Annotated in this window: 48 protein-coding genes, 3 tRNA genes and 3 rRNA genes (1 of these 54 running past the window's edge); 28 read left to right on the top strand and 26 right to left on the bottom strand. The window is 35.5% G+C overall.

Annotated features, from left to right (window positions below; translation table 11 throughout):
* From LNP22_RS00270 to LNP22_RS00230, 9 genes are all read left to right on the top strand, one after another.
* Positions 1-524, top strand: partial view of an LptF/LptG family permease gene (locus tag LNP22_RS00270; protein ID WP_210666779.1) — the 3' portion only. Its footprint begins 565 nt before the window's first position; only the last 524 of its 1,089 coding nucleotides appear in the window; its start codon lies off the left edge, out of view; the stop codon is at positions 522-524.
* Positions 511-1,398 (top strand): DMT family transporter, encoded by an 888-nt coding sequence (locus LNP22_RS00265; protein ID WP_210666778.1) that lies wholly within the window; start codon positions 511-513, stop codon positions 1,396-1,398. The genes LNP22_RS00270 and LNP22_RS00265 overlap by 14 nt, the downstream gene beginning before the upstream one ends.
* A gap of 112 nt (positions 1,399-1,510) precedes the next feature.
* A complete protein-coding gene (locus LNP22_RS00260) occupies positions 1,511-2,464 on the top strand; it encodes an acetyl-CoA carboxylase carboxyltransferase subunit alpha (protein ID WP_210666777.1) in 954 nt (317 codons plus the stop codon).
* Between the two features lie 140 nt (positions 2,465-2,604).
* The gene (dnaB, locus tag LNP22_RS00255; RefSeq protein ID WP_229974792.1) at positions 2,605-4,149 is read left to right on the top strand and encodes a replicative DNA helicase; all 1,545 of its coding nucleotides are present in this window, start codon (positions 2,605-2,607) and stop codon (positions 4,147-4,149) included.
* A 131-nt stretch (positions 4,150-4,280) separates the two neighbouring features.
* On the top strand, positions 4,281-4,667 hold the full coding sequence (locus LNP22_RS00250; protein WP_210666775.1) for a hypothetical protein: 387 nt from the start codon (positions 4,281-4,283) through the stop codon (positions 4,665-4,667).
* 181 nt (positions 4,668-4,848) lie between these two features.
* Positions 4,849-5,310 carry a hypothetical protein gene (locus LNP22_RS00245; RefSeq protein WP_229974791.1) on the top strand — a complete coding sequence of 154 codons (462 nt, stop codon included), beginning with the start codon at positions 4,849-4,851 and terminating at the stop codon, positions 5,308-5,310.
* A 70-nt stretch (positions 5,311-5,380) separates the two neighbouring features.
* Positions 5,381-6,172, top strand: coding sequence for a sensor histidine kinase (locus LNP22_RS00240; RefSeq protein WP_229974790.1), 792 nt, complete (start codon positions 5,381-5,383; stop codon positions 6,170-6,172).
* An 89-nt stretch (positions 6,173-6,261) separates the two neighbouring features.
* The gene (locus LNP22_RS00235) at positions 6,262-6,927 is read left to right on the top strand and encodes a response regulator transcription factor (protein ID WP_229974789.1); all 666 of its coding nucleotides are present in this window, start codon (positions 6,262-6,264) and stop codon (positions 6,925-6,927) included.
* 346 nt (positions 6,928-7,273) lie between these two features.
* Positions 7,274-8,533, top strand: coding sequence for an asparagine synthetase B (locus tag LNP22_RS00230; protein WP_210666771.1), 1,260 nt, complete (start codon positions 7,274-7,276; stop codon positions 8,531-8,533).
* On the opposite strand, the gene LNP22_RS00225 is transcribed toward LNP22_RS00230, so the two are convergent.
* From LNP22_RS00225 to thrS, 7 genes are all read right to left on the bottom strand, one after another.
* Complete coding sequence (locus LNP22_RS00225; RefSeq protein ID WP_229974788.1) at positions 8,534-9,337, bottom strand: endonuclease/exonuclease/phosphatase family protein; 804 nt, start codon at positions 9,335-9,337, stop codon at positions 8,534-8,536. It lies immediately after the preceding gene.
* Positions 9,338-9,594: 257 nt separating this feature from the next.
* Positions 9,595-10,029 carry a carboxymuconolactone decarboxylase family protein gene (locus LNP22_RS00220; protein WP_229974787.1) on the bottom strand — a complete coding sequence of 145 codons (435 nt, stop codon included), beginning with the start codon at positions 10,027-10,029 and terminating at the stop codon, positions 9,595-9,597.
* 76 nt (positions 10,030-10,105) lie between these two features.
* A complete protein-coding gene (locus LNP22_RS00215; RefSeq protein ID WP_229974786.1) occupies positions 10,106-10,678 on the bottom strand; it encodes a Crp/Fnr family transcriptional regulator in 573 nt (190 codons plus the stop codon).
* A gap of 147 nt (positions 10,679-10,825) precedes the next feature.
* Positions 10,826-11,170, bottom strand: coding sequence for a 50S ribosomal protein L20 (gene rplT, locus LNP22_RS00210; protein WP_007810721.1), 345 nt, complete (start codon positions 11,168-11,170; stop codon positions 10,826-10,828).
* A gap of 173 nt (positions 11,171-11,343) precedes the next feature.
* Positions 11,344-11,541 carry a 50S ribosomal protein L35 gene (gene rpmI / locus LNP22_RS00205; RefSeq protein WP_007810722.1) on the bottom strand — a complete coding sequence of 66 codons (198 nt, stop codon included), beginning with the start codon at positions 11,539-11,541 and terminating at the stop codon, positions 11,344-11,346.
* A gap of 98 nt (positions 11,542-11,639) precedes the next feature.
* Positions 11,640-12,191, bottom strand: a complete 552-nt coding sequence (gene infC / locus LNP22_RS00200) for a translation initiation factor IF-3 (RefSeq protein WP_160376746.1) — start codon at positions 12,189-12,191, stop codon at positions 11,640-11,642.
* Between the two features lie 22 nt (positions 12,192-12,213).
* Complete coding sequence (gene thrS, locus LNP22_RS00195; RefSeq protein ID WP_229974785.1) at positions 12,214-14,160, bottom strand: threonine--tRNA ligase; 1,947 nt, start codon at positions 14,158-14,160, stop codon at positions 12,214-12,216.
* A gap of 1,039 nt (positions 14,161-15,199) precedes the next feature.
* Between thrS and LNP22_RS00190 the strand changes: the two genes are divergently transcribed.
* From LNP22_RS00190 to LNP22_RS00165, 6 genes are all read left to right on the top strand, one after another.
* Positions 15,200-16,713, top strand: a 16S ribosomal RNA gene (locus LNP22_RS00190).
* A gap of 122 nt (positions 16,714-16,835) precedes the next feature.
* Positions 16,836-16,909, top strand: a tRNA-Ile gene (locus LNP22_RS00185).
* Between the two features lie 107 nt (positions 16,910-17,016).
* Positions 17,017-17,090 (top strand) — tRNA-Ala (locus LNP22_RS00180).
* Positions 17,091-17,288: 198 nt separating this feature from the next.
* Positions 17,289-20,171: ribosomal RNA gene (locus tag LNP22_RS00175) — 23S ribosomal RNA — on the top strand.
* Between the two features lie 174 nt (positions 20,172-20,345).
* Positions 20,346-20,455: ribosomal RNA gene (rrf, locus tag LNP22_RS00170) — 5S ribosomal RNA — on the top strand.
* Together the 16S, 23S and 5S rRNA genes with 2 tRNA genes alongside form the textbook arrangement of a ribosomal RNA operon.
* A gap of 89 nt (positions 20,456-20,544) precedes the next feature.
* On the top strand, positions 20,545-20,694 hold the full coding sequence (locus LNP22_RS00165; RefSeq protein WP_229974784.1) for a hypothetical protein: 150 nt from the start codon (positions 20,545-20,547) through the stop codon (positions 20,692-20,694).
* Here LNP22_RS00165 and LNP22_RS00160 read toward each other — a convergent pair.
* Together LNP22_RS00160 and LNP22_RS00155 are read right to left on the bottom strand one after the other, a co-directional pair.
* Positions 20,685-21,005 (bottom strand): transposase, encoded by a 321-nt coding sequence (locus LNP22_RS00160; RefSeq protein WP_229974783.1) that lies wholly within the window; start codon positions 21,003-21,005, stop codon positions 20,685-20,687. The two genes, LNP22_RS00165 and LNP22_RS00160, sit on opposite strands and share 10 nt — an antisense overlap.
* 283 nt (positions 21,006-21,288) lie before the next feature.
* Positions 21,289-21,753: a hypothetical protein gene (locus LNP22_RS00155; RefSeq protein WP_229974782.1), complete on the bottom strand. Its 465-nt coding sequence runs from the start codon at positions 21,751-21,753 to the stop codon at positions 21,289-21,291.
* Positions 21,754-22,212: 459 nt separating this feature from the next.
* Here LNP22_RS00155 and LNP22_RS00150 point away from each other — a divergent pair, with 459 nt between their 5' ends.
* Positions 22,213-22,590: a nuclear transport factor 2 family protein gene (locus LNP22_RS00150; protein ID WP_229974781.1), complete on the top strand. Its 378-nt coding sequence runs from the start codon at positions 22,213-22,215 to the stop codon at positions 22,588-22,590.
* Between the two features lie 77 nt (positions 22,591-22,667).
* Positions 22,668-23,246: a Crp/Fnr family transcriptional regulator gene (locus LNP22_RS00145; protein ID WP_229974780.1), complete on the top strand. Its 579-nt coding sequence runs from the start codon at positions 22,668-22,670 to the stop codon at positions 23,244-23,246.
* 471 nt (positions 23,247-23,717) lie between these two features.
* Here the strand turns inward: LNP22_RS00145 and purL are convergent, their stop codons facing one another.
* From purL to LNP22_RS00125, 4 genes are all read right to left on the bottom strand, one after another.
* Positions 23,718-27,371, bottom strand: a complete 3,654-nt coding sequence (gene purL / locus LNP22_RS00140) for a phosphoribosylformylglycinamidine synthase (RefSeq protein ID WP_229974779.1) — start codon at positions 27,369-27,371, stop codon at positions 23,718-23,720.
* A gap of 104 nt (positions 27,372-27,475) precedes the next feature.
* Positions 27,476-29,605 carry an endonuclease gene (locus LNP22_RS00135; RefSeq protein WP_229974778.1) on the bottom strand — a complete coding sequence of 710 codons (2,130 nt, stop codon included), beginning with the start codon at positions 29,603-29,605 and terminating at the stop codon, positions 27,476-27,478.
* A 221-nt stretch (positions 29,606-29,826) separates the two neighbouring features.
* Entirely contained in the window at positions 29,827-31,674 is a 1,848-nt protein-coding gene (locus LNP22_RS00130) for an endonuclease (protein WP_229974777.1), read from the bottom strand.
* Positions 31,675-31,891: 217 nt separating this feature from the next.
* A complete protein-coding gene (locus LNP22_RS00125) occupies positions 31,892-33,406 on the bottom strand; it encodes a hypothetical protein (RefSeq protein WP_229974776.1) in 1,515 nt (504 codons plus the stop codon).
* Positions 33,407-33,653: 247 nt separating this feature from the next.
* Between LNP22_RS00125 and LNP22_RS00120 the strand changes: the two genes are divergently transcribed.
* The 5 genes from LNP22_RS00120 to pafA all read left to right on the top strand — a co-directional run bounded on the left by LNP22_RS00120 (position 33,654) and on the right by pafA (position 38,096).
* Entirely contained in the window at positions 33,654-34,085 is a 432-nt protein-coding gene (locus LNP22_RS00120) for a PaaI family thioesterase (protein ID WP_229974775.1), read from the top strand.
* Between the two features lie 5 nt (positions 34,086-34,090).
* Positions 34,091-35,164 (top strand): chorismate-binding protein, encoded by a 1,074-nt coding sequence (locus LNP22_RS00115; protein WP_229974774.1) that lies wholly within the window; start codon positions 34,091-34,093, stop codon positions 35,162-35,164.
* Between the two features lie 75 nt (positions 35,165-35,239).
* Complete coding sequence (bshB1, locus tag LNP22_RS00110) at positions 35,240-35,956, top strand: bacillithiol biosynthesis deacetylase BshB1 (protein ID WP_229974773.1); 717 nt, start codon at positions 35,240-35,242, stop codon at positions 35,954-35,956.
* 65 nt (positions 35,957-36,021) lie between these two features.
* Positions 36,022-36,095, top strand: a tRNA-His gene (locus LNP22_RS00105).
* A gap of 384 nt (positions 36,096-36,479) precedes the next feature.
* A complete protein-coding gene (pafA, locus tag LNP22_RS00100; protein ID WP_229974772.1) occupies positions 36,480-38,096 on the top strand; it encodes an alkaline phosphatase PafA in 1,617 nt (538 codons plus the stop codon).
* A gap of 130 nt (positions 38,097-38,226) precedes the next feature.
* Here the strand turns inward: pafA and ald are convergent, their stop codons facing one another.
* Entirely contained in the window at positions 38,227-39,345 is a 1,119-nt protein-coding gene (ald, locus tag LNP22_RS00095) for an alanine dehydrogenase (protein WP_229974771.1), read from the bottom strand.
* A 189-nt stretch (positions 39,346-39,534) separates the two neighbouring features.
* On the opposite strand from ald, the gene LNP22_RS00090 reads away from it, so the two are divergent.
* Positions 39,535-39,993: an Lrp/AsnC family transcriptional regulator gene (locus LNP22_RS00090; RefSeq protein WP_229974770.1), complete on the top strand. Its 459-nt coding sequence runs from the start codon at positions 39,535-39,537 to the stop codon at positions 39,991-39,993.
* 73 nt (positions 39,994-40,066) lie between these two features.
* On the opposite strand, the gene LNP22_RS00085 is transcribed toward LNP22_RS00090, so the two are convergent.
* A complete protein-coding gene (locus LNP22_RS00085) occupies positions 40,067-41,515 on the bottom strand; it encodes a glyceraldehyde-3-phosphate dehydrogenase (RefSeq protein ID WP_229974769.1) in 1,449 nt (482 codons plus the stop codon).
* A 193-nt stretch (positions 41,516-41,708) separates the two neighbouring features.
* Positions 41,709-43,106 carry a trypsin-like peptidase domain-containing protein gene (locus tag LNP22_RS00080; RefSeq protein ID WP_229974768.1) on the bottom strand — a complete coding sequence of 466 codons (1,398 nt, stop codon included), beginning with the start codon at positions 43,104-43,106 and terminating at the stop codon, positions 41,709-41,711.
* 140 nt (positions 43,107-43,246) lie between these two features.
* On the opposite strand from LNP22_RS00080, the gene dapF reads away from it, so the two are divergent.
* The 5 genes from dapF (at position 43,247) to LNP22_RS00055 (ending at position 47,319) form a co-directional block, all read left to right on the top strand.
* The gene (gene dapF, locus LNP22_RS00075) at positions 43,247-44,029 is read left to right on the top strand and encodes a diaminopimelate epimerase (RefSeq protein ID WP_229974767.1); all 783 of its coding nucleotides are present in this window, start codon (positions 43,247-43,249) and stop codon (positions 44,027-44,029) included.
* 55 nt (positions 44,030-44,084) lie between these two features.
* Positions 44,085-44,618 carry a GNAT family N-acetyltransferase gene (locus LNP22_RS00070; protein ID WP_229974766.1) on the top strand — a complete coding sequence of 178 codons (534 nt, stop codon included), beginning with the start codon at positions 44,085-44,087 and terminating at the stop codon, positions 44,616-44,618.
* Between the two features lie 10 nt (positions 44,619-44,628).
* Complete coding sequence (gene mltG, locus LNP22_RS00065; protein ID WP_229974765.1) at positions 44,629-45,669, top strand: endolytic transglycosylase MltG; 1,041 nt, start codon at positions 44,629-44,631, stop codon at positions 45,667-45,669.
* Positions 45,670-45,671: 2 nt separating this feature from the next.
* Positions 45,672-46,583, top strand: a complete 912-nt coding sequence (locus LNP22_RS00060; protein WP_229974764.1) for a DUF2279 domain-containing protein — start codon at positions 45,672-45,674, stop codon at positions 46,581-46,583.
* Between the two features lie 97 nt (positions 46,584-46,680).
* On the top strand, positions 46,681-47,319 hold the full coding sequence (locus tag LNP22_RS00055) for a peptidoglycan-binding protein LysM (protein WP_210666286.1): 639 nt from the start codon (positions 46,681-46,683) through the stop codon (positions 47,317-47,319).
* A gap of 61 nt (positions 47,320-47,380) precedes the next feature.
* Here the strand turns inward: LNP22_RS00055 and scpA are convergent, their stop codons facing one another.
* The 10 genes from scpA to dnaA form a co-directional block, all read right to left on the bottom strand.
* The gene (scpA, locus tag LNP22_RS00050; protein WP_229974763.1) at positions 47,381-49,516 is read right to left on the bottom strand and encodes a methylmalonyl-CoA mutase; all 2,136 of its coding nucleotides are present in this window, start codon (positions 49,514-49,516) and stop codon (positions 47,381-47,383) included.
* Between the two features lie 32 nt (positions 49,517-49,548).
* Positions 49,549-50,913, bottom strand: a complete 1,365-nt coding sequence (locus LNP22_RS00045) for a methylmalonyl-CoA mutase subunit beta (protein WP_229974762.1) — start codon at positions 50,911-50,913, stop codon at positions 49,549-49,551.
* 16 nt (positions 50,914-50,929) lie between these two features.
* Positions 50,930-51,256, bottom strand: a complete 327-nt coding sequence (locus LNP22_RS00040) for an FtsB family cell division protein (RefSeq protein ID WP_210666283.1) — start codon at positions 51,254-51,256, stop codon at positions 50,930-50,932.
* Between the two features lie 217 nt (positions 51,257-51,473).
* Entirely contained in the window at positions 51,474-52,082 is a 609-nt protein-coding gene (gene udk, locus LNP22_RS00035) for a uridine kinase (RefSeq protein ID WP_210666282.1), read from the bottom strand.
* Between the two features lie 308 nt (positions 52,083-52,390).
* A complete protein-coding gene (locus tag LNP22_RS00030; protein ID WP_229974761.1) occupies positions 52,391-53,272 on the bottom strand; it encodes an SDR family oxidoreductase in 882 nt (293 codons plus the stop codon).
* 74 nt (positions 53,273-53,346) lie between these two features.
* Positions 53,347-54,474, bottom strand: coding sequence for a methionine aminotransferase (locus LNP22_RS00025; protein WP_229974760.1), 1,128 nt, complete (start codon positions 54,472-54,474; stop codon positions 53,347-53,349).
* Between the two features lie 36 nt (positions 54,475-54,510).
* Entirely contained in the window at positions 54,511-54,948 is a 438-nt protein-coding gene (locus tag LNP22_RS00020; RefSeq protein ID WP_229974759.1) for an energy transducer TonB, read from the bottom strand.
* A 21-nt stretch (positions 54,949-54,969) separates the two neighbouring features.
* Positions 54,970-55,683, bottom strand: a complete 714-nt coding sequence (locus LNP22_RS00015) for an SAM-dependent methyltransferase (RefSeq protein ID WP_074659200.1) — start codon at positions 55,681-55,683, stop codon at positions 54,970-54,972.
* 83 nt (positions 55,684-55,766) lie between these two features.
* A complete protein-coding gene (locus tag LNP22_RS00010) occupies positions 55,767-56,234 on the bottom strand; it encodes a low molecular weight protein-tyrosine-phosphatase (protein ID WP_229974758.1) in 468 nt (155 codons plus the stop codon).
* 9 nt (positions 56,235-56,243) lie between these two features.
* A complete protein-coding gene (gene dnaA, locus LNP22_RS00005) occupies positions 56,244-57,671 on the bottom strand; it encodes a chromosomal replication initiator protein DnaA (protein WP_210666276.1) in 1,428 nt (475 codons plus the stop codon).

Raw genomic sequence — 57,671 nt, 5'->3', positions numbered from 1 at the left:
AATATAAAATTACTGCGAGCCGCATCAAATTCAACCCAAAAAGTAAAACTTATACACTTTACGATTATACCAAAAGAACTCTAGGTGATCTGAATGATGTGATCGAAAAAGCTCCTGAAAAAAATGTCGCTTTTAAGTTTGAGTTAGAAGATTTAACTCCGGTGGTCTACATTGCTGAAACTCTTACTTTGGGTAAATTAATTGATTTTATCGATAAAGAAAAAAAGAGAGGTTCTGGAAATATTAATACCTATTTGGTGGTTCTTTATAAAAAATTTAGTGTTCCAATTTCGGCTTTTATCCTGACCATTATCGCCGTTGCTGTTTCGGCTATGAAGCGTCGTGGCGGTATGGGAATGAATCTGGCCATAGGAATTGCTATTGCTTTTTCGTTTGTGTTTTTTGATAAAATATTTGGTACTCTTGCCGAAAAATCTACTTTCTCACCTTTATTAGCCGTTTGGTTTCCGAATATTTTCTTCGGAATTATGGCAATTTACCTATTACGTAATGCGAAACGATAATTTAAAAAGTTACCTGAATCTTCACTTTATAGTTTTTATTTGGGGTTTTACCGCCATTCTCGGTGCTTTGATTACCATCGATGCCGAAAATTTGGTATGGTTCAGAATGTTCTTGGCTGGGATCTTTCTGGCTGGTTTTATTGTGTATAAAAAGCAATCGTTTATTATTTCGATGCAATCTTTTGCCAAGCTAATTTTTGTCGGATTATTGATCGCTTTGCATTGGATTTTCTTTTTTAAAGCTATTCATGTTTCCAATGTGTCCATTACGCTGTCGATCTTTTCGCTAGGAGCCTTTTTTGCCTCTTTGTTAGAACCGTTATTTTATGGTCGAAAAATTTTATGGTACGAAGTATTCTTCGGATTGATAATTATTGGAGGTTTAGCACTCATTATGCAAGTAGAAGTAAAATATCTAAATGGTATGTATTATGCCTTAGCTTCGATAATTTTGGGCGTATTATTTACTTTAATGAATGGAAAATTAATCTCTGATCATGAACCTTCAGTGATTACCTTTTATGAGTTTGGTGCAGGAGTTTTTTTTATTTCTATTTATTTTTTAGTGCAAGGAAAATTCAACGCAGACTTTTTTTCAATGTCTTTAAATAACTGGCTTTTGTTACTACTTTTGGCTTCCGTTTGTACGGCTTATGCTTTTACAGCTTCAGTAAAAGTGATGCAAAAACTGACGCCTTATACCGTAATGTTAACCACTAATCTTGAGCCTGTTTACGGAATTATTTTGGCTTATTTTATTTTGGGAGGAAAAGAAAAAATGAGTACTGAGTTTTATATTGGTGCCATTATAATCGTAATTACGGTTATTTTAAATGGCGTTTTTAAACATTATCAAAATAAGACTAAAGTGTAATATTTTACTTATTTTTAAATTGCATTTTTATATTTTAAATACAAATTAATCACACGAATAGTATAATATTTTTATATTTGCGGTTCGATTTACAAACAAAATTCAAAAATCCATGGAATATTTAGATTTTGAGCTTCCAATAAAAGAACTTGAAGAACAATTAGAAAAGTGTGTTGTTATTGGAAAAGAATCTGATGTTGATGTAACGCCTACTTGCAAGGAAATCAACAAAAAATTAGAACAAACTAAAAAAGAAATATATAAAAATCTAACGGCTTGGCAGCGTGTCCAGTTGTCCCGACATCCTAGCAGACCTTATACTTTAGATTATATCAGAGCCATTTGCGGCGATACTTTTTTAGAGCTTCATGGAGACAGAAGTTTTAAAGACGATAAAGCGATGGTGGGTGGTTTAGGTAAAGTAAACGGGCAGTCGTTTATGATTGTTGGTCAGCAAAAAGGATACAATACCAAAACACGTCAGTACAGAAATTTTGGTATGGCCAACCCAGAAGGATATCGTAAAGCTTTGCGTTTGATGAAAATGGCAGAAAAATTCGGAATTCCAGTTTTGACTTTGGTTGACACTCCGGGTGCTTATCCGGGATTAGAAGCCGAAGAACGCGGACAAGGTGAAGCTATTGCCAGAAATATTCTTGAAATGGTTCGTTTGAAAGTGCCAATTATTACTATTATTGTAGGTGAAGGTGCTTCTGGTGGAGCTTTGGGAATAGGTGTTGGAGACCGAGTTTTTATGTTAGAAAACACATGGTATTCTGTTATTTCTCCTGAATCATGTTCTTCTATTTTATGGAAAAGCTGGGAGTACAAAGAGCGTGCAGCCGACGCTCTAAAGCTAACTTCATCAGACATGAAAAGACAAAAATTAGTAGACGATGTTATTCCTGAACCATTAGGAGGAGCACATTATGACAGAGAAACGACTTTCAAAACGGTGATAGAATATATCACTAAAGGATATAACGAATTAAAAGACTTATCAACAGCTGACTTAATTGCCCAAAGAATGGACAAATACAGCAATATGGGTGAATATAAAGAGTAAAATCATCAAAAATGATTTAAAATCCGAAGCCTTGCTGTTTCGGATTTTTTTTTGGTTATAAACAAAAAATACTGATTTATAAACATTTATTACTAACAACTCTACAACGATATTTTTTTAAAATTCGTTACTTTCGCAATATGGAAAATTTCAAAAATATAAGCCCTATAAAAGTTGATAAAACAACTATCATTAATTTAGAAAAAGGGAAATTGCCACCTCAAGTACTTGATTTAGAAGAAGCTGTACTTGGGGCAATGATGATTGATAAAAAAGGGGTTGATGATGTAATTGATATTTTGCAGCCAGACGCTTTTTATAAAGATGCGCATAAATATATTTTTGAAGCAATTGTACAGCTTTTTACCGAAACTCAGCCAATTGACTTGTTGACTGTTTCGACACAACTAAAGAAAAACGGAAAACTGGAATTAGCAGGAGGCGATTTTTACTTAATTCAGCTTACGCAAAAAATTGCGTCATCAGCGCATATTGAGTTTCACTCCAGAATCATACTTCAAAAATATATTCAGAGAAGTTTGATTAGAATTTCTTCTGAAATTATCGAAGAATCCTATGACGAAACTACAGATGTTTTTGATTTGCTGGACAAAGCCGAATCAAAATTATACGAGGTAACTCAAGGAAACATCAAACGAAGTTCAGAAACTGCTCAAAGTTTGGTGCTGCAGGCCAAAAAGCGTATTGAAGAAATTGCTGGAAAAGAAGGCTTGAGTGGAGTAGCGACAGGTTTTGAAAAATTAGATCAGGTTACTTCTGGATGGCAGCCTTCGGATTTAATTATTATTGCGGCACGTCCTGGTATGGGAAAAACAGCTTTTGTACTCTCGATGGCAAGAAATGTTGCTATTGATTTTGGACATCCCGTAGCGGTTTTTTCTCTGGAGATGGCATCGGTACAGTTGATTACCCGTCTTATATCTTCTGAAACTGGTTTGTCTTCAGAAAAATTGAGAACTGGAAAACTTGAAAAACACGAGTGGGAACAGCTAAGTACCAAAGTAAAAGATTTAGAAAAAGCTCCTTTATTTATTGATGATTCACCTTCGCTTTCTATTTTTGATTTACGTGCAAAATGCCGTCGTTTGGCATCGCAACACGGAATCAAATTGATTATCGTCGATTATTTGCAGTTGATGACCGCCGGAGGAAGTGGTAAAGGTGGAGGGAATCGTGAGCAGGAAATCTCGACCATTTCGCGAAACTTAAAAGCCTTGGCAAAAGAACTTAACGTTCCGGTTATTGCACTTTCGCAATTATCGCGTGCGGTAGAGACACGTGGTTCGAGTAAGCGACCTTTGCTGTCAGATCTTCGTGAATCTGGAGCTATCGAGCAGGATGCCGATATCGTTTCGTTTATCTATCGTCCTGAATATTATAAAATTGAAGAATGGGATGATGACGAACAATCGCCAACGGCAGGTCAGGCAGAATTTATTATTGCCAAACACCGTAATGGTGGTTTAGAAAATATTCGATTAAAATTTATAGGAAACTTAGGTAAATTTGATAATCTAGAGGATTTTACAGGTGGTTACGATGATTTGCCGTCCAAAATGAATCATGATGATAATCCTTTTATCACTAAAAATCTACCGTCGGCCAATGACGCATTTGGCAGTAATTTGAATGATGACGATGACGATAGCGATGTTCCTTTTTAATAAAATTTAAAAGCCTTTTACGAGGCTTTTTTTTATGTACAAATGTTAATTTATTAAATAAAATTCGATATTTTAGCAAAGCGATGACTTAAACAATCGCTTATTAGTAACAACCAAAAACAACATGAATTATGGCAGAAAATTACGAATTCGAAGATCAAAACACTCAAATTTCATTGGCAGATGCCCAAGAATGGGTAAAGAAATGGAAAGATACTTCAGGAGAAGCAGATATTAAGAAAAAAGTCAATTCTTATTTGATCCCTAAAGTAAATCTTGAAAAAGTTTTAGCACAAGATATCGATGCCGCTAGGGCTTATATCGGAATTAACAACAAAGGTGAACAAACGATAATGATTGTAGGTACTAAAAGAGATCCTGAAACTGGAATTTATGTAGATCTTATTCCTGGTTACGGAACAGCTCAAAAAATGGCTCAAACAGATTCTGGAATCTATGATTTCTCGCAGCCTAGCCCTCCTGAAGTTGGTGATGTGAATAGTCCTATGAACCAATAATATGAGATTATTTTTTGTAAATTTAGGGTATGCTCTGCTTTTACTGAACTTTATTTTGTATGCGCTACATTATTCTAAGCAAAGTAAGGTATATAAAATTTTCACAGGCTATATATTTGTTATAGTCTGTGTTCAGATTGCTACTTATACATGTTTTAGATTGTATAATAACAACCTTTTTTTGTCGCATTTTTATTTTATTGGGCAATTTATAATGTTGAGTTTGTTTTATTCAAAATTAGTAAAAGGTGATTTTCAGAAGAAAGTAATCCGCATTGGTTTAATTTTAGTCTTATCAACTTTAGTCATTCAGTATACTGTAAAACCAGAGCTGTTTCTCAAATTTAATTTGTATGAAATCTTTATCACTTCGTTTTTAATAATTATTTACGCAACGTTTCATTTTTATAATATGCTGGACGAAAAAAAAGAGTTCTACTTTATCAATATGGGAGTAATAATGTATTTATTTGGAAGTACAATATTATTTCTGGTAGGAAATCTTACTACAAATTTTAGTGCCAAATTTAGCTTCATAACATGGACATTAAATGTCGTTTTGTATGCTATTTATCAGCTTTTTATATTATACGAATGGAAAGTAAGTTTTTCAAAAAGCAAAAAAGAAAAAGTACTAGAATAAAAAAAAAGCCTTTGACACCAATAGTCAAAGGCTTTTATTGTATTTTAATGATCTTTAAAAATAGTAATAGATGAGTTTAAAACCAATTCCAGAAGGCGAAATTGTTGCTACAGTTATTTTTAGTTGTGTTTCTTTTCTATTAATGGGACTAGTGCTAGTGCTGTTTTTTTATTATTCAAGAAAAAAAATTACACAAAAAGAACTTGAAAAAAGAGATTTAGAAATTCAATACCAAAAAGAACAGTTGCATGCAGTAATTATTACACAGGAAGAAGAACGCAAACGAATTGCGCAAGATTTGCATGACGATATAAGTTCTAAACTCAATGTCGTTTCTCTTAATTGCTATCTCTTAAATTCACCCAACCTCACCGAAAAAGAAACTGCAGAGATAACTCACAACATTATTAATCTAACGGCGAAAGCTTTGGATAATTCTAGAAAAATAGCGCATAATTTGTTGCCGCCTGTTTTTGAAAAATTCGGACTTCACGCAGGTGTTGAAGAATTGTGTGAGGAGTTTGAAAGCAGTAAAGCCGTAAAAGTGCAGTATACCAATGAGATGAATTTTGACAAAAAGGATATCGATCGGCATTTGCACGTGTTTCGTATTTTGCAGGAATTAATGAATAATTCTCTCAGACACGGAAAAGCGACTGAAATTCGGATTTATTTTAAAGATATTAACGGAATTGCTACGTGCAATTACGAAGATAACGGAATAGGATTTGACGATACAAAAGTGGCAGACTATAAAGGATTGGGAATGAAAAATATCGATAGCAGGGTTTCTTTTTTGAATGGAACTATTAAAATCAGCTCACAAATCGACCACGGAATTGCAGTTAGTTTTACTTTTTAGATAATTATTAAGAAAAGTAGTTAATTTTAGAATCATATTTTGTAATTTCGAAAAATACTACGAAACCAAAAACCAAAAACAAAAACCAAATGAGTACGGCTATTAAAATTGCTTTGGTCGATGATGAAATTTTATTTCGGAAGGGAATTTCTTTTTTATTGCAAAGAGAACAGAATATCGAAATTGTTTTTGAAGCTTCAAATGGTGAAGAACTGATTTCAAGCTTGAATGAAGTTAAAAATAAACCTGATATTATTGTCATGGATTTGAAAATGCCCGTCCTGAATGGGGTGGAAGCAACCCGAATTATCAGAAATAATTTTCCAGAAATCAAAATTATTGCATTAACCAGTTATGATACAAAATCATTTATCACCAATATGATACATGTTGGTGCGGTTGCTTACTTAATAAAGAATACTACCCCAAAAGACCTAATTCATACCATAAATGAAGTCGCTAAAAAAGGTTTTTATTATAGCGATAACATCTTAAAGACAATGCAAGAGACGATAGTTTCTGTTAAAAATTGTAAAGGAAATTTAGAAACAGGTTTTTTATCGCCTCGCGAAATAGAAATTCTTCAACTGATATGCCTGCAAAAAACAACTTCTGAAATTGCAGAAGAACTTTTCTTAAGCCCCAGAACGGTAGAAGGACATCGCAATAATTTGTTGCTCAAAACCGATTCCAGAAATATTGCCGGTTTGGTAGTCTTTGCTATTCAGAATGAAATTGCAGTTTTGGCTATTTAAAAATAGTTTAGCTTGCAAGATATTGAATAGACAGTGCGTAATATAAAATAATCGTTAATACGAGAAAAAATAAACCTATTTTTTGTATTAGATTTAGACCTTCCGGTTGGTTATTGCTTTCATTGATTTTCATAACTAATAATTTCCGTGATTTATATTTGATTTCTTACTAAAAGTAAAATTACTTATAAAATATTTTTTTTTAGTAGGTATATTTACCTGTTTTTTAAAAATTTGCTTTTATTTTAAATAGTAGAATAATTTTTCAAATACGCGCGTAATTATTAAGAGTATGTTGTGTTATTTTTAGAGCTTACTTTATATCTTTACTTAAAATAGTTTTGTAATGAATAAGTTGCTGCTTTATATCCTTATTTTCTTTATTTCTGCAAATGCAAATGCCTCGTTTATTTTGCTTCCAATGGATGAAACTACTCAGCAAAATCATCTAAAAGCCTATGGTATAACCTATTGGTGTTTAAGCAAAGATTATAAAGCAAGTTGGTTGCTCAATTACCGTGGGGGCTCATTTTTGTTGCCTGATGTTGAGGAAATTCGTAAAGAATGTCAAATTCGTGGTGTGAGTTTCGAAATACTTTCAGATAATGAAGAGGCTTCTATTTTAGATGAAATTTCAAGTCCTTCGCAAAATATGGAGTCGGTTGTACTCGAAAAAGCACCCAAAATAGCTGTTTATACTCCCAAAGGGAAACAACCTTGGGATGATGCCGTGACATTGGTTTTGACTTATGCAGAAATTCCGTTTACACCTATTTATGATGAAGAAGTTTTAAGCGACCAACTACTACTTTATGATTGGCTGCATTTGCATCACGAAGATTTTACTGGGCAATACGGGAAATTTTTTGCTGCTTATAAAAATACGCCTTGGTATATTGATCAAAAAAGAGATTCTGAAGCTTTGGCGACTAAACTAGGATATCCAAAAGTGTCACAAGAAAAAGGTGCTGTAGCCAAAAAAATAAGAGATTTTGTTATCGGTGGAGGCTTTATGTTTGCAATGTGTTCTGCAACGGATAGCTTTGATATTGCACTTTCTGCAGACGGAGTTGATATTTGCGAAGCAATGTTTGATGGCGATGCCAGTGAACCTAATTATCAGTCGAAGTTGAATTTTGGTAATTCATTCGCTTTCAAAAATTTTACATTAGAACGCAGACCTGAGCAATATGAGTTTTCAGATATTGATATGACCACTAAAAGACGTGTACCACCAGATAAAGATTATTTTTCTTTGATGGAATTCTCAGCAAAATGGGATCCTATTCCCAGTATGTTATGCCAAAATCATACACAGTTGGTAAAAGGTTTTATGGGACAAACGACTTCTTTTGATTCGGCTCTAATAAAATCCAATGTTTTGGTCATGGGAACTTGTGAATTAAATGGCGAAGCTCGCTATATTCATGGAGAAAAAGGAAAAGGAATGTTTACTTTTTTTGGAGGTCATGATCCTGAAGATTTTCAGCATCAGGTGGGAGATCCGCCAACAGTGCTGGATTTACACCCAAATTCTCCCGGATATCGTTTGATTTTGAATAATGTTTTATTTCCAGCAGCCAGAAAGAAAAAACTTAAAACATAATTATTTTATAGAAAATTCAAACCAAACAGGAATGTGGTCTGATATTTTTCGAGCCTCTTTTAAGGTGTTGAATTTTGTATAGAACGAAACCACTCCGGAATTTATATAATTAATGCTATTTATGTTATAAAACATATTATCAAATTCAGATGCCAGACAATTATTTGTTTGGCATTTTTGCTTTAAAGATGTTTTTTGATTTTGTAAAACAGACGTATAGCCAGTTTTTTTTAAAGGATTGAATACAGAATGAGATTGAGGACAGTTGAAATCCCCCATAAAAAGTAGATTCAAATTAGGGTATTCCTGCGGCAAAAACTTAAAATATTTTATCTCAGTCTCTGGTTGTTTGCTTTTGGTTATGGCGTGAAAATTGACCAGTGTGATGTTTTTTTTGCCAATTTCAAAAGTTGCAAAATACGGCTCGCGATCAATTTCTAAATGGTATTTTTTTTCCAGCCAAGCGTCTTGTTTTAGTTTTGCTTTACTTGTTTTCCAGATAAAAGCATAACGTTCCGTTTTATAAGCGCTGCTGCTGGTGGGGTTACTAATGCTGTAATTCCATGAAGAACCTTTTGTGTTTAATATACTCGTAAGGTTTGCTACAGCTTGTGCGCCGCCATAACCCGCCACAACTTCCTGCAAGGCTATTATGTCGTAATTTTTTACTGTATTGGCGATAAATAATAACTCGGCAGTAGATCTTGACTTACCGAAATTTTCTAAATTCCAAGATATTATTTTAGTTCCAGAAAATAGGAGGGTATGTGATAGAAGTATAAAAAGTAATAGAAGGTTTCTCATATTGGCTTAAAAAGTTTCAAATATACTCAATTCAAAAAGCGAGTTTTACGGTTTTGTATTATTTCAAAAAATATGTTTTTTTGAGCGTTTGATTTTACACTATTTTAAAACTCTAACACAAAGAGTTTGCCATTTTAAAAGGTAACTAATTTTTAGATTTGTTTTACTTTCGATTCTTTAAATTTTGATTTGTATTTTAAAAAAAAAAAGCAAACCCTCCAAAATAGAGGGTTTACAAAAAAGAGTTTTTTTTGAAATTATGCAACTCTTAATCCTGTGGTAATGGCGAATCTGTTCCATGAATTGATGGTAATGATCATCAAAATGATTTCTGCTAAATATTTATCACTAAATAAACGCGCTGCATTTTCATATACTTCGTTCGAAACATGATTATTAATCATGGTGATTTCTTCAGTCAATGCAAAGATTGCTTTTTCTTCTTCGGTATAAATATCAGCTTCTCTCCATGCATTTGCCAGATAAATTCGCTGCTCTGTTTCGCCTTGTTTTCTAGCATCTGCAGTATGCATATTAATGCAAAATGCACATCCATTTAGTTGAGAAGCTCTAATCTTGATTAACTCTTTATGTGTTGGTGTTAATGAGGTAGTAGCAATGTATTTTTCTAAATTCATTAAGGCTTGATACGCTTCGTGTGCCACTGTTGGGATAACAATTCTTGTATTCATTTTGTTTGTTCTTTAAAGTTTGATACAAAGTTCCTGGAATATTTCTTCAAAAAACTTGAACTACTTCAAGAAACAATTATACCTTTCCAGCTCTGATTTTACTCATAAATTCTGCCGAAAAATCAAGATAGGAGGCAAGCATGTATTGGGGGACACGCTGTACAAAATCGGGATTGACATTTTTAAAATGACGATACCTTTCTTCTGCAGACATAGTAAACAGAAATTTGATGCGCATTTGAGAGGCCCCAAATGTTTTTTGAGAGATAATTCTAAAATACCTTTCGAGTTTCGGAATTTGAAGTAGCAATGATTCAAACGATTTTTTTTCAATTGCAATGACTTCTGTGTCTTCAATTGCTTGAATGTAAAAGTGTGACGGAACATGATTATGATAACTTAGATAGTCGGTAATCCACCAGTTTTCAATGGCAAATTGCAGTGTTTGTTCAGTTCCTTTAGTATTGATGATGTATTGTCGAAAACAGCCTTTGGTAACAAAATACATAGTATTAGCAATTTCTCCTTCTCTCAGAACATGTTCTTTCTTTTTAATTTTAGAAAGTATTAGAGAAGAGGCCAAAATAGCTTTTTCTGAAGGCTCTAAGGTTATAAATTTTTGAATGTGTTCAAGAAGTACGGCGTGCATGTTGAATTGAATTTATGATAAAGATAAATATAAAATCGGTTGAGGACTAATGCAGTTTGTAAAGGTTCCTAAAAGCAAAAACCCACTCGTCGAGACGAATGGGTTTTCTATGATAAGTAAGTAATCTAAATTGAGTTTATAAAACGTTTATTTTACTTTGTTAAGTATTGCTTTGAAAGCTTCAGGGTGATTCATTGCTAAATCTGCAAGAACTTTACGGTTCAATTCGATTCCGTTAGCTTTTACTTTCCCCATGAATTGAGAATAAGACATTCCTTCCAATCTAGCTCCAGCGTTGATACGTTGAATCCATAATGCACGGAAATTTCTTTTGTTTTGTTTTCTATCGCGGTAAGCGTAGCACATTGCTTTCTCTACTGCATTCTTAGCAACTGTCCAAACGTTTTTACGTCTACCAAAGAAACCTTTGGCTTGCTTCATTATTTTTTTTCTTCTTGCTCTTTTAGCAACTGAATTTACCGATCTTGGCATAATTTTAATGTGTTTTTGTAGCAGGCGTCCTGAATTAAATCAAAGGAACTTAAAAGCCATACTCCAAGGTTATATTTAAATATTTTTTAACCTAAAGATTATTAGTCAAAAGTTTTTAAAGTCGAATGTCGAAAGCCTTTGAGACTTTTGATTTTTCAACTTTTAAGACTTAATTAAATAATTCTTAATTGTTGTTTGATGCTTTTCATATCTGTAGAGTGAACTAGCGCTGAGTGTGTCAAAGCTAATTTACGTTTTTTAGATTTTTTAGTCAAGATGTGACTTTTAAAAGCATGCTTTCTTTTAATCTTTCCAGAACCAGTAACTTTAAAACGTTTCTTGGCGCTAGATTTTGTTTTCATTTTAGGCATTTTTCCTAGTGTTTTAATTTATTCTTACTTACTTATATTTTTGTTTCAAGTTTAATGTTTCAAGTTCACAACTGAACACTGATACTTAAAACTGAACACTATTTCTTTTTCTTCGGAGCAATGAACATAATCATTCTCTTTCCTTCCAAAACCGGCATAGCTTCTACTTTGCCATGTTCTTCTAAATCTGTAGCCAAACGTAATAATAAAATCTGTCCTTGATCTTTATAGATGATAGAACGTCCTTTAAAGAATACAAATGCTTTTAATTTAGCGCCTTCTTTAAGGAACTTTTCAGCATTTTTTCTTTTAAATTCGTAATCGTGCTCATCTGTTTGAGGACCAAATCTGATTTCCTTTACGACAACCTGAGATGACTTAGCTTTCAAAACCTTGTCACGTTTCTTTTGTTCGTAAACAAATTTCTTGTAATCCATGATTTTACAAACCGGTGGCTCAGCATTAGGAGAAATTTCTACTAAATCCAATTCGAACTGGTCTGCTAATCGCAAAGCTTCAGCAAGTTTAAATACACCGGGCTCGATGTTTTCACCTACTAGTCTTACTTCTTGTACACCACGAATAAGGTTGTTTATTCTGTGTGCATCTTTTTTTTCTACGCGAGGTTGATAACCTCTGTTGCTTCTTATTGCTATGACTTTATAATTTAAGTTAAACTGTAAAAACTTTTAATGTCTTTTTTATTTCTTCGTTTACAATTGCGACAAATTCTTCAATTGTAACTGTAATATTCCCTTTTCCTTCTTGTCCGTGACGACGAATAGAGATGGTTCCGTTTTTCTCCTCTTCCTCACCAACAATCAGCATAAATGGTGTTTTTTGCATTTCTGCATCTCTAATTTTCTTACCAATTGTCTCGCTTCGGTTGTCAATTAGGGCGCGAATTTCGTGATTTTCTAGCAAATCTAAAACTTTTTTAGCATATATTTCATATTTCTCGCTCAAAGACAAGATTATAGCCTGTTCCGGCATCAGCCAAAGCGGGAAATTTCCTGCAGTATGTTCTAGTAAAATTGCGATAAATCGCTCCATAGATCCAAAAGGAGCTCTATGAATCATAACCGGGCGATGTAATTCATTATCAGCACCTTTGTAAGTCAAATCAAAACGTTCAGGAAGGTTGTAATCTACCTGAATTGTTCCTAATTGCCATTGTCTGCCCAAGGCATCTTTTACCATAAAGTCAAGCTTCGGGCCATAAAAAGCAGCCTCGCCATATTCTACTACTGTATTCAATCCTTTATCAGCTGCTGCATTGATAATTGCATTTTCAGCTTTCTCCCAATTTTCATCTGTACCAATATATTTATCTCTATTCTCTTTATCTCTTAATGAGATTTGAGCAGTAAAATTCTCAAAACCTAACGAACCAAATACATACAATACTAAGTCGATTACTTTTTTAAATTCTTCATCCAATTGTTCCGGAGTACAAAAAATGTGCGCATCATCCTGAGTAAACCCTCTTACACGTGTCAAACCGTGCAATTCTCCAGATTGCTCATATCTATATACAGTACCAAATTCAGCATAACGCTTTGGTAAATCTTTATATGACCAAGGTCTTACATTGTATATCTCACAGTGATGAGGACAGTTCATCGGCTTTAATAAAAACTCTTCGCCTTCCGCTGGTGTATTAATCGGCTGGAAGCTATCTGCACCATATTTAGCATAATGTCCTGAAGTTACATAAAGTTCTTTCTGACCAATATGTGGAGTAACTACTTGCTCGTAACCTGCTTTCTTTTGAGCTTTCTTTAAAAATTGCTCTAAACGATCTCTTAACGCAGCACCTTTAGGTAACCATAAAGGTAAGCCTTGTCCAACTTTCTGCGAGAAAGCAAACAATTCAAGTTCTTTACCTAATTTTCTGTGATCACGGCGTTTTGCCTCTTCAAGGAGTTCCAGATATTCAGTCAAGTCTTTTTGTTTAGGAAAAGAAGTTCCGTAAACACGAGTCAATTGCTTGTTTTTCTCGTCACCTCTCCAATAAGCACCGGCTACGCTCATGATTTTTACCGCTTTGATAATTCCGGTATTCGGAATATGTCCGCCACGACATAAGTCAGTAAAAGTAGCATGATCGCAAAAAGTAATCGTTCCGTCTTCAAGATTCGAAATCAATTCTGTCTTGTAAACGTTATCTTTATATAATTCCAATGCTGCTGCTTTTGTAACAGGGCGCATCTTAAATTCGTGTTTCTCTCTCGAAATTTCTAAAATACGATCTTCAATTTTTTTAAAATCAGCTTCTGTGATTTTTTCTCCTTCAAAATCCACATCATAATAAAATCCATTTGCAATCGCTGGACCAAGAGTTAACTTTGCTCCGGGATAAAGTTCTTCAAGAACTTGAGCCATCACATGCGAAGTCGAATGCCAGAAAGCTTTTTTTCCCTCAGCATCATTCCAAGTATATAAAACAAGACTACCGTCGGTCGTCAATGGAGTTTCGGTTTCTATAGTTGTACCATTAAAAGCTGCCGAAATCACGTTTCTAGCAAATCCTTCACTAATGCTTTTAGCAACCTCCATCGGAGTTACGCCTGAAGCAAACTCTCTAATCGACCCATCGGGTAAAGTAATCTTAATCATTGTTTATAATTTTGTGAATGCAAATATAGCGCATTACAAAAATACATACAATATATAAGTACAAGTTTATACATATATATAAAGGAGCGTTTTCAAAACAGCTAAAGTGATGCTGTATCAATTCTAAATCATTACCTTTTAATATATGGTTGTTTTATTTTGAGTATAGTTAGTAGCTATTTCCTGCTCTTCGTTCCAATCTTTTGTGCCGAACCCCGGCACAAAAGGATTTCCACTTCTATCAGGGCTAGGGGTTGTTGTTTTCATAGGAAGAGATGTATCTATAACATATAAGGAACATGGCACCTTAATAAGAATCACCCATCTGATAGGTATTAAATACATTTGTGTGTTTAAAAAAGAAGATTTAAGAATGGTGCAGTTATCTTAAAAAAGGAGTATCACATCTAAAAACTCCCTAAAACGGGGGTTTTTTGGATAGAACTAATTAGGACAAAGGTAATCTATACCAGAAAATTCTTACAAATGCTAAAAAGGCATAAAAGCTAAGTTTGCTGTTATCAGAAAGTTAAGAAAAAGTTTTAAAAAAGGTTTAAAATATGTAACAAAAAGTCTTGTAAATGTAAATAAAGGGACTACTTTTGCACCCGCAACAGCGATAGACGTTCACTGAAATACTGACAAGTTGAGATAATCAAAAGAAAATTTATTTTCAAAAAAGATTGTAAAAAGCTTGTGAGATTTGAAAACAGATGTTACATTTGCACCCCGCAAAACACGGAAAGTTCATTGATAGATTGGTAAGGTTGAGAAGTGAAAAAGGAAATAAATTTTCTTAAAAAAAAACTTCAAAAACATTTGCCAGTTAAAAATAATTTTCTACTTTTGCACCCGCTTTGAGAAACAACGATAAGCGTAAAAGAATAAATAAATACACGTTCGTAGACATATTGAATTGACAGCCGTTTTAACAGAGATGTTAGAGCAAAAGAATAAGAGTAATGGAATCGAGAGATTCGAGAATAACCACTAGAGAAAGCATCATTATAAATAGCTTAAGTAATTAAGCACACAATATACGATGAAGAGTTTGATCCTGGCTCAGGATGAACGCTAGCGGCAGGCTTAACACATGCAAGTCGAGGGGTATAGTTCTTCGGAACTAGAGACCGGCGCACGGGTGCGTAACGCGTATGCAATCTACCTTTTACAGAGGGATAGCCCAGAGAAATTTGGATTAATACCTCATAGTATTACGACTCGGCATCGAGATGTAATTAAAGTCACAACGGTAAAAGATGAGCATGCGTCCCATTAGCTAGTTGGTAAGGTAACGGCTTACCAAGGCTACGATGGGTAGGGGTCCTGAGAGGGAGATCCCCCACACTGGTACTGAGACACGGACCAGACTCCTACGGGAGGCAGCAGTGAGGAATATTGGACAATGGGCGCAAGCCTGATCCAGCCATGCCGCGTGCAGGATGACGGTCCTATGGATTGTAAACTGCTTTTATACGAGAAGAAACACTACTTCGTGAAGTAGCTTGACGGTATCGTAAGAATAAGGATCGGCTAACTCCGTGCCAGCAGCCGCGGTAATACGGAGGATCCAAGCGTTATCCGGAATCATTGGGTTTAAAGGGTCCGTAGGCGGTTTAGTAAGTCAGTGGTGAAAGCCCATCGCTCAACGGTGGAACGGCCATTGATACTGCTAAACTTGAATTATTAGGAAGTAACTAGAATATGTAGTGTAGCGGTGAAATGCTTAGAGATTACATGGAATACCAATTGCGAAGGCAGGTTACTACTAATGGATTGACGCTGATGGACGAAAGCGTGGGTAGCGAACAGGATTAGATACCCTGGTAGTCCACGCCGTAAACGATGGATACTAGCTGTTGGAAGCAATTTCAGTGGCTAAGCGAAAGTGATAAGTATCCCACCTGGGGAGTACGTTCGCAAGAATGAAACTCAAAGGAATTGACGGGGGCCCGCACAAGCGGTGGAGCATGTGGTTTAATTCGATGATACGCGAGGAACCTTACCAAGGCTTAAATGTAGTTTGACCGTTTTGGAAACAGAACTTTCGCAAGACAAATTACAAGGTGCTGCATGGTTGTCGTCAGCTCGTGCCGTGAGGTGTCAGGTTAAGTCCTATAACGAGCGCAACCCCTGTTGTTAGTTGCCAGCGAGTCATGTCGGGAACTCTAACAAGACTGCCAGTGCAAACTGTGAGGAAGGTGGGGATGACGTCAAATCATCACGGCCCTTACGCCTTGGGCTACACACGTGCTACAATGGCCGGTACAGAGAGCAGCCACTGGGCGACCAGGAGCGAATCTATAAAACCGGTCACAGTTCGGATCGGAGTCTGCAACTCGACTCCGTGAAGCTGGAATCGCTAGTAATCGGATATCAGCCATGATCCGGTGAATACGTTCCCGGGCCTTGTACACACCGCCCGTCAAGCCATGGAAGCTGGGGGTGCCTGAAGTCGGTGACCGCAAGGAGCTGCCTAGGGTAAAACTGGTAACTAGGGCTAAGTCGTAACAAGGTAGCCGTACCGGAAGGTGCGGCTGGAACACCTCCTTTCTAGAGCCTGAGTGTTAGCACTAGTGCACGCTTAGGAAAAAAGATGTGGATCTTTTGGATATGAATTTTAAAATTCGATTACTCTTGCTGTTAGTTCAAATAATAAATTTTAAGTAAAACAGAGTCTCGTAGCTCAGCTGGTTAGAGTACTACACTGATAATGTAGGGGTCGGCAGTTCGAGTCTGCCCGGGACTACTATTTAACTTAAAAAAAGGAAATTCTAGAAGTTGGAATTCACCAAAAGAAATTAGAGAAGAATTAGAAATCTAAAATCTGAATTCTACAATCTAAGATTGCAAAATGGGGGATTAGCTCAGCTGGCTAGAGCGCCTGCCTTGCACGCAGGAGGTCAACGGTTCGACTCCGTTATTCTCCACAAGAAGTACAAAGATAGTAGTACAAAGTATCAAGATTAGTCTTAATACTTAATACAAGAATCTTACATACTTATTAAAGTTCATTGACATATTGAGATAAGAAAATAATAAAAAGTAGAAAGCGTTTTTTATTATAAGTAGCAATACAAATAATAAAAGACAAAAAAAAACGGTCATAATTGATTTTATGATTGGTACAATAAGCAAAATAAGGGCGTATGGGGGATGCCTTGGCTCTCAGAGGCGATGAAGGGCGTGATAAGCTGCGAAAAGCTACGGGGATCGGCACACACGACTTGATCCGTAGATACCCGAATGGGGCAACCCACTATGTTGAAGACATAGTACACCGATAGGTGGGCAAACCCGCTGAACTGAAACATCTAAGTAGGCGGAGGAGAAGAAAACAAAAGTGATTCCGTAAGTAGTGGCGAGCGAACGCGGATTAGCCCAAACCAATGATGTTACGGCATTGTTGGGGTTGTAGGACCACGAGATTTTATGTACAAGGAACCGGAAGTTACTGGAAAGTGACACCATAGAGGGTGATAGTCCCGTATGGGTAACGAGTATAATAGATAGTGGTATCCTGAGTAGGGCGGGGCACGTGAAACCCTGTCTGAATTTGGCGGGACCATCCGCTAAGGCTAAATACTCCTGAGAGACCGATAGTGAACCAGTACCGTGAGGGAAAGGTGAAAAGAACCGTGAATAACGGAGTGAAATAGATCCTGAAACCATACGCTTACAAGCGGTCGGAGCCCTTTCGTGGGGTGACGGCGTGCCTTTTGCATAATGAGCCTACGAGTTAACGTTGCTGGCAAGGTTAAGTGGTTAAGCCACGGATCCGTAGCGAAAGCGAGTCTGAATAGGGCGCTTTAGTCAGTAGTGTTAGACGCGAAACCGTGTGATCTACCCATGGGCAGGATGAAGCTGTGGTAACACACAGTGGAGGTCCGAACCGGTTGACGTTGAAAAGTCTTCGGATGACCTGTGGGTAGGGGTGAAAGGCCAATCAAACTCGGAAATAGCTCGTACTCCCCGAAATGCATTTAGGTGCAGCGCTGAGCGTAAAATTATATAGAGGTAGAGCTACTGATTGGATGCGGGGGCTTCACCGCCTACCAATTCCTGACAAACTCCGAATGCTATATAATGTTTCTCAGCAGTGAGGGCTTGGGTGCTAAGGTCCAAGTCCGAGAGGGAAAGAACCCAGACCATCAGCTAAGGTCCCCAAATATATACTAAGTTGAAAGAACGAGGTTTGTCTGCCCAGACAGCTAGGATGTTGGCTTGGAAGCAGCCATTCATTTAAAGAGTGCGTAACAGCTCACTAGTCGAGCGGACGAGCATGGATAATAATCGGGCATAAGTATATTACCGAAGCTATGGATTTAGAGTTTACTCTAAGTGGTAGGGGAGCATTCTAACAGGGTTGAAGGTGTATCGTAAGGTATGCTGGACTGGTTAGAAAAGAAAATGTAGGCATAAGTAACGATAATGCGGGCGAGAAACCCGCACACCGAAAAACTAAGGTTTCCACAGCTATGCTAATCAGCTGTGGGTTAGTCTGGTCCTAAGGCGAACCCGAAAGGGACAGTCGATGGCTAACGGGTTAATATTCCCGTACTACTAATTACTGTGATGGGGTGACGGAGTGATGAAAGCGCCGCGAACTGACGGAATAGTTCGTTGAAGTACCTACCTATAAGATCTGCAGGCAAATCCACAGATTTTGGGGAAATACGATAGTACTCGGCGTCTTCGGACAAAGAGATAGTGCGCCTAAGGGCTTCCAAGAAAAACCTCTAAACTTCAGGTAATTAGTACCAGTACCGTAAACCGACACAGGTAGTTGAGGAGAGAATCCTAAGGTGCTCGAGAGATTCATGGCTAAGGAATTAGGCAAAATAGACCTGTAACTTCGGGAGAAAGGTCGCCAGCGCAAGCTGGCCGCAGTGAAGAGGTCCAGGCGACTGTTTATCAAAAACACAGGGCTCTGCAAAATCGTAAGATGAAGTATAGGGCCTGACACCTGCCCGGTGCTGGAAGGTTAAGAGGAGATGTTATCTTCGGAGAAGCATTGAATTGAAGCCCCAGTAAACGGCGGCCGTAACTATAACGGTCCTAAGGTAGCGAAATTCCTTGTCGGGTAAGTTCCGACCTGCACGAATGGTGTAACGATCTGGACACTGTCTCAGCCATGAGCTCGGTGAAATTGTAGTAACGGTGAAGATGCCGTTTACCCGCAGTGGGACGAAAAGACCCTGTGCACCTTTACTATAGCTTAGTATTGACCTTGGATAAATGATGTGTAGGATAGGTTGGAGACTGTGAAGTGGCGTCGCTAGGCGTTGTGGAGTCATTGTTGAAATACAACCCTTTGTTTATCTGAGGCCTAACCCCGCGATTGCGGGGGACATTGCTTGGTGGGTAGTTTGACTGGGGTGGTCGCCTCCAAAAGAGTAACGGAGGCTTCTAAAGGTTCCCTCAGTACGCTTGGTAACCGTGCGTAGAGTGCAATGGCATAAGGGAGCTTGACTGAGAGACATACAGGTCGATCAGGTACGAAAGTAGAGCATAGTGATCCGGTGGTTCCGCATGGAAGGGCCATCGCTCAAAGGATAAAAGGTACGCCGGGGATAACAGGCTGATCTCCCCCAAGAGCTCATATCGACGGGGGGGTTTGGCACCTCGATGTCGGCTCGTCACATCCTGGGGCTGGAGAAGGTCCCAAGGGTTGGGCTGTTCGCCCATTAAAGTGGCACGCGAGCTGGGTTCAGAACGTCGTGAGACAGTTCGGTCTCTATCTACTGTGGGCGCAAGAAATTTGAGTGGATCTGATTCTAGTACGAGAGGACCGAATTGGACAAACCTCTAGTGTATCTGTTGTTCCGCCAGGAGCATCGCAGAGTAGCTACGTTTGGAAGGGATAAGCGCTGAAAGCATATAAGCGCGAAACCCACCACAAGATGAGATTTCTTTTAAGGATCGTGGGAGATGACCACGTTGATAGGCTATAGATGTAAAGGCAGTAATGTCATAGTCGAGTAGTACTAATAATCCGTAAGCTTATGTACACCCTTTTCCCGAGCCGCAAGGCTCGGGGAGAAACTTTCTAAATCAATACTTTTTTCTTTATCTCAGTATGTTAAGATATTTGCTCGACGCAGAGCAGTCTTAAAGACGAAAGTCAAAATTCTTAAAGTGAAATACTTTAGACTTTATGACCTTAGACTTTAGACTAACAACCTTAAGGTGGTTATTGCGGCGGGGCTCACCTCTTCCCATCCCGAACAGAGTAGTTAAGCCCGCCTGCGCAGATGGTACTGCAGTTATGTGGGAGAGTATGTCGTCGCCTTTCTTTTTAAAACCCCTGTTTCAATCGAAACAGGGGTTTTTTGTTTATAAAATGTCTAGACCTGAAATAGCGATACACAAAAAAAGTATCCTATGGAATCATTACAAGAAAGATGTTATTTAAAACGTACGCAAAAGGACTACAGCATGTCTTTAAAATTAGAAATCGTTCAAGAAATAGAACAAGGACAGCTTACCGTGGATCAAGACGAAAACCTGTGGAGTGATAAAAATTATGCATAAATAGTAGTGAGTCTAAAAAGGAAGTATTCTATATTTCTAACACCTCTGAATTTTGCTCTGAATGCTTTTATTTTAGCATTGAATGATTCTGCAGAAGCATTAGTACTTCTGTTGTCAAAATAGTTCAATATCGTTTGATAATGATTCATAATGGTACGAGAGATTGTACCGAAAGACTTAAACCCGGATTGATTTACTTTTTCATGCCATTTGGCCAATTTTGCAAAACCAATGATTTTATCTTTTGTATTCTCGAAGATACCACGAAGCTCTTGAGTTAGATTGTATCCTTTTTGAATATCAGGATACAATTAACAACTTAAGGATGTCGATAAAAGAATCTTGCATTAGGGTATAATTTGAAAATACAAATATCCAGATTTTAATATTTCCCCACAACAATATGCTTTGATCCTATATACTGGATCAGTTACAAAAGTTGGCAGCTAAGCAAAAAGATTAGATATTCTCAATAAGAAGAAGTCTCTATTTCTTACTGTTGTAAATTGAGATATAAATGCTTTAACTTAGAATGTTAATTGAAAGCGGATATAATTTTCTGTTACAGAGACAATTTTTATTATATTCTATTCATTATTCTTTTTTACTTTCAAGCTGTACCTTAAATTTGCCGTAGAAAGGATTGTCAGCCATTAGTGAACGTCCAATTATTATGATATAATTTCCATTTTGCTTAAGATCAATTTGCAAATCCATTCCAAATGGCCCTTCTGATGTTTTATCAGGAAAAATAATTTGGTTAAAGCGGATGTTTCCTTTTCCTGTAGTTGGAATAAGCTTAGCGTTCAATATTCCTAACTCTTTATTTTTAAATCTGACGTATATTCTTGGATGCAAGGAATCTAATAAACTCTCGGCTATCAATAATCCCTTTTCATCCATAAAATTCATAAAGATAGTATCTCCTATTTGTTTATTTACTTCTTTCTTTTTCTTTGTAGTAATTCCATCAGAGTTATTGACTCTCGCTTTGTTTTTTTCTTTTTGCTGGCATGAAAAGCATATAATTGATATTAAAAGGATTAAATAATTTTTCATTTTTTTATATAGTTTTATTCAAAGTTAGTTCATTTGTAAAAATGATTTGTTACATGATATCAATTAAGAACTATTGAATTTAGAACAAGTTTGAATAAAAAAAAAAGACTGAAGACTAGTATTTCCTATAGTGATTAGATTAAAATTTTATGTAAGCGCTGTATAAAAGATTTTTAAGTAGTTGTTTCGTATCGACTATAAAAAACACCTCAAGAAATTAAGTAGTTTTTCATGTCTTTTTTTTGCCTACTCAAAGTTGCGTTAGGGATGGTAGCGGCATCCTTTTGCTTTTTTCTTTAAAAAGCAAAAGATACAGCGGACAGCCCGACCCGGAGGGAAACGCACTAATGTTGTGGATAAATGAACGACTCCATTTTGAAAAAATCATTTGTTAAACTAGTTATATTTTTTCAAGAAGTGCATACTGTATGTTTGCATAAATCTTAAAAATATAAAGTTATGATTACATCAGTAGAAGAAATGATTGAACAGTATGTTTCCGCGTGGAATGAAAATAATCTGGAAGCCTATACTAGAGAGTTTAGTAAATGCTGGGCAGAAGATGCTGTTTATGTTGATCCGTTTTCGGAAAATATAGGGGTTAGCGGAATATCTAATTTTGCACAAAAATCATTCGAAATTATTCCTAGCAGGAAATTTAAAGTTTTAGAAAAACCGGACTATCATCACAAATTTGGCAGATATGCTTGGGAAGTTCAATTTTCTGGAGAAACCAATGTTGGTTTTGATTATTTTGAATTCGATGGCGATTTCAAAATTACTCGTTTAGTTAGTTTTTTTAAGTTACCATCTGATTATCCTTTAGAAAAACTGTAATAAATTATTTCAAAAAGGGCTCATTTGCTTTAAACCATTAAAAAAGAGTCCTTACATTAGCTTAATAAAATAATATGATGTACGGACTTTTTTTAAAAAATATAGCAAAACATATTCAATTAAACCCTTTTGAAGAAAAGCAATTGAAAGAGAAATTGCACTTTAAGACCATTTCTAAGAATGAAATACTTTTAAAAGCGGGAGATTATTGTAAGAGCATCTATTTTGTAAACAAAGGATGCTTGCGTATTTATCAAAACCATCAAAATGGAGAGGAAACTAATATCCTCTTTTGCCCTGAAAATTGGTGGTCGTGTGATATTATTAGTTTTTCAACTGGTAGCACTGCTTCTTATTCTATAGATGCGCTTGAAAATGGAGAGGTTATTTATATTGAACATCATGATTTAGAAAATCTTTATATTGAGATTCCTAAATTGGAGCGCTTTTTTAGAATCTTATTTCAAAACGGATTTGCTTTGTATCAAAATAGATTAACGCTTGCACTTTCTATGTCTGCGGAACTTCGTTATAGTCTTTTTCAAAAGCAATATCCAATGCTGATGAATCGAATTTCTCAAAAACATATTGCATCTTATTTAGGGATTACAGCTGTTTTTTTAAGTATAATAAAAAAAAGACATGTTTCCTCATAAATATAAAGTAACGCTGTTTACTGACTTTACTTTGTGAAAGATACTCAAAAGCTTCTTAGAGCGCATGACTTTTTTTTCGTTTATTACTAAAACATGATATAGTTATTTTTGAAGATGAAAACTTAAACATCTATTATCTAATTAATGCTCTATTTATGCGAAAATTGCGTTAGGGATGGTAGCGGCATCCTTTTGCTTTTTTCTTTTAAAAAGCAAAAGATATAGCGAACAGCCCGACCCAAAGGGAAACGCACAAATAATTCCTATTCTTAGTATACCCAAAACTTACTTAGCAAAGGATATAGCTAAAATTCTGAACCTAAGGGAAACAAACTAATTATCTTGCTACTTGAATTTCTTTTATTGATTTGTATTTAAGTAGTTAATTTTGAGCGATTTAAAGGGGATGTGATTTTTTTAATAAAAAAAAGCGCTCGATAAATCGAACGCTTTTAAGTATAAAATATTTTTTTAATTTTTCTCTATCCATTTTCTTGCATTGACAAAAGCTTCGTGCCAAGGAGAAACCTCATCATTTCTGTCTTTTGGATAGTAGGCCCAGTTCCATTGGAAAGTTGAACGCTCAATATGAGGCATCATTACCAAATGTCTTCCTGTTTTATCACATAGCATTGCTGTGTTATAATCAGATCCGTTAGGATTGGCAGGATAGCCTTCGTACGCATATTTAGAAACAATGTTGTAGTTTTCTTCAGCCAAAGGTAAATTGAATTTTCCTTCTCCGTGAGAAACCCAAACACCTAAAGTGCTTCCAGCCAAACTAGACAACATAACTGAGTTGTTTTTCTGAACTGTTACAGAAGTAAAAATACTTTCGTGTTTCTGGCTTTCGTTATGCAGCATTTTTCCGTGAACTTCATGTTCTGGATTGATAACTTCTAATTCCATAAACAATTGGCATCCATTACAGATTCCAACAGATAAAGTGTCTTCTCTTTTGAAGAAATTGTCTAAAGCTGTTTTTGCTTTTTCATTATATAAAAATGCTCCAGCCCAACCTTTAGCAGATCCTAAAACATCTGAATTTGAGAATCCACCAACTGCGCCAATAAACTGAATGTCTTCTAGTGTTTCACGGCCAGAAATCAAATCAGTCATGTGAACGTCTTTTACATCAAAACCAGCTAAGTACATAGCGTTTGCCATTTCACGCTCAGAATTGCTTCCTTTTTCACGAATAATAGCTGCTTTTGGTCTTGGTTTCGAAGCGTCAATTACTGGTTTTTTTCCTGTAAAGTGGCTTGGGAAAGTATAATTTAAAACCTGATTTTTATAATTTTCAAAACGTGCCTGAGCTCTTCCGTTTTTAGATTGTTTTTGATCTAATAAATAAGAGGTTTCAAACCAGATATCTCTGTACTTCGCAATATCCAAATTATAAATTCCAAATTCCAAACTTGGTGTGTTTTGAACCGAACCAATTTTGAAGAATTCGATATTGTTGGCGCTCAATTTAGCTTCAACAGTTGCATCAGATTTTGCCTGAAAAACGATTCCGATGTTTTCCGCGAAAAGAATTTTTAATACATCTTTTTCAGCAAAAGCACTAAAATCAATTTTTGCTCCCAAGTTCACATCAGCAAAACATATTTCTAAAAGAGTAGTAATTAAACCACCGCTTCCGATATCGTGACCCGCTAGAATTTGGCTTTCGCCGATTAATTCCTGAATGGTATTAAAAGCATTTTTGAAGAAAGAAGCATCCTTAATTGTAGAAGTGTCGTTTCCGATTGTGTTTCTGATTTGTGCAAAAGACGAACCTCCTAATTTGAAATCATCCTGAGACAAATTGATGTAATAAATAGAATCTCCGTTTTTCTGTAAAACAGGTTCTACTACTTTTCTAATATCGGTACAGTTTCCTCCCGCCGAAATAATAACCGTTCCCGGCGCAATTACTTCGTCGTTTGGATATTTTTGTTTCATCGAAAGTGAATCTTTTCCTGTCGGAATATTGATTCCCAATTCGATTGCAAATTCTGAACAACCTTCAACAGCAGCGTATAAACGAGCATCTTCACCTTCGTTTTTACAAGCCCACATCCAGTTGGCAGATAATGAAATTCCTTTTAAACCGCCTTTTATTGGCGCCCAAATAATGTTGGATAACGATTCTGCAATTGCATTTCTGCTTCCTGCAACCGGATCAATCAAAGCAGCAATAGGAGCGTGGCCAATAGAAGTCGCGATTCCTTCTTTACCTAAATAATCAAGAGCCATAACTCCCACATTATTCAATGGCAATTGCAATGGTCCTGCACATTGTTGTTTGGCAACTTTTCCTCCCACACAACGGTCAACTTTATTGGTTAACCAGTCTTTTGAAGCAACCGCTTCTAAACGTAAAACATCTTGTAAATAACTTTCGAAATCATTTGCTGAATATGAAACAGCAGCATATTTTCTATCAATAGTTTTATCTGTCATAACCGTTTTTGGAGAACTGCCGAAGAAATCTTCTAAAGCATAATCCATGGGTTTTGAACCATTTGATTTTGATTGAAAAGTAAAGCGGTGATCACCCGTTACATCTCCAACCTGATACATAGGAGAACGCTCTCTGTCGGCGATTCTTTGTAAAATGTCAATATCTTTTTGACCAATAACCAATCCCATTCTTTCTTGAGATTCATTACCGATAATTTCTTTTGCAGAAAGTGTTGGATCTCCAACAGGCAATTTGTCTAAATCGATTAATCCACCTGTTTCTTCCACTAATTCTGAAAGACAGTTTAAGTGTCCTCCAGCTCCGTGATCGTGAATAGAAACAATTGGGTTATGATCGCTTTCTACCAAACCACGAATGGCATTAGCAGCACGTTTTTGCATTTCTGGATTGGAACGCTGAATGGCGTTTAATTCGATTCCAGAACCAAAAGCTCCTGTGTCTGCAGAAGAAACCGCAGCACCGCCCATTCCGATTCTATAATTTTCTCCACCCAGAATGACAATTTTATCTCCTTTTTGTGGTTTCTTTTTAATAGCCTGATCTAGTTTTCCGTAACCAATTCCGCCCGCCTGCATGATTACTTTATCGTAACCAATTTTGCGGTCGTTTTCTGAATGTTCAAAGGTTAAAACAGAACCTGTAATCAGTGGCTGACCAAATTTATTTCCGAAATCTGATGCTCCGTTAGAAGCTTTGATTAAAATATCCATTGGAGTTTGGTACAACCATTTTCTTTCTTCAACCGCATTCTCCCATTTTCTTTCATCGTTCAAACGAGAATAGGAAGTCATGTAAACTGCAGTTCCTGCTAATGGCAATGAACCTTGTCCACCGGCTAAACGGTCACGAATTTCTCCTCCAGAACCTGTTGCGGCTCCGTTAAAAGGCTCAACTGTTGTTGGAAAATTGTGTGTTTCTGCTTTTAAAGATAAAACCGAATCAAATTCTTTTATTTCGTAATAATCAGGTTTGTCAGCTGATTTTGGTGCAAATTGCTGCACTTTTGGTCCTTTTACAAAAGCAACATTGTCTTTGTAAGCAGACACAATATCATTAGGGTTTTCCTGTGATGTTTTTTTGATTAATTTAAAAAGAGAAGTTTCTTTTTCTTCGCCATCAATTACAAAAGTTCCGTTGAAGATTTTGTGACGACAGTGTTCTGAATTGGCTTGTGAAAAAGCAAAGATTTCAGAATCGGTTAACTTTCTGCCCAGTTTTACAGAAAGGTTATCTAAATAATCAACTTCTTCCTGACTTAAAGCCAAACCTTCGGCCTTATTATAAGTGGCAATATCATCTATTTCCAGAATAGGCTCTGGTTGTACATTGATTGTAAAAATCTCCTGATCCAGTTGATTGAATTTTTGTAAAAGCATCGGATCAAAATCGGTAAAATCTTCTGTTGCCGGATGAAATTCTTCAATTCTGATAATGTCTGTAATACCCATGTTCTGAGTGATTTCTACAGCATTTGTACTCCAAGGTGTGATCATAGTGGCACGAGGACCAACAAAAAAATCCGACAGTGCGGATTTTTCGATCTTATTAGAGTTGGCAAAAAGCCAGTTGAGTTTTGAAATGTCTTGAGCCGAAATTTCGTTTTGCGTTTGTACGGCAAAAACAGTTTTGCTTTGGTTTTCAAAGAAATGGATCATTGTGATGTGTAGTTTGTTGTATTGAGGTGCAAATTTAGTCAATTAAGATCAAAAAAAAAAGCGACAATTTTTGTCGCTTTTAATTATTTTAAGTCTAGTTTTTATTAATTGACTAATAATTTTCTAGTAAGTGTTTTTGAATCTTTGGTTATTTTTAGGATATAGGTTCCTTTTGATAAATTTTGAAACTCAACAGTCTTATTATTAGTGTTTTGTTTTTCGAAAACTTTCTGCCCCAAAATAGAGTAAATAGCCACTGAAAATGATGCATCACCGTCTTGAAAATCAACAATAAAATGGTTATTCGCAGGATTTGGATGAATTGTAAAATTCTTTGAGTCAAAATCTTCTGTACTCAAAGTTTTCAATGTATGACTTCCTAATCCATCACATTTGTCTTTTGCATATACATCCCATTCTGCAGTTTTATTAAAGGTAGTATTTGGTGAAGAAATTGTTGCCTTTCTTCTTATTGTTTCATCTACAGAAAAATCAGCTGTATTTCCAAATGTCCCTATGACATCTATCAAAACATTCTCTTTAAATAATCCAATAGGATCATTTCCATTAAATTGAAGCTCGGCAGCACCACTTGATAAATTAGCATTTGCAGGATTAAAACAAGTTGTTAATCCCTGATTATAAGCAATAACATAAGATGCTCCATTAGCGATCGTGCCCGTTAATACCAATCCGGTTGCAGAAGTCCAGGCACCGGCTCCGTTGATCTGTTTTTTTATAGCATATTTAGTTAAATCAACTGTGCTTCCCGTAAAATTAGAAATTTCTAAAAATTTGTTATTACCACTACCTTCAACATATTCTGAGAAGAAAATTTCAGTGGCAATAGTGCCGCCTCCGGTAGCTGCAGAAGTGCTTCCATCGACTGAAGTACTTCCAACAGATAAATTATTCGAAGTATCCTTTGCAATTATATAAAAAGAATAAGTAGTTGATGGTGTTAAACCTGTTATGATTGCAGTTGTTCCAGTAGTATTTTGCTTAAAAACATTGTTTACATAAATTGCATAACTGGCAATTCCAACATTATCTGTTGATGCTGACCAGCTTAAACTTACTGTACTTGAAGTGCTTCCGGTTACAGCCAAGTTTGTTGGTGCGGAAGGAGTTTCAGTATCAGGAATAAAAATAGTCGTTGTGCCATTTACAGTATTACTCGCAGGTGATGAATTTACGGAGGCATCTTTTGCAATTATATAAAAAGAATAAGTAGTTGATGGTGTTAAACCTGTTATGATTGCAGTTGTACCAGTAGCATTTTGCTTAAAAACATTGTTTACATAAATAGCATAACTCGCAATTCCAACATTATCTGTTGATGCTGACCAGCTTAAACTTACTGTACTTGAAGTGCTTCCTGTAACAGCTAAATTTAACGGAGCACTTGGCGGTGTTGTATCATCTGCTTCGGTTGTCCAAACAGCAGCTACATATTCTGGATGATCGATATAAGGGTTGCGATTATTTTGACGTGCATAAATGGCATTATTTCGAGCAATTTCTCTTGCATTTACAGGGTCTTGATTGTGCCATGCGATTAAGACACTTAAAAAAGCCGGCGTAAACACTTTATTTGAAGTTCCATTGAACATTGGGTAATTGTATCCGGAAACTGTATTTTCGTATCGGGTAGCAAAGTAAAAATACATTCTGGCTATATCTCCTTTAAATTCATCTATTGGTTCAAAAACCAAACCGGTATATCCAGCTGTTGTACTTTCGCCACGCTTGCTACCATTTTGGCTTGTGTAAAGCGGTACCGATACATTGGAGTGAGGGAAGTTATTACGAATGTTGTTTACATATCCATCAGTAGGTGTGATAAAATGCGCATCAGAAACCATTGGTGCTTGCTCATTAAAAATAGACTGCGGAATAATATGCTCTCTGTTGTAGCAGTCTCCTTCATTTTTATAATTGCCACATCTTTGTGTGGTTGCAATACTGTAGGTGTAAGGATCTGTCGCCGTTGGATTTTCTGAATACATGTCTAATACCGAACCGTCATTTTCATAAAAATTATCAATATCAGATGTTGCATAAGTAGTATATAAACCAGCATAACCATTATCAGTATGTCCTTTTATGATATTATATAGTTGTGTTTTTAGGGTATAACCTGTTCCGGTTGCAGTGTCATAATAACCAGCCGGAATCTGGGCAATTACACCCGAAACAATAAAAAACAGTAAAAAAGAGTAAATTTTTTTCATATAATAAATTGGTTTAAGATCTGTAATTTGAAACATTCTGTAATTAAAAATCAAGATGATATAAAGAGAATGTTAATTTATAAGACGCGCCAAATCTACTGTTTTTCTGAAATAATTATGTTAAGTGTTGATTATTTTTTTGATATAATTTCTTGCTAAATGATTCTTAAAAAGATAAAAGCGACAAATTGCCGCTTTTATCTTTTTCTTACTAATTTTAATTAGTTTATAATAATTTTTTTTATGATTGTCTGCTGACCTTGAGAAATACTCATAATATATATTCCTTTTGGAATAGTATCTAAAGTAACGGTCGAAAGATTGCTGATTTCATTTTCAAATACTTTTTGTCCTAAAATAGAAAATATTGTGATTCTTGATACTTCATCTGAATTTTTCATTTGAATTGTAAAATGACCCTCTGAAGGATTTGGGTAAATGATGATTTCCTCCAATTGTGAAATGCTTTCTTCTTCAAGAGGTTGTGCCATTTTACTTGCCAGGTTATTGCAAGTGTCTGTGGTGTATGAGTCCCATTGTGAACTTAGATTGAAGGTGGTTGTAGGAGTCGTTACGGTCGATTTTCTTCTTAAGGTAACATCGGCAGCAAAATTAGCTGTTCCGCCATTAAAAGTTCCAATAATATCAATCAAGACGCCATTTTTGAAAAGTCCCACTGCATCATTTCCATTAAAAGTCAATTCGGTTGCCGTGGTCGAAATATTGGCAGCGCCAGTAGAAAAACAAGTAGACGAAATACTACTATTGACCACAACAAATTTGTTTCCGCTATTCAAAGTTCCTGATAAAGCTAAACCTGTACTCCATGAACCAGCACCATTGGTTTGTTTTTTTATGGTATAAGCAGCTAAACTAACAGCGTTTCCAGTATTATTAGCTATTTCTAATGCTTTGTTATTTCCAGAACCTTCAATATATTCAGAGAATAATAGATCGGTTGCAGCTCCGCCAGTTCCGTTGGCATTCGTTATTACTGAGATGGTGTTGCTTGTTGCAGATGTATTTCCGGCAGCATCTTTTGCTTTTACATAAATAGAATAACTTGTAGAAGCCGTTAAACCTGTAATAGTGGCTGTTAAACCTGTTACGGTTGTTTTTAAAGTATTATTTGCATAAACATTATAACCTGTAACTCCAATATTATCTGAAGAGGCATTCCAGGTAAGTGTAATTGAAGTGGCGGTTTTGGAAGTAGATGCAAGGCTTGCCGGAGCGGTTGGAGCCTGAGTGTCTCCAGAAGAAGTGCCTCCCCAAATTAGATTCACGTATTCCGGATGATCAATAAATGGATTTCTATTGTTCTGACGTGCGTATATAGCATTGTTCCTAACGATTTCGCGAGTACTCACGGGATCCTGAGCATGCCACGCCAATAATACATTTAGAAAAGCAGTTGTAAATACTTTATTGCTAGAACCGTCAAACATGGCATACGAATAACCCGAAACGGTATTTTCGTAACGAGTTGCAAAATAAAAATACATTCTGGCAATGTCACCTTTGAACGCATTTATTGGTTCAAAAACAGTTCCTGAATATCCAGAAACAGAGCTTGATCCCAATTTTCCTCCATTTTGAGAAGTATAAGTTGTTGAGCTAACAGTTCCATGCGGGTAGTTAGAACGTATTCCGTTTACTTTTCCATCTGTAGGGGTAATAAAATGCGCATCGGCTACCATAGGAGATTGTTCATTAAAAACAGATTGCGGAATAATGTGTTCTCTGTTATAACAATCGCCTTCTACAGAATAGCTGCCACATCTTTGCGTGCTTCCTGTACTATAATTGTATGGGTCTGTTCCAGAAGGATTTTCAGAATACATGTCTAAAACGGTTCCGTCATTTTCGTAAAAATTATCTACGTCAGAGGTTTGATAAGTGGTATACAAACCCGCATAACCATTATTGGTATGCCCTTTAATTATATTGTATAGCTGAGTTTTTAGAGTGTAACTGCTTCCAGTTGCTGTGCTGTAATATCCAGATGGAATTTGTGCAAAATTTGCTGAGAAAAAAAGTAATAATAAGAAGGAGTAAAGTTTTTTCATAAAAAGTAATTTAAAATTTGGTTGGTTGTGTAATAGAAAATAACTTTTTCAATAAATTGATTTTGAGTAAGTTATTTTTTTTAATGTACCAAATTTATTACTTTTAAGAATACGATGCGTTAAGAGATGTTTAAATTAAGGAATGTTTTCTTACTGTTGGATTTTGGTTGTCACGAAGACTTGAAGGCATTAGGTTTTTTTAGAACTAGAGATAAAATTATTTTGGAAAATCAGCACTTTGATACGCCCCTAAATCTGGTGGAGAAGTTCTTGTTTTTCCCAAAATATCGGTAGGAATTGCAAATGCCGGATTTCCTTTCGCGAAAGCGCTGGAATTTTTATCAATATTGAATTTATTTTGAGAAACTTTATAAAATTTAGGGTCTTGATTTAAAATTATCTGATTGTAATGAACCGGATCTGTAGCAAATTGATAATCAGGATTGGTGCCTGAACCACCAAACTTCAGCAAACAGTTATTCAGTTGATAAACAAAAGCGGCATTGGGATTTTTATCCAGATTGAATTCGTTCCAATTAGAGCCATAAATAATACAATTGTTAAAAGTCGCCTGTGTCAAAGCATTGTTTTCGGGCTTTGCACCTGCCAGACTGTTACTCAAATGCACGGCCACTTGTGTACTGCTTTGCCAATTATTATTGATTGTCGCGTGCGTAAAAACATAGTTTCCACCATAAACACAGGACAAACTAGCCAAACCACAATAATTAATCACGAGATTTTCGCTATTGAGCAGAGCATTTTTGGCTAAAATTCCATATTGAGAACAATTGTAAATTTGTGTGTTTTTTAATTGAAAAGTGGTGCCATCTTGTCCTTGAATAGATAAACCAATCGTTGCATTTTTTAACGTTAAATGATTGATAGAGTGATTACTGCTCGATGTGGCCAGTAAGATAGAACCCCATTGTCCTGGAACGTCAGCGTATTCAGGCTCTAAACGATCTCCTTCAAAAATAACTTCGTTCTCTAATTTATCAGTTGTAGAAATAGTTCCATTAACTTGAAGCGAAGCTTTGTTGTCAAGAAAAAGTCCGGAATTAGCATGAAAATGAACTCTTGCACCAGCTTCAAACGTTATGGTTTTATTTTCAGGAACGCCCGCATAGCCATAGATTACGTATGGTTTTTGATTGGTAAAAAGTAATTCATTACCATTTACAGCATCATTTTCATCCAAATAAAATCCGTCAACAGATTTTCCTTCTATTTGAATTTTTTCTTTACTTCCATCAGGATTTTGCTTCGGATAAAGAAAAACTGCATCCTGAATTAAGGTAACCAAAGCGACTTCTTGCAAATTAAGGCCGCTATCAAACTGAATTTCATCAGTATACAAAAAATCTGTAGGATTGGCATCCGTGATATCTGCTGTGGTTTCTATAAAAATATATAGGCTGTCTTTGGCCAGAAGTGTTACATCTTTAAAAATTTTACCATTATCACCATTCATACCGTCAACCGTCATGCGATATTTAGAATTTAATCCTTTTTTTAGCTGAATCGACGGAATCGAAATATCATTTTTACTCCGATTAAAAACTTTAAGCTGGTAAGTGCTTGAACCAATATTTTTAAAAACAGTATCCAGATAAACCGTATCTTTTGAAAACTTTAAATCGCCGGAACTCGCAACAGTATCAAAGTCAGTGCGACAAGAAGTGCTGATTAAAAGTAAACCGAAAATAAAAAGTACAATATAATGTCGCATTTGAATAAGTTTTTCTACAGATTTAAAAGGATTAAAATGATTTTTCACTTTTGTGAATGCATTTAAACTCCATAAATCAGTCTAAATCTGCGGCAAAAAATAGTTTTCAGCCAAGGATTGATATTGATTGTTTTTGTAAAAATAATAAAAAACGGACAGGTTTATAAATGATTTTTAATATTAGAAATGTATTTTCTAATTTGTATCTTATCTTTTCTTTAATTTTACGATTTTAAAGCCAATTTAAATGAATTTTACAAAAGAACAAATTTTAGCCTATTGCAATGAGTTTTCAAAGAATACGCTCATGGAAACTCTTAAAATTGAATATATCGATGCAGGAGAAGGTTTTTTGGTGGCCAAAATGCCTGTAAATTCAGGAGTTCATCAACCAATGGGATTACTTCACGGAGGTGCTTCTGTAGCGTTGGCTGAAAGTGTTGGTAGCGCCGCATCACAGTTTTTTATTAACCCGAAAGAGCAGGAAGTGCGAGGTATTGAGATTTCTGCCAACCACTTAAAAAGTATTCGTGAAGGCATTGTTTTTGGGACCGCCAGAATCATCCATAAAGGAAAAAGTATTCATCTCTGGGAAATTAAAATTACAGATGAAGCTGGAAACTTAATTTCGCTTTGCAAACTAACAAATATGATTTTAGAAAAAAAGAAAACCGAATAGAAACTATGAATGACTTTTTTTCTACCATAAGAAAACATCAGGAGCAAAAATTGCCTTTTGTAATTTATTCGAAACCTAATTCTTCGAGTATTTATGCGCTTTTGCAACAAGATGATACTTTGTATAAAGTTTCTGATTACAGCGAAAAAGGTTTTGTATTTGCTTCTTTTGATGAAAAACAACTGATTTTAATTCCTGAAAAAGAATCGAAAATTATAAGTGCTGAACAAACGGAAATTGATTTTAATTTCAGTGAAGTTGATGATGTAGCTTTTGATGCTGAAGCAAAAAAGCAGTACGAAGGTTTGATTGAAAATGGAATTCAGTCCATTAAAAAAGATGAGTTTAAAAAAGTTGTTTTATCAAGATGTGAAAAAATTGATTTAACCAATTTTGATTTTGCTATCACTTTTCAACGTTTGATTCATTTGTATCCTTCTACTTTTACCTACTGTTTTTTTCATCCCGCAATAGGACTTTGGCTAGGAGCAACGCCGGAACAATTATTAAAAGCCAATGGAAAGGCTTTTGAAACAACAGCTTTGGCAGGAACTCAAAAAGCAGAATTGGAAGCTGAAATTTCATGGCAGCAAAAAGAAAAAGACGAACAGCAGTATGTTACTGACTTTATTGTAAAAAGATTACGAGAAGTGGCTTCATCGGTCGAAATTACAGAGCCGTACAGCATAAAAGCAGGATCGATCTGGCACATTAAAACTGATATTTCGGGTATTTTAAACGAAAGTTCAACCTTAGAAGAAGTCATTGATACATTGCATCCAACGCCAGCCGTTTGCGGTTTGCCTAAGAAAAAAGCAAAAGCATTTATAATCGAAAATGAAAATTATGACAGGACTTTTTATACTGGTTTTTTGGGAGAATTAAACAGCAGTTTTGCCAATAAAACGACCAGCACTGATTTATTTGTAAATTTACGTTGCATGCAAATCAAAGAAATGTCTGCTCTTTTATATATGGGATGTGGCATTACCAAAGAAAGTGTTCCTGAAAAAGAGTGGGAGGAAAGTGTCAATAAATCGATGACGATGAAGAGAGTTTTAAATATTAAAAAAATATAGTTATTAGAAAAAAATCAGGTTTCAGCTTAACATACGGAATGTAAAACCTTACACCTGAAAAAAACAAAAAGTAAAATGAAGTTAGACATATTAGCTTTTGGAGCACATCCCGATGATGTCGAGTTGGGTTGTGCAGGAACGATTTTAAAAGAAGTATCACTAGGTAAAAAAGTAGGTATTGTCGATTTGACACGCGGTGAGTTAGGAACCCGCGGAACGGCCGAAACTCGTGATGTAGAGGCAGCCGATGCTGCAAAAATATTAGGGGTTTTGGTACGTGAAAATCTGGCTATGCGAGATGGATTTTTTGTAAACGATGAGAAACATCAGTTGGAAGTGATTAAAATGATTCGAAAGTATCAACCTGAAATAGTATTGTGTAACGCTGTTGACGACCGTCATATCGATCATGGAAAAGGCAGTAAACTAGTCTCTGACGCTTGCTTTTTATCTGGATTAATGAAAATTGAAACCACTATTGACGGACAAAAGCAAGAGGCTTGGCGACCAAAAGTAGTGTATCATTATATGCAATGGAAGAATCTTGAGCCCGATTTTGTTGTTGACATTACCGGTTTTGTAGAGAAAAAAGTAGCCGCTATTTTGGCATATAAAACTCAGTTTTATGATCCAGACTCCAAAGAACCTGACACACCCATAACCAGTAAAAATTTCTTGGAAAGCCTAAATTATCGTGCGCAGGACTTAGGAAGGCTCGTTGGGGTAGATTATGCGGAAGGTTTTACTGTAGAAAGGTGTTTGGCAGTCAATAGCTTAGGGAATTTGATGTAATTTTTTTAATTTTTTCTTTGTAGAAGTAAACCTTTGTTATATATTTGCAACCGCTAAGCAAAATGGTGGTTGTAGCTCAGTTGGTTAGAGTAGCGGTTTGTGGTGCCGCGGGTCGCCGGTTCGAACCCGGTCAGCCACCCAGAAATTTAAAGCCTTGAAGAAATTCAAGGCTTTTTTTGTTTTCTACATTTTCATAAAAAAAAGGATCAAGGATCAATACGAAAACGGATCAAAAACAAAAGTTGTAGGGATTCCTAAAAGTGCGTTAAGGATGGAAGCGGCATCCTTTTGCGATCGATTCATACTCTGTCATAACCAAAACATCCCTCGCAAAAGATATAGCGTACAGCCTGACCCAAAGGGAAACGCCATAAATAGTAAATACGGAAGTCTTTGGTTATTAATTAAATCTTGTAGTAGTCAAGTGTTTTGTTAAATTAAAGTGAATTTTTTGTTTTAGATTGGGCTCAGTTAGCCTATTTTAAAGTGAATCTGTATTTTTGTATGAAATAATAATTTTAATATGAAAAAAAGTATTGTGCTGTTGACATTGTTTGTAATCTCAAATTTAAGTGCTCAACAACGACCAAAATTAGTTGTGGGTATAGTGGTTGATCAGATGAAAATGGAATATTTATATCGCTTTTCGGATGATTTTTCTCCAAACGGATTCAAAAGATTATTGAATAATGGGTATACTTTTCAGAATATGCATTATAACTATATGCCTACTTATACTGCGCCAGGTCATGCATCGATTTATACTGGTACTACGCCTGCTACTCACGGAATTGTGGGTAATGAGTGGTTTAGTAGAATCCTAGGGAAAGATGTGTATTGTACAGATGACGCTGTAGTAAAAACAGTTGGAGATGGTACTCCAGAGGAAGGTGCTATGTCTCCTAAGAACCTGCAAAGCACTACAATTACTGATGAAGTGAGAATGGCAACCAATTTTGCCGGTAAGGTAATTGGTATTAGTATAAAAGACCGTGGTGCGATTTTACCAGCGGGTCATTTTGCCAATTGGGCTTTTTGGTATAGCAAAACTGGATCTTTTATCTCGAGTACTTTTTATGGGGATAAATTGCCTGAATGGGTTTCTGAGTTTAATAAGGAAAAACATTATATGCCTTATATAAACAAAGGTTGGAATTTGTTTAAACCTGCTTCAGTTTACAATGAAAGTTTGGAGGATAATAATCCTTATGAAGGCAAGTTGTATGGAAGCGCTGCGCCAGTTTTTCCTTATGATTTGAAAACTATGTATGATAAAAATGATGCAGGTATTTTGAGAGCGACTCCATTTGGGAATGATTTGTTGGCTGAATTTGCAATGAAAGCCATTGAAAAAGAAGAATTAGGAAAAGATAATATTACAGATTTTCTAGCGGTAAGTTTCTCTTCTACTGATTATGTGGGGCATTTACTTGGGCCGCGATCAATGGAACTTCAGGATACTTACCTGAGACTTGATCAGACTATTGCAGATTTTTTGAATTATTTGGATAAAACGGTGGGTAAAGATAATTACTTACTTTTTTTAACAGCTGATCATGCGGGTGCCGAAAATGTGGCTTATTTGAAAGATCGTAAATATAATGTGAATAATTATCCTTCAAAAGAGGTTAAAAAGAGCATGCAGGATTTTTCTACAAAAACTTTTGGTATAGATTTGATTTTAAATTATTCAAACTTTAATGTTTATCTTAATAAACAAATTATTAAAGACAAAGGATTAGATTTATTAAAGGTAAAACAGGCGTTTAAAGATTTTCTAATTACACAGCCTCAAGTTAAGAAAGTGTATACCGAAGAAGAGATTTTAGCCAATGGCGGAAATGATTATTATTTGAATTTTACAGCAAAAGGATATGATGTTACACAAAATGGTGATTTAGTAATTATTGATAAACCGGGTGATATTGAATATTCGACTACAGGAACATCGCACGGAACTCCTTACAGCTATGATACACATGTGCCGGCTATATTTTATGGGTGGCATATTAAAAAAGGAGAATCGTATGACAGAAAAGTGATTACTGAAATTGCACCAACTATAGCGCTAAAAATTAAAGTTGCGCTCCCGAACGGAACTGATGCTGAAGTATTGCAAGAGGTTTTGGACGAAAAATAAATAATGTAAATACAAAGAAACAAAAAACCTGTCTTTATTATGAAGACAGGTTTTTTTATGGAATAAAAAAGGCTTTCATAATCGAAAGCCTCTTAAAAATAAGTATTAGTAAGCACTCATTTTTATAGTGTTACGCTTTTGCCGACACTATTTCTTCGTTAAAAGGAAGATTCCATGCTTCTGCAACTCCTTTGTAAAGAATTTTTCCGTTTGCAACGTTCAATCCTTTTTTCAGTTCTTCGTTTTCAGCGCAAGCTTTTTCCCATCCTTTGTTTGCCAACTGCACAGCATAAGGTAAAGTAGCGTTTGTTAATGCTAAAGTAGAAGTGTAAGGAACAGCTCCTGGCATGTTAGCCACACAATAGTGTACAATGTCATCAATAATAAAAGTTGGGTTTTCGTGTGTTGTTGGAGTACAAGTTTCTATACAACCACCTTGATCAACAGCAACATCAACAACTACAGTTCCCGGACGCATCAATTTTAGCATATCACGAGTAATCAAGTGTGGTGCTTTTGCTCCCGGTATTAAAACAGCTCCAACGATCAAATCTGCATCTGTAATGGCTTTTACAATATTGTAATGGTTAGACATTTGAGTAGATACGTTGGCAGGCATGATATCATCTAAATAACGTAAACGTGGCAAACTTAGATCCATTATAGTTACTTGTGCACCTAATCCGGCAGCCATTTTAGCAGCTTGAGTTCCTACGATTCCACCACCTAAAATTAAAACTTTTGCAGGAGGCACACCTGGAACTCCTCCTAAAAGTATTCCTCTTCCTTTTAATGGTTTTTCTAAATATTTTGCTCCTTGTTGAATAGCCATACGACCGGCAACTTCTGACATAGGAACTAATAAAGGTAAACTACGATCCGTTTTTTCAACAGTTTCGTAAGCCAAACATACTGCACCTTTTTCGATCATAGCATGAGTTAACGGCTCTGATGAAGCAAAGTGGAAGTACGTGAAAAGTAATTGGTCTTTTTTGATTAAATCATACTCAGAAGCAATTGGCTCTTTTACTTTAATGATCATTTCAGCAATAGCGTATACTTCTTCAATAGTTGCTAAAACTACAGCTCCAGCAGTTGCATATTCTTCATCACTAAAACCACTTCCTAATCCTGCAGTTGCTTGAACATAAACAGTATGTCCGTTTTTTTTCATTTCAGAAACACCAGCTGGAGTTAACGCCACACGGTTTTCATTATTCTTAATTTCTTTTGGAACCCCTATTATCATTTTGTTAAGTTTTTTTATTTGTTTTACAAATCTAGCGATAGAGAATATATTATTGATAATTGACTGATAAATAAGAAAATATTATTTTATTACTTACTTTTACAGAAAAATATTCTTTTTTGGGAATTAAATAGTACTTGAAAAAGAAAAATTGACTGATTTTTAATGATAATTTAAATCGTTTTCGTTATGGCTTTAGATGAAACTGACAAAAAAATCTTACGTCTTTTACAAGAAGATGCGCATTACACCCTAAAAGACATTGCTAACAAAATAAATTTGTCTCTTACTCCTGTTCATGACAGGGTTAAACGTCTTGAAAAAGAGGGTGTTATAGAAAAATATGTTTCTATTTTGAACAAGAAAAAACTGGGTAATAATCTAACAGTTTATTGTCAGGTGACGTTAACCAAACAAACTTATGACACTTCTGAAGGTTTTAATCAATCTATTTTGAATATGCCTGAAGTGGTCGAGTGTAATTATGTTTCAGGTAACTTTGATTATATGTTGAAGATTATAATTCCAGACATGGAAAACTACCATCATTTTCATCAAAAAAAATTATCTGTTTTGCCTGAAGTTTCCTTGATAAACACTGTTTTTGTCATCTCTGAGGTAAAAAGTACTACTGTTTTGCCTATTTAATTTTGGAATTAAAAGAAACAAAAAACCACCAAATTATTTTGGTGGTTTTAAGCATTTTGGTTTTGGTTGTAAATTAATAATAAGTAAAACGTCTTACTTTTGCAATATATTTTGCCAAACGAATCACTTGGTGGCTGTAACCGTATTCGTTATCATACCAAATATAAAGTACGATGTTTTTTCCATCTTTAGAAACGATGGTTGCATTACTGTCATATATTGAAGGTGCAGAAGTGCCCACAATGTCTGATGAAACCAGTTCGTTGTTTAATGAATATTTTATCTGCTCTACCAGTTCACCTTCGAGAGCATATTTTTTCATGATTTTGTTAATCGCTGCTATTGAAGTTGCTTTTTTAACTTCTAAACTTAAAACTACCAACGAGCCATTTGGAACCGGAACTCTAATAGCGTTTGAAGTTAATTTTCCTTCCAATGAAGGCAATGCTTTAGCGACTGCAGTACCTGCACCAGTTTCGGTGATGACCATATTTAAGGCTGCTGCTCTGCCTCGGCGGTATTTTCTGTGCATATTGTCAACCAAATTTTGGTCGTTGGTATAGGCGTGAATGGTTTCCAGATGACCTTTGACCACTCCTAATGTATCTTCGATAACTTTTAAAACCGGCGTTATAGCATTTGTGGTGCAGGAAGCCGCAGAGAAAATGGCTATTTCGTCGGGATTGTAGTCGGTATGATTTACACCATGCACAATGTTCGGAACTCCTTTTCCCGGCGCCGTAAGTAATACTTTGCTGGCGCCTTGTGAAGATAAATGTCTTTTTAGGGCTTCCTCAGTCGTAAAAGCTCCTGTATTGTCAATAACCAACGCATCATTGATTCCGTATTGGGTATAATCGATTTCTTCGGGCGAATTTGCCGTAATAATATGAACGGTTGTTCCGTTAATAATCAAAGCATTATTTTTTGGATCCGCTGTTACTGATCCTTGAAAATCACCATGAATTGAGTCGTATCGTAACAACGAGGCTCTTTTTTCGAGGCTTGTAGCATCATTTTTGTCACGAGTTACAATGGCTCTGAGGCGCAATTGGTTTCCTTTTCCAGTTTTCGACATTAATTCTCGGGCTAGTAAACGACCAATTCTTCCAAATCCGTACAAAACAACATCTTTTGGCTGAATTTCTTCAGATGATTTAGCTCCTTTTAATTTTTCGATAACAAAATATCGTGCATCTGGGTATTTGTCTTCTTCCAAACGATACTCGTACGCTAGTTTTCCAATATCCAATTTTGCAGGTGGAAAATCTATTGATAAAATAACTTTTGCAATTTCAACAGAATCAAAAACAGTAATAGGCTTGCCAACAAATTCTCCCGCATATTGATGCAAATTGATAATGTCGCTGACATTTTTATCCAACAATTGATTTTTGAATAAAACCATTTCGATGGATTTGTCATACCATAAATCGCTTATGACTTTGATTAATTCGACGCCAGCTCTCCTTCGGTCGACTTGAATTGATACTTCTTTTTGGTACAAAGATTTTTTGCTCATAATTGAAAATTTCGAAAAATAAATAGAATACTATTTTATAATTTTGCGCAAAAGTACCCATTTCAATCGATTTCGTAAACTATTTTAGCATTTATTTTATACCTACTTAAAAATTTTTTTTCTTTCATTGAAATAAAAAAAGGTCATCCTAACTGAATAAGATGACCTTTCTAAATTTGAAATTATTTGTTTATTAAATGATGATTCTGAAAATTTCACCATTTCTATTAATCATTTCAATGCGCACACTTTGCCCTTCATCTTTTTGTTTCAAAAGTTTAGAGACACTCTCAACATTAGTCGCTTTTACATTATCAATACTCAAAATGATATTGCCCAGCAGTTCGTTCTGATATTGCATCAAATTTTCGTTGGTGATATTTTTAATCTTAACTCCATAGTCAATACGAAATTTCTTTTTATCCGATGCATCGATATTTTCTAATTCTATTCCTTTAAACTCAGCACTAAAAAATTCATTTTTACTCAAAGTTACAGGAACAACTTTTGTATTTGCATCTCTTATAATCGTCACATTTACAACATCATTTGGCCTTTTTGTATTGATGTAACCTGATAGATCGGCATAAGAAGCAATTCTCTGACTATCCAACTTTACAATTACATCACCTTGCTTTAACCCAGCTTTTTCTGCTCCGGAATTTTTTGAAACTTTATTGATGTAAAATCCTTCTGTTTCTGAAATTTTAAGTTCTTTTGAAGCATTGCCATTCAATTCGCGACCTTCAACTCCTAAAATGCCTCGTTGTACATTTCCAAATTCCATGATGTCTTCAATGATTTTTCGGGCATTATTAGACGGAACAGCAAATGAATATCCTACGTAAGAGCCCGTCTGTGAAGAAATCATAGTATTGATTCCAATTAATTCTCCACGTGTATTTACCAATGCACCACCACTATTTCCCGGATTGACTGCGGCATCTGTCTGAATGAAAGATTGTATACCATTGCCCAAATCTCTGGCTTTCGCCGAAACGATTCCCGCTGTTACTGTAGAATTTAAATTGTAAGGATTACCGACTGCCAAAACCCATTCGCCCACTTTTACGTTGTCTGAATTAGCAAAAGCCGTATAAGGTAATTTTTCTTCTGAATTAATTTTAAGCAATGCGATATCCATTTTAGAATCGGTACCTATCAATTTTGCAGTGTATGTTTTTTTATTATTTAACGTAATTTCTATTTCAGAAGCATCTTTGATCACGTGATTATTTGTAACAATATAACCGTCTTCAGAAATAATAACACCAGAACCTGTACCTACCTGTTCTTGCTGCTGAGCTCCCCCGTAACCATAGAAAAATTCAAGCATTGGATTGGTAACGGTACGTCTGGAAACATTTTTTACGTGCACAACAGAATGAACCGTTTTGTCTGCAGCCTCTGTAAAATCTACTGCTTCGCCTGCATACGCGACATTTTTGTTATACGATTCGGAGGCAAGAGTTACAACAGAATTTCCTTTTCCAAATACAGAGCCATTACTCTCAAACAATAACTTGTAAGCCCCAAGGGTAGTAGCGCCACTTAATAAGGACACTAAAAATAAGGTTGAAAATCTTTTCATGACTATTATTTATGTTTTAAGTTATATAACGTAAAATTAATTGAAAAAATTATTCAGAAAAAGGGTTTAACGCTCTTTAACATTGATTAACATTTCATTAATTAATAGTTTGTACTTTTGTACTTTATAATCAAATAAAAATGCAAATAGAATTTTATAAATATCAAGGAACAGGTAATGATTTTGTCATGATTGACAATCGTTCTAATTTTTTTCCAAAAGAAGATATTAAACTCATTGAACGCTTGTGCGACAGACGTTTCGGTATTGGTGCTGATGGACTTATTTTGTTAGAAAATGACTCCGAAACCGACTTTAAAATGGTGTATTATAACTCAGATGGAAACCAGAGTTCGATGTGCGGTAATGGCGGTCGATGTCTAGTCGCTTTTGCCAATCAACTGGGTGTTATCAATACTAAAACAACTTTTATGGCCATTGATGGTTTGCATCATGCAACGGTAGGAGAGGATGCTATTATTTCGTTGCAAATGATCGATGTTGATCAGGTGCAAAAAAAATCGGATTACAGTTTTCTAAATACCGGTTCACCACATCATGTACAAATTGTAGAAGATTTAGAAAATTATGATGTAAAACAAAATGGAGCGGCCATTCGTTACGGCGCATTGTATGGTGAGAAAGGAAGTAACATCAATTTTGTGAAAAAAGTAAACGATTCTGAATTTTCTCTCCGTACTTACGAAAGAGGTGTTGAAGATGAAACTTTGGCGTGTGGAACTGGTGCCACAGCCGTTGCCATTGCTATGAATGCAACAGGTCAGACGGATAAAAACAAAATAAATCTTAATGTTGAAGGCGGAAAATTAGTGGTTTCTTTTGATAAAGAAGGTGATCATTTTACGAATGTGTTCCTGACGGGTCCTGCAAAATTTGTTTTTAAAGGTACAATTGAAGTTTAAATTAAATGTTTAGCTATTTCACTCAGAAAATCTAAAATCTGAATTCTAAAACAGCATGATTACACTAAAAGGCAAAAATATTTATTTGCGGGCATTAGAACCAAATGACTTAGAGTTTGTCTATGCCATGGAAAATGATCAAAGCATTTGGGAAGTAAGCAACACCTATACGCCTTATAGCCGTTTTTTGGTGCGTCAATATCTCGAAAATGCACAGCAGGATATTTATGAAGCCAAACAATTGCGACTCGCGATTTGTCATGACGACGATTTTCCGGCCATCGGATTGATTGATTTATTCGAATTTGACCCGAAGAATAATCGGGCAGGAGTTGGAATTGTTATTCAGAAAGACGAGTATAAAAAGCAAAACATTGGTTCTGAGGCTTTAGAGCTTTTAATTAAATATGCTTTCTATAATTTAAATTTACATCAATTGTACGCAAATATTAGTGTAGAAAATGCAGCAAGTATAGCTCTTTTTACTAAATTTGGTTTTGAGAAAATTGGAATTAAAAAAGATTGGATTTTGCTAAATGGCCAGTACCAAGACGAGGCAATTTTTCAATTAATTAACAAACAAATTTAAAATTTAAGCTTTGAACATAAAAAAAATCATTTCGCTGACTGCTGTAGCCGTAATTTCTTTACTAATCATTTACGGATTTGTGTTAATTAGTAAAATCTTTAGCTCCAATACTAAATTTGAAGAAAAAGAGGTGTATGTATATGTACCAACTGATGCCAATTATACAGATGTAAAGAAAATATTGGAGCCTTATATCAAAAATTTTGAAAATTTTGAGTTGGTAGCCAGCAAAAGAGACTATCCTGAAAACGTAAAATCAGGTCGATTTTTGCTTAAAAAAGATATGAATAATATGAATTTGGTGCGAGCAATGCGCTCTAATGTCCCTGTAAAACTGGCTTTTAATAATCAAGAGCGTCTAGAGAATTTTGCGGGAAGAGTTGGCTCAGAAATCGAAGCAGATAGTTTGTCCTTAATTAAAGCGATTAAGGATCCTGTTTTTTTGAAGGAAAATGGTTTTAATGAAGAAAATGTTTTTGCCATGTTTATTCCCAATACTTATGAAGTGTATTGGAATACGTCTGCAGAAAAGTTTCGTGACAAAATGATCAAAGAATATCATAATTTCTGGACAGAAGAGAGAATTGAAAAAGCAAAAAAACAAGGATTAACACCTGTAGAAGCTACTATTTTAGCCTCAATAGTGCATAAAGAATCGGTTAAAAAAGACGAAAGACCCCGTATTGCCGGTGTCTATCTAAATCGTCTACGTTTAGAAATGCCTTTACAAGCAGATCCAACCGTAATTTATGCGTTAAAATTAAGAGCAAATGATTTTGATCAGGTGATTAAGAGAGTCTTTTATAATGATTTGATTATGAAATCTCCTTATAACACTTACGTGAATGTCGGACTTCCTCCAGGACCAATTGCCATGCCAGATATTACGGCACTTGAGGCAGTTTTGAATCCCGAAAAAAACGATTATATTTATTTTTGTGCCAGTGTTGAACGTTTTGGCTATCATGAATTTGCTGCCACTCTGCCGGAGCATAATATCAATGCAAAAAAATATTCTGACTGGATTGCCAGCCAGGGTGTAACAAGATAATTTTGAAATTAATAATTCATATTCTTTTATCCTTTTTATTTTTTCAGTCTATTCAGGCTCAGAATAAATTTGAGAGCTTCTTTAAACCTTCAGATTCCTTAAATGAAAAAAGGAAAAATGCAGTTTTGATTACTGAAGGAGCTTTAGCTTCAGTTGCTTTAGTAGGTCTAAATCAGCTTTGGTACGCAGATTATCCGCAATCAAAGTTTCATTTTATAAATGATAACGCTGATTGGCTACAAATGGATAAAGTTGGGCATTTTTATTCGGCTTATCATCTGGGAAGATTTGGTACCGAAGCTCTAAATTGGAGTGGGGCTGATCGTAAAAAACAACTTATTTATGGTGCAGGAATAGGATTTGTATTTCTAACTGCTGTAGAAGTTTTTGATGGTTTTTCATCAGAATGGGGAGCTTCTTCGGGAGATTTAATAGCAAATGCAACGGGCACAGCTCTATATGTTTCGCAGGAATTACTTTGGAAAGAGCAAAGAATTACACCGAAATTTTCTTTTCACACTACTCAATACGCTGGTCAAAGGCCTGATTTGTTAGGAAGTTCAATTAATGAGCAAATTTTAAAAGACTACAACGGACAAACGTATTGGTTGTCAGTCAATTTGCATTCTTTTGCCAAAGACACTAAAATTCCAAAGTGGTTAAATCTGGCTTTTGGGTATGGAGCCGATGGGATGTTGTCGGGCAATAATCAAGATGAAAATCCTTTTTTTATTCAAAACAGCAAACAATTTCGTCAGTTTTATCTTAGTTTTGATGTAAATTTGACAAAAATTGATACAAAATCGCATTTTTTGAAAACTATTTTTTCAGTTTTTAACACGATAAAAATTCCAGCTCCAACTCTCGAATACTCCGCCAATAAAGGGATTAAAGCGCATGTGTTTTATTTTTAGAAAACATTAACTACTTGATTTTCAGCATTATTTTTTATTTATTATCTTTGCACCGTAGAAATTTCAAATGGTGACAGTGTTTGAAGAAAAATAATTTATGATAAAGAAATGGTATTTTTACGCGAGTTTGATCGTTATTATTACATTTTTAAGCTTGGGTTTCAAACCCTTTAATTTAGAAGCCAAACCTTGGTTTTTAACAGAAAAAACAGATGGTTCAGAATATATTTTACCATCTCAGGAAAAGGAGGATTATCCTAATCTTAACATCCCTTACACCGGAAATCATTTTATAGGTTTTAAAGAAGCAGTAGCTTTTAAGGAATCTCAAGGGAAATACCGAAAAGTAAATACTTTAGGTTATATGGGGAAATACCAGTTTGGTTCTAAAACTTTAAGAGCCATTGGTGTACATGACAGCAAAGATTTTCTAAAAGATCCTGCTTTACAAGAAAAAGCTTTTGTTGCGTTATTGTCTAAAAATAAATGGATTTTACGTAATGAAATTGAAAAGTATGATGGAAAAATCATTAATGGTGTCAAAATTACAGAATCCGGAATTTTAGCTGCCGCACACTTAGGAGGTGCAGGATCGGTTAAGAATTTCTTTAAAAACAGAGGAAATAGACGTTTTAGAGATGCTTATGGAACTTCGCTGATAAGTTATTTAAAAGCTTTTGGCGGTTATGATTTGTCTTATATTGAAGCTGATAGTAATGCGACAATACATGATTAATAATCAACTGAATGAGAATAAAAAATCCCGAATTTTTCGGGATTTTTTTATGGAGTAAAATTTAATTAATTAAAATCTCTAATATTTTGATAGCTGCTTCGCTAATTTTTGTTCCAGGACCAAAAATAGCTACCGCACCGGCATCAAATAAAAATTGATAATCTTGCGCAGGAATTACACCTCCCACTATAACCATAATATCTTCGCGACCATGTTTTTTTAGTTCCTCAATAACTTGCGGGACTAATGTTTTATGTCCTGCGGCTAATGATGATACACCAAGAATATGTACGTCATTTTCTACAGCTTGTTTGGCCGCTTCGGCCGGAGTTTGAAACAATGGACCAATGTCTACATCAAAACCTACGTCTGCGTAACCTGTTGCTACGACTTTTGCGCCTCTATCATGGCCATCTTGTCCCATTTTGGCGATCATGATTCTTGGTCTACGGCCTTCTTGTTTGGCAAAAGCATCTGCTAATTGTTTGGCTCTTTCAAAATTCTCATCATTTTTTATTGCTGCACTATACACACCGCTAAAGGATTTAATTTGTGCTTTGTATCGACCAAAAATACTTTCTAGCGCATCGCTTATCTCTCCTAAAGTTGCTCTATTTCTGGCAGCTTCGATCGCAATTTCTAGTAAGTTTCCCTGTCCTGTTTTGGCACAATGAATTAATTTCTCGATTGATTGTTCTACTTTTTTACGATCTCTTTTGGCTTTTATGGTCGAAAGTAATTCGAGTTGTTGCTTCCGAACCATTTGATTGTCGACATCCAGAATATGCAATGGGTCTTCTTTCTCTAGTCGAAATTGATTGACCCCCACAATAATATCTTGTCCACTATCAATTCGCGCCTGCTTTCTGGCAGCCGCTTCTTCGATACGAAGTTTAGGAATTCCAGCTTCTATAGCTTTTGTCATTCCGCCCAATTCTTCTACCTCTTCAATAAGTTTCCACGTATTTTCGACTATTTCATTGGTCAAACTTTCTACATAATAACTGCCTCCCCAAGGATCTACTGTTTTGGTTATTTTGGTTTCTTCCTGCAAAAATATCTGTGTGTTACGTGCAATTCTTGCTGAGAAATCAGTGGGTAACGCTATTGCTTCATCAAGAGCATTGGTGTGCAAAGATTGTGTACCGCCAAAAGCGGCTGCTGTAGCTTCGATACAAGTTCTGGCCACATTATTAAAAGGATCTTGCTCTGTTAAACTCCAGCCACTAGTTTGGCAATGAGTTCTCAAAACTAATGATTTATCATTTTTTGGATTAAATTGTTGTACCAATTTAGCCCAAATCATTCTTCCGGCCCGCATTTTAGCGATTTCCATAAAATGATTCATACCAATGGCCCAGAAAAAAGACAACCTTGGCGCAAATTCATCAATGGTCATACCAGTTGAAAGCCCGGTTCTAATATATTCTAAACCATCGGCCAGCGTGTACGCCAATTCAATATCTGCGGTAGCTCCAGCTTCCTGCATGTGATAACCAGAAATAGAAATCGAATTGAATTTGGGCATTTTTTTGCTTGTAAACTCAAAAATATCAGCAATGATTTTCATAGAAGGAGCTGGCGGATAGATATAGGTATTACGAACCATAAATTCCTTTAAAATATCATTCTGGATTGTACCGGAAAGTTTTTCGATCGCGACACCTTGTTCTTCTGCAGCTACAATATAAAACGCCATGATAGGTAAAACCGCTCCATTCATGGTCATCGAAACCGACATCTCATCCAAAGGAATTTGGTCAAATAAGACTTTCATATCCTCTACAGAATCTATGGCAACACCTGCTTTTCCTACATCTCCAACCACACGTTCGTGATCAGAATCATAACCGCGATGGGTTGGTAGATCAAAAGCAATTGAAAGTCCTTTTTGACCGGCAGCCAAATTTCGTCTATAAAAAGCATTACTTTCTTCGGCAGTAGAAAATCCGGCATACTGACGAATTGTCCAGGGTCTTCTCACATACATAGTTGCGTATGGCCCCCTTAAATTAGGAGCAAAACCTGCTCCGAAATCCAGATATTCTAAATCTTCGATATCTTTTTCAGAATAAGTAGGCTTTAGCTCGATGCCCTCAGCAGTTAAGAAGTTTTGAGTTTCGAGTTCTGAATTTTGATTCGAAACAGCTAACTTTTGACTTTCGAGGGTAATATGTTTAAGGTTCTTTCGTACCATTTGTTCTTTTATTTTTATTAAGTACACGTAGATTATTCTAGTTCTAAACGTTCTTGTTCGAGTTTTTCGGCTAATCTTTTTTCTATTATCGGTGTAATTAATGTTTTTCGGGGTTTTATTTTTACAAAAGGAAACAATTCTAAGTCATGTTTCATTTTATCATCTTTGTTTGGATATTTATTGGTTCCTAATAAAACTTCTTTTTTAGCATCAAACAATTCTTGCTCTTTGGAAGCGCTTTCCTGGATTTTCTTTTTGATAGTTCCATCGTTTAATAGTTTCAAAAATCCTCCTTCAGCTTCTATGTTTTTAAATAAAGCCAAGCTTTTTTCCGCCAGTTGCATGGTCAAACTTTCTATATAATAGCTTCCATCTGCCGGATTATTGACTTTGTCAAAATAGCTTTCATGCTTTAAAATCAGCAATTGATTTCTCGCAATTCTATCCCCAAATTCGTTGTCTTTGTGGTATAAAGCATCATAAGGCAAATTGGCAATTGCATCTGCACCGCCTAAAATTGCCGACATACATTCGGTTGTGGTGCGGAGCATATTGACATTGTAATCGTAAATTGTTTTGTTACGTTTGGTAGGCGTCACCAAAAAATGACATTCTAGATTTGTATTGTATTCGGCGGCGATTACATTAAAAAGCATTCGCAGCGCTCGAAGTTTTGCAATTTCGAAGAAATAATTGGTTCCTACCGAAATTTGAAAAACAATTTGTTGAGGAATATCCGCAATACAGTTGAAGTATTCGTTGGCCTGTGCCAAACTGTAAGCAATTTGCTGTGTAATATTGGCTCCTGCATTTTGATACAAACCTAAATCGATACTTAACAATGAAAGATTTTCGGTCGTTTTTGAAATTTTATCGATTGTTTCGAAATTATTTTTGTCTGAGGTTGGAAGCCAATTTCCTTCTCTCGCAAAATGACCAATTGGGTCTAAATTGCAATAAAATTTTGCCTTTTTTTGAATTGAAATGAGTTCTAATAATTGTACGAAATCGATTGAAATAAAATTCAAATTAAAGTAAACAGATTTATTTTCTAAAGGAAGATTTTCCAGTAATTTCTGAATGTCGATATGCTCGTTTTGGATAGTGAAACGCAAACTTTCGGCACCACGATTCATGGTTTCTAATGCTCTTTTTATCGATTTATCTACATCAAAAACAAATATATTTTGGCAAATTGTAAAATTTGTTGCCTCTGTTTTTACAGGAGCTGCTTTGGTAAATTCGTCTTTATGATAGAAAGGTTTTACCTGAATGTCTTCGGGCGAATTCCAGATTACAGTTTGGTTGTAGTCGGCTCCATCCAACTCAAACTGAATTTTTTGTCTCCATTGTTTGGATGAAATCGGAATAAAATTTTCGAATAGGTTAGTAGCCATCTGCTTTTTTTCTGAGTTATTCTTTGCTTTGAATGGTGTCTCCTTCAAATTGGATGATGTAAATATCTTCACTGTCTTTTTTCATAAAATACTTTTCGCGAGCGTATTTTTCTATTTGTTCAGGATTTTTTAATTGTTTTATTTGTTCCTGATCTTTTTTGATTTCTTCCTGATAATAGGTTTTATTGTCTTCTAATTCGTTGATTTGATTGTCTAAAAACCTATGGTCAAAATAGGAGTAGTTGTCTAAAAACAACATCCAGACTACAAAAAAAAGCAAAACCCAGACATATTTATTGCCTAAGAATTTGAACCAGGATTTGCCTTTATAAGGGTTTTTCATTTTATTTTTATTTTAACCTATTTGTATCTTTTAAATTCCATAGATATTTTAGCCTTGATAACTGTGAAAACCCTTTTGTGATTCCTGATAACTATAGGGACCGGTAGAAAGGATCACTTCACTTAATTTTATTTTAATCCAAGTTTCAGTGAACTTCATTTGTAACAGATAGCGGGAAATAGCTCCTGACTATTCTGGAAATAAATTTACAATAAAATTATGAAATTCGCTGATTTATTACGGCCCGTACTACGTCTATGGCTACAGTATTGTATTTGTCGTTTGGAATAATAATGTCTGCATAAGCTTTTGTGGGTTCGATAAATTGCTCATGCATAGGTTTTAAGGTGTTTTGGTAGCGTGTTATTACTTCATCTATATCACGGCCACGCTCTGAAATATCACGTTTTAGACGGCGAATTAATCTTTCGTCTGAGTCGGCATGAACGAAAATTTTGATGTCACAAAGTTCGCGAAGTTCCGGATTTGTGAGGATAAGAATCCCTTCAACAATCATTACTTTTCTCGGGTGTGTAGAGACGGTATCGTCTGTTCTGTTGTGTTGTACAAACGAATATACGGGCTGGTCGATGGTTTCACCGGCTTTTAATGCTTTTAAATGCGTTACTAATAAATCAAAATCAATAGCGCGTGGATGATCAAAATTAATTAATGCTCTTTCGTCAAATGACAAACCGTGGTTTTGTTTGTAATAGGAATCCTGAGAAATTACGCCGACTTCTGTGTCTGGCAATTCGTTCATGATTTGGTGTACTACCGTTGTTTTTCCACTTCCTGTTCCTCCTGCAAGTCCAATAATGAGCATAAAATTTGATGTTAGATATTTGTTTGGCAAAAATAATAATTTAACTGAACTGTACAGGCAAATTGTGTATTTAAACGATATAAGTTTTAGAGGGGTTTATCAGTTATTGGCAAATTAAAGTGTTTTGATTTTTCATATAAGTATTTTAATCGAATATGAGTCAAAAAAGCTATTGAGATAAAAAAACTCAAAAAAAACTTGCATCACTTATAGGTTTAAAAAAGGATAAAAAAATCCCACCAGCAAAGCCAGCGGGATTTTAGTGCAATCAGTATTTCGTTTAAAATATTCTGACCTTAGTAAGCACTTTATTTGTTCTTTTTTGCTTTTATCATCATTTCTAGCTGATCCCATAATTCTTCTGGAATTGCTTCCAGTGAATTGAATTGTCCTGCGCCTTTTAGCCATTCGCCGCCGTCAATAGTGATAACGTCTCCGTTGATGTATGCTGAAAAATCAGACACCAAATACGCCGCTAAATTGGCTAATTCCTGGTGATCTCCAACGCGTTTCAAAGGTACTTTTTTTGCCATATCAAATTTTTCGGCAAGATCTCCCGGCAATAATCTGTCCCATGCTCCTTTGGTAGGAAATGGTCCCGGAGCAATTGCGTTCGAACGAATCCCGTATTTTGCCCATTCTACCGCCAAACTTCTGGTCATTGCTAGTACTCCTGCTTTTGCAGTAGCGCTTGGTACAACATAGGCAGAACCTGTCCAAGCATACGTAGTCACAATATTTAAGATGGTAGCCGATGTTTGTTTGGTATCGATCCAATGTTTTCCAAAAGCGAGTGTACAGTTTTTAGAACCTTTAAGTACTATATCGATAACGGTATCAAATGCGTTGGCAGATAAACGTTCTGTTGGAGAAATAAAATTTCCTGCAGCATTATTAAGAAGGACATCTACTTTGCCAAAAGATTTTAAAACTTCCTGAAGCATGTTTTCTACTTCTTCATAATGGCGCACGTCACACTGAAGTGGTAAACATTTTCCACCAGTTTCATTTTCAAGTTCTGTAGCCGTTGCTTTTAGTTTTTCAAGATCTCTAGAAGTAATGGCAACTTGCGCTCCTAATTCTAAGAAATATTTAGTCATTGCTTTGCCTAAGCCGCTTCCGCCACCTGTAACCACAATAACTTTTCCTTTTAAAGCGTCGTCACGTAACATTTTGTCTGTATAGCTCATACTTTTCTTTTTTTACAATATTAATTAAAATAATAGGATGCACGCATAATAATGTTATAAAATTTTAATAAACTTTAGATATTACATATTTTTTTGGCAGCAGATTCTAAGGTGAAATCATCTTTGGCAAAACAAAAACGAATTAAGCGTTGGTCTTTATGATCGGAATAAAAAGTAGAAATTGGAATCGCAGCAACACCATGATCGATAATTAATTTTTTGCAAAATGCAATATCATCTTCATTTGAAATAGTGGCGTATGAAGCCACTTGAAAATAGGTTCCTTCGCAAGGTTTTAGTTCAAATCGACTATGTTGAAGCAGTTTTTGAAAATAATCTCGCTTTTCCTGATAGAATTTGCCTAACAGATTTACATCAACAACATCTAGATATTCGCTTATGGTGGCCTGAGAAATGCTGTTGACGCTGAAAACTAAAAATTGATGTGCTTTTTTGATTTCTTTCATCAAATATTCGGGAGCAACCACATAGCCAATTTTCCAACCTGTAATATGAAACGATTTTCCGAATGACGAAATCATAATACATCTGTTGAGAAGAAATTCTTTGGTATGCGCAGAAATATGTCTCTCCTCAAAAGTAATGTATTCATACACTTCATCAGATAAAACAATTATTTCGGGGTATTTTGAAAGTAATTTTTCTAATGCTAAAAAATCATTTTCTGTCAAAATTTTCCCCGTGGGATTATGCGGGTTGTTGATGATGATCATCTTGGTTTTTGAAGAACATGCTTTTTCAATGGTTTCCCAATTCGGTGTATAATCATCATTTAAAGGAACTCGCACTGGTTTTGCATTACAAAGCAGAACAGGAGATTCATACGAATCATAACTCGGATCCAGAATTATAACTTCGTCACTAGTTTTTATTAAAGCTAAAATTGAAGTAAAAATTCCTTGTGTGGCACCAGCAGTTACCAAAAGTTCTAGATCAGGATTTATGATTCTGTTATAAGAACTCTGAACTAAGTTTGCAATTTTGTTCATCAATGGCGGATAACCCGCCATTGGTGTATATTGATGTACATTTTCTTTTGCTAATCTTGCCAGAATATCGGTCAATCTTTCATCAACAGGAAAATTTGGAAATCCCTGCGAAAGATTTATCGCATTGTATTCGGCCGCCATTTTGGACATTACTGTAAAAATACTTGTCGTTACATTAGGAAGTTTACTCATAAAATTAGATTAAGAAAAAGATGGATAATTGGAGACTTATAGTTGTACAGGCACAACAAGTGAGTATATAGTTCTGACTTCTTTACCGTTTAGTTTTCCAGGTTTCCATCTAGGAGATAATTTTAAAACCCTTACCAGTTCCTCTCCGCTATAAGATCCAATATCTCGGAGGATTTTTATATCACTTAATGAACCGTTTATTTCAACGATAAAAGTAGCGAATACTTTTCCTTGTAAAGTCGGTCTCTTGTTTGATTTTTTATAGTTTATATCTATAAATTGATGAAATTCTTCTGTTCCGCCTGGAAACTCTGGTTTTACGTCAATCCCAAGAGGGTTATAAATGTCGATTTCGTTAGGAGGAATGATATTTCCATTTATATCTTTGGTGGGTTCATGTGCTCTTCTGATTTCCTTTTGAGAAAATACACTTTGAGTAAAACCAATTAAAACTAAAATTAAAAACTTTTTCATTATGATAGTTTTAAAGTTAGTTTACATTTTATGGATAATAAAAATCGTAGGTCGGTTATGTAAATCGACTTTTAGTTTTTTCCAATCAGCAACTCGCATTGTTTTGATGAATTCTGTTGGTAATGTAATATCAGTTGCAATACAAAGATGGGTTGAAGGATTTACAATTTGCAAAATATCTTCGACCAATTTATTGTTTCTATAGGGCGTTTCTATAAAAATTTGAGATTGATTTTTATCCTGAGATAATTTTTCAAAATGCTTTAATGCCGATTTTTTTTCGTCTTTATCAATGGGTAAATAGCCGTTGAAAGTAAAACTCTGACCGTTCATTCCGGAAGCCATCATCGCCAGAAGGATAGAGGATGGGCCGACTAAGGGTACTACCTGAATGCCCTTTTCGTGTGCCAATTTTACAATTACTGCTCCTGGATCTGCAACGCCTGGACAACCTGCTTCGCTCATTAAACCTACATTTTTTCCTTCTAATAGTGGTTTTATAAAATCCAAATGTTCACTCGCTTCGGTACGTTTATTAAGAGTGAAAAGGATTAGTTCTGATTGTTTTTTCTCTGGAGAAACTGCTTTTATTGATTTTCTGGCTGTTTTTTCGTTTTCAACAATATAATGATCTATAAAATCAATACTTCTTTTTACTGTTTGTGGCAAAACATCCATAGGATCACTTTCGCCCATTGTAGTTGGAATTAAATATAGTTTTCCTAGAAGTTTCATGTGTGTTTTTTTAGTTAAAAAAGCTGATTTTAATGAGGATAGGCAAGTCTTTTTTGTTTTATTTCTAAAAAATAAAATAAAAATTAAGGATGTGCTTTGATGAGTTTTTCGGCGATAATAGTTGCAACTTCATCTAACATTTTGTAGACATGATCAAAACCATTGGCAGAACCAAAGTAAGGATCTGGAACATCTACATTTTCATCAGGAAATAATTCGTTTAGAATAAGACGAACTTTATTTTTATGTTCGGGTGTTTTTGCAAGCTCAATTATATCGCGGTAATTAGAATTGTCCATGACATAAATATAGTCAAACTCTTCAAAATCATTAATTTGAAATTGTCGCCCTTTTTGATCATCGATACATAATCCGTTTTTTTTGGCAACAGCAATAGATCGTTTGTCAGGAGCATGACCCACATGCCATGACCCTGTGCCTGCTGAGTCAACAATGAATTTATTTTGTGGTAATTTGGATGCTAAAATTCCTTCTGCTAAAGGCGATCTACAAATGTTTCCCAAGCAAACCATTAAAATTTTTACAGGCATGATGCGCGTTTATAGCGTTAGTTTTTTGTTGATATCATCGACAAATTTCTTAAATTGTTTGTCTGTAGAAACTAGATTATCGACTGTTTTACAAGCATGTAATACGGTTGCGTGATCGCGATCCCCAATTTGAGAACCAATATTTGCTAAAGAGGCTTTGGTAAATTTCTTTGCAAAAAACATGGCCAATTGTCTGGCTTGAACCACGTGTCTTTTTCGGGTTTTAGATTGTAGGGTTTCAATATCCAACTGAAAATAGTCAGAAACAATTTTTTGTATGTAATCGATCGATATTTCTCTCTTTACGTTTTTTACAAATTTCTCTACAACACTTTTGGCCAATTCTATCGTAACTTCTTTTTTATTGAAAGAAGATTGCGCGATCAACGAAATAATAGCACCTTCTAATTCTCTGACGTTAGTCTTGATGTTGCGGGCTACATATTCAATAATATCATCCGGCATTTCTACACCATCACGATATAATATATTTTTTAAGATTGAAATTCTGGTTTCGTAATCCGGCTGATGCAACTCAGCAGATAATCCCCATTTGAAACGTGACAATAAGCGTTGCTCGATATCCTGCATGTCAACAGGAGCTTTATCAGAGGTTAAAATAACCTGTTTCCCGTTTTGATGTAAATAATTAAAAATATGAAAGAAAACGTCCTGAGTTCCTGATTTTCCAGAAAGAAACTGAACATCATCAATAATCAAAACATCAATTAGCTGATAAAAATGAATAAAATCGTTACGATTATTCTTTTTTACCGAGTCTATGTATTGTTGTGTAAAAATTTCCGCAGAAATATACAAAACTGTTTTTTCAGGATATTTGTCTTTTACTTCAACGCCTATCGCATGCGCCAAGTGTGTTTTTCCTAGTCCAACTCCTCCAAAAATCAATAAAGGATTGAAAGAAGTTCCTCCTGGTTTGTTCGCAACAGCCATACCCGCAGAACGAGCCAAACGATTAGAATCTCCTTCAAGAAAATTATCAAAACTGTAGTTGGCGTTTAATTGCGACTCAATTTTTAAATTTCTTATCCCGGGAATTACAAAAGGATTTTTAAGTTCTGGATTTAAGTTTTTAAACGGAGCATCAACCTCTTGAGGTTTCATTGGCACTCTGTTGGCGCTTGGCAACTGTTCGGTAAACGGTTGTTTATTGCCATAAGTGTTTTCCATTTTAATTTTATAGAGTAACTTTGCGTTTTTTCCCAGTTCTTTGGTAAGTGCAACTTTCAATAATTTAACGTAATGTTCTTCCAGCCATTCGTAGAAAAATTTACTTGGAACTTGAATGTATAACGCGTTGTCGGTTAGCTCAACTGATTTGATTGGCTCAAACCAAGTTTTGTAGGCTTGATCTTGAATATTGTCTTTTATAAAGGACAAACAGTTTTCCCATACCGATTGAGCAGTTTTAGTCAT

The sequence above is a fragment of the Flavobacterium flavipigmentatum genome (genome assembly GCF_020911905.1).
GTDB lineage: Bacteria > Bacteroidota > Bacteroidia > Flavobacteriales > Flavobacteriaceae > Flavobacterium > Flavobacterium flavipigmentatum.
The sequence above is the reverse complement of the archived record's forward strand: the minus strand, read 5'-3'. Positions and strand labels throughout refer to the sequence as shown.

Coding starts and splice junctions, on each gene's coding strand:
- LNP22_RS00265 (WP_210666778.1), top strand. CDS start 511: ATGCGAAACGATAATTTAAAAAGTTACCTGAATCTTCACTTTATAGTT.
- LNP22_RS00260 (WP_210666777.1), top strand. CDS start 1,511: ATGGAATATTTAGATTTTGAGCTTCCAATAAAAGAACTTGAAGAACAA.
- dnaB (WP_229974792.1), top strand. CDS start 2,605: ATGGAAAATTTCAAAAATATAAGCCCTATAAAAGTTGATAAAACAACT.
- LNP22_RS00250 (WP_210666775.1), top strand. CDS start 4,281: ATGGCAGAAAATTACGAATTCGAAGATCAAAACACTCAAATTTCATTG.
- LNP22_RS00240 (WP_229974790.1), top strand. CDS start 5,381: ATGAGTTTAAAACCAATTCCAGAAGGCGAAATTGTTGCTACAGTTATT.
- LNP22_RS00235 (WP_229974789.1), top strand. CDS start 6,262: ATGAGTACGGCTATTAAAATTGCTTTGGTCGATGATGAAATTTTATTT.
- LNP22_RS00230 (WP_210666771.1), top strand. CDS start 7,274: ATGAATAAGTTGCTGCTTTATATCCTTATTTTCTTTATTTCTGCAAAT.
- LNP22_RS00225 (WP_229974788.1), bottom strand. CDS start 9,337: ATGAGAAACCTTCTATTACTTTTTATACTTCTATCACATACCCTCCTA.
- LNP22_RS00220 (WP_229974787.1), bottom strand. CDS start 10,029: ATGAATACAAGAATTGTTATCCCAACAGTGGCACACGAAGCGTATCAA.
- LNP22_RS00215 (WP_229974786.1), bottom strand. CDS start 10,678: ATGCACGCCGTACTTCTTGAACACATTCAAAAATTTATAACCTTAGAG.
- rplT (WP_007810721.1), bottom strand. CDS start 11,170: ATGCCAAGATCGGTAAATTCAGTTGCTAAAAGAGCAAGAAGAAAAAAA.
- rpmI (WP_007810722.1), bottom strand. CDS start 11,541: ATGCCTAAAATGAAAACAAAATCTAGCGCCAAGAAACGTTTTAAAGTT.
- thrS (WP_229974785.1), bottom strand. CDS start 14,160: ATGATTAAGATTACTTTACCCGATGGGTCGATTAGAGAGTTTGCTTCA.
- LNP22_RS00165 (WP_229974784.1), top strand. CDS start 20,545: ATGGAATCATTACAAGAAAGATGTTATTTAAAACGTACGCAAAAGGAC.
- LNP22_RS00155 (WP_229974782.1), bottom strand. CDS start 21,753: ATGAAAAATTATTTAATCCTTTTAATATCAATTATATGCTTTTCATGC.
- LNP22_RS00150 (WP_229974781.1), top strand. CDS start 22,213: ATGATTACATCAGTAGAAGAAATGATTGAACAGTATGTTTCCGCGTGG.
- LNP22_RS00145 (WP_229974780.1), top strand. CDS start 22,668: ATGTACGGACTTTTTTTAAAAAATATAGCAAAACATATTCAATTAAAC.
- purL (WP_229974779.1), bottom strand. CDS start 27,371: ATGATCCATTTCTTTGAAAACCAAAGCAAAACTGTTTTTGCCGTACAA.
- LNP22_RS00135 (WP_229974778.1), bottom strand. CDS start 29,605: ATGAAAAAAATTTACTCTTTTTTACTGTTTTTTATTGTTTCGGGTGTA.
- LNP22_RS00130 (WP_229974777.1), bottom strand. CDS start 31,674: ATGAAAAAACTTTACTCCTTCTTATTATTACTTTTTTTCTCAGCAAAT.
- LNP22_RS00125 (WP_229974776.1), bottom strand. CDS start 33,406: ATGCGACATTATATTGTACTTTTTATTTTCGGTTTACTTTTAATCAGC.
- LNP22_RS00120 (WP_229974775.1), top strand. CDS start 33,654: ATGAATTTTACAAAAGAACAAATTTTAGCCTATTGCAATGAGTTTTCA.
- LNP22_RS00115 (WP_229974774.1), top strand. CDS start 34,091: ATGAATGACTTTTTTTCTACCATAAGAAAACATCAGGAGCAAAAATTG.
- bshB1 (WP_229974773.1), top strand. CDS start 35,240: ATGAAGTTAGACATATTAGCTTTTGGAGCACATCCCGATGATGTCGAG.
- pafA (WP_229974772.1), top strand. CDS start 36,480: ATGAAAAAAAGTATTGTGCTGTTGACATTGTTTGTAATCTCAAATTTA.
- ald (WP_229974771.1), bottom strand. CDS start 39,345: ATGATAATAGGGGTTCCAAAAGAAATTAAGAATAATGAAAACCGTGTG.
- LNP22_RS00090 (WP_229974770.1), top strand. CDS start 39,535: ATGGCTTTAGATGAAACTGACAAAAAAATCTTACGTCTTTTACAAGAA.
- LNP22_RS00085 (WP_229974769.1), bottom strand. CDS start 41,515: ATGAGCAAAAAATCTTTGTACCAAAAAGAAGTATCAATTCAAGTCGAC.
- LNP22_RS00080 (WP_229974768.1), bottom strand. CDS start 43,106: ATGAAAAGATTTTCAACCTTATTTTTAGTGTCCTTATTAAGTGGCGCT.
- dapF (WP_229974767.1), top strand. CDS start 43,247: ATGCAAATAGAATTTTATAAATATCAAGGAACAGGTAATGATTTTGTC.
- LNP22_RS00070 (WP_229974766.1), top strand. CDS start 44,085: ATGATTACACTAAAAGGCAAAAATATTTATTTGCGGGCATTAGAACCA.
- LNP22_RS00055 (WP_210666286.1), top strand. CDS start 46,681: ATGATAAAGAAATGGTATTTTTACGCGAGTTTGATCGTTATTATTACA.
- scpA (WP_229974763.1), bottom strand. CDS start 49,516: ATGGTACGAAAGAACCTTAAACATATTACCCTCGAAAGTCAAAAGTTA.
- LNP22_RS00045 (WP_229974762.1), bottom strand. CDS start 50,913: ATGGCTACTAACCTATTCGAAAATTTTATTCCGATTTCATCCAAACAA.
- LNP22_RS00040 (WP_210666283.1), bottom strand. CDS start 51,256: ATGAAAAACCCTTATAAAGGCAAATCCTGGTTCAAATTCTTAGGCAAT.
- udk (WP_210666282.1), bottom strand. CDS start 52,082: ATGCTCATTATTGGACTTGCAGGAGGAACAGGAAGTGGAAAAACAACG.
- LNP22_RS00030 (WP_229974761.1), bottom strand. CDS start 53,272: ATGAGCTATACAGACAAAATGTTACGTGACGACGCTTTAAAAGGAAAA.
- LNP22_RS00025 (WP_229974760.1), bottom strand. CDS start 54,474: ATGAGTAAACTTCCTAATGTAACGACAAGTATTTTTACAGTAATGTCC.
- LNP22_RS00020 (WP_229974759.1), bottom strand. CDS start 54,948: ATGAAAAAGTTTTTAATTTTAGTTTTAATTGGTTTTACTCAAAGTGTA.
- LNP22_RS00015 (WP_074659200.1), bottom strand. CDS start 55,683: ATGAAACTTCTAGGAAAACTATATTTAATTCCAACTACAATGGGCGAA.
- LNP22_RS00010 (WP_229974758.1), bottom strand. CDS start 56,234: ATGCCTGTAAAAATTTTAATGGTTTGCTTGGGAAACATTTGTAGATCG.
- dnaA (WP_210666276.1), bottom strand. CDS start 57,671: ATGACTAAAACTGCTCAATCGGTATGGGAAAACTGTTTGTCCTTTATA.